Consider the following 57,262-nt stretch of genomic DNA (forward strand, 5'->3'; position numbering starts at 1 on the left):
GCGGACCATCGGACGGATCGACATCATCGCGATGGCGCAGCGCAATGGCCGTGCGCATGGCCAGTTCCTGCGTCACCTGCTGTTCGCGATAACCGGCCTGCGCCTTGTACAACAGGATCGCGCCGATCGTCTGGGCCAGCAACAGCGCGCCCGCCAGCGCCAGCATGACCTGTCCGGTCAGGCTGCGCGGGATCAGGCGTTTGGGGTCAAATTTGCTCACCGATGATCCGTTCAAAGATCCGAGGCCGGAACGCGGCGAACATCGGCGGCCAGCATATAGCCCCCGCCCCACACGGTCTGGATCAGTTGCGGATTGCGGCTGTCCACCTCGATCTTGCGGCGCAGGCGGCTGACCTGATTATCGACGGCGCGATCAAACAGATGCGCCTCGCGCCCCTGCACCATGTCGAGCAGGCGGTCGCGGTCCAGCACTTGCCGGGGATGTTCAAGGAAGGCCATCAGCAGCCGGAATTCCACCGAGGAGATCGCCACAATCGCATTATCGGGGGCAATCAGGCGGCGCTTGAGCGGGTCAAGCCGCCAGCCATCGAACTGGAAATCCTCATTGGATTGCAAATCGGGCAGAGCGCCGCGTGCTGCCCGGCGCAGGACCGAACGGATGCGGGCGACCAGTTCGCGTGGCTCGAAAGGTTTGACGACATAATCGTCGGCCCCGATTTCGAGCCCCACGATCCGGTCGGTCGCCTCGCCCCGTGCGGTCAGGAAGATCGTCGGGATCGAACGCGCCTCGGTTAGATGACGGCATAGCGACAGCCCATCCTCGCCCGGCATCATGATGTCGAGCAGAACCAGATCGGGCACATCATGGGCGATGATGCTGCGCGCCTCGGCGGCGCTGGCCGCCTGACGGACGCCGAACCCCTGACGTTCCAGATAGGAGGCCAAAGGTTCGCGCAGATCCGGCTCGTCATCGACCAGCAGGATTTGCAGCAGGGAATTGTCGCTGTCGCTGTTCACGTCTTCCTACCTTTTACTCTCCCGGAGGCGGCGGTGGCATATCATGGCCGCCGTGACCATCGGGGCCGGGGCCCTGATGATGACCGCCACGCGGGCCATTGCCACCCCAGCGCGGACCGCGATCGCCCATATGGGCCTTCATCGCGGCGCGGCGCTCTTCCGGGGTTACCTTGCCATCGTGATTGGCATCGGCGCTGTCAAACATCTTGAGCGCGGCGCCGACAAATGCGTCCTTGGTCACCGTGCCGGTGTGGTTGGGATCGGCCTGTTCCATCATGCCCATACGCATACCCATGCGCATGCCCATTTTCATACCGGGGCCACGGCGCCCCTTGTCATCGGGACCACCGGCCATGGGACCACCGGCCATGGGACCACCGGACGGCGGCATGTCCATGCCCTTTCCGGGGCCACGCATTTTTTCATGGGCGGCTTCGAATTCCTGACGGCTCAACTGGCCATCATGGTTGGTGTCCATCATGTCGAAATGCTTGGCGCGGCGGGCTTCGCCATCGGCCTTGTCCAGTTTGCCGTCATGGTTGACATCCATGGCGTCGAACATCTTTTCGGCATGGGCCTTGGCCTCGGCGCGGGTCATGTCCTTCATGGGCGGGGCGGGGGGCGTTGCCGGGCTCTGCGCATGGGCAACCGATACCGCCATGAGGGCAATGGCGGAAAGCCCGATTGAAAGTTTCCTCATCCTAGCGATCCTTACGTGAACTCTTCTTGGGGGCAAAAGAGAGTTGGGATGAAAGCCGCAGCCGTTGCCCTTGCCGTGAAGGGGAGGAGGCAGGGGAGACTGCAGCTTTCGTAGATCTTATTAGGCTCTGACTGTCGCGGCATTATGCCGGAACGGGCGATTTTTGTCGCCAATTGTCGCTCTTGTTTTACGCAATGTTGCGATGGGCCACGCACGCGCCTTCATCGCCAAGGTCCAGATGGGGTGCGAGACTATGCGCCATGGCCTTCACCGGCACCGGGCGCAAAGACATAGGCGTTGAGCTTGTTGCCATCCCGGTCGCGGAAATAGGCGGCGTAAAAGCCGGGGAAACGCTCGCCCGGCGCGCCCTCACACGTGCCGCCCAGCGACAGGGCCAGCGCGTGGAGGCGGTCGACCTGCTGCTGGTCCTTGGCCTCCAACGCGACCATCACGCCATTGCCGACCGTGGCCGGTTCGCCATCAAAGGGCAGCGTTATGCCAATGCCCGCGCCGCCACCCGGCACGCCCCATGCGATATAGCGTTCATCGCCCCCCATGCGCGAAACGCCCATTTCCGCGCCAATCGCGTCATAGAATTCGGCCGCCCGCGCCAGATCCCGCGTGCCCAGTGTGACATAGCCAATCATGCCTGCTCTCCATGGCGGCCGAGTCGCCGCGCATGGGAACAATGTGGGAACATGATGGCCTTGGCAAGCCTTACCCCAAGGGGGCGCATTGGGCTTTGAGCCAGTCCAGCGCCTCGCCGGACAATTGCGGGGCAATGATGCTTTCGACGCGGGCGTGATAGGCGTTCCACCACGAAACCTCGTCGCGGGTCAGCAGGCGATCATCGACCAGCGCCCGCTCGATCGGCACATGGGTCAAGGTTTCAAAGCCGAAATAGGTGCCCTCGGCGCCCTCGATATCGCGCTCCTCGACCAGCACGAGATTTTCGATGCGAATGCCATAGGCCCCGGTCTTGTAATAGCCCGGCTCGTTCGACAGGAACATGCCCGCCAGCAATTCCTGCCCGGTGCCTGCCTGTCCGCCGCTGGATTTGGCGATGCGTTGCGGGCCTTCATGGACGGACAGAAAGCTGCCCACGCCATGCCCGGTGCCATGGGCATAATCCAGACCCGCCGCCCACAGATGTTGCCGCGCCAGCGTGTCAAGCTGCGATCCATTGGTGCCCGCCGGAAAGACGGCGCGGGCAATGGCTATATGGCCTTTTAAAACGCGGGTGAAACGGTCGCGCACTTCATCCGATGGCGCATCGGGGCCGACCCAGACGGTGCGGGTGATGTCGGTGGTGCCATCGGGATATTGCCCGCCCGAATCGACCAGATAGACGCTGGAGGGATCAATCGCCCGGTTGGTTTCCTCGCTGACCCGGTAATGGACGATGGCCCCGTTCGGCCCCGCGCCGCTGATCGTGTCAAACGACAGGTCGCGCAGGTCGCCGCATTCCCGGCGGAATTGGTGCAGGGCCTCGGCGGCGCTCATTTCCGTCACGGAGCCCTTGGGGCCTTCGACCGACAGCCAGTGGAGGAAGCGCGTGACCGCCGCCCCGTCGCGGGCCTGTGCGGCGCGGTGGCCGGCCTGTTCGATCGGGTTCTTGATCGCCTTGGGCAGGACGCAGGGGTCGCGCTCCTCGATGATCTGCGCGCCCGCCAGCGCTTCAAAGATCGCCGCCACGCTGCGTTCGGGGTCAACCACCACCTTCTTGCCCGACAGCGCGGTCAGCGAGGGGACGAAATCCTCACGCGGCAGGATACGCACCGCATTGCCCAGATGGGCGCGCAGTTCGGGCGTCACCTTTTCGGGCGCAATGAACAGATCCGCCGTGCCATCGGCATGGGCCACCACAAAGGACAGCGCCACCGGCGTGCGCGACACGTCCGTGCCCCGCATATTGAGCAGCCATGCCACCGAATCGAGCGCGGCAATCACCGCCGCATCGGCCCCTCGCGTGGTCAGCCATTCGGCCACCTGTGCCCGCTTGGCCTCGGACGGGACGCCCGCCAATTCGGTGGGATGGGGTAAAGCGACGGCAAGACTGCGCTCCGGCTGATCATCCCACACCGCATCGACCGGGTTGCGCGACACGGGCACCAGTTCGCCGCCAAGGGGGGCAAGCGCCTTTTCCACCCCGCGCGCCCATGGGCGGCCATGCAGCCATGCGTCATAGCCGATCTTTGCCCCGGCGGGCGCGTGTGTGCCCAGCCATGCGGCGGGGCTGGTGGCGGGCACGTTCTGATATTCATACAGCGCGCCATCGACCTGATCGCGCACCTGAAGCGTATAGCGCCCATCGACAAAGATCGCCGCGCTTTGCGTGAGCACCACCGCCGTCCCCGCCGATCCGCCAAAACCCGTCAGCCATTCGAGCCGCTGGGCATAGGCGCCGACATATTCGCTCATATGTTCATCGGAAATCGGGATGACAAAACCGTCCAGCCCCTGAGCGGCCAATTCGGCGCGCAGGGCAGAAAGGCGGCCTGAAAACGGGGTGGCATGGATATTGTTCGGCATTGGGACGCGCTTTCCTTCAATTCCCGCACCACTGTCGCTTGCGGAGGGGGGCTTGCCAACATAGATGCAAGCTATGAGCATTTCCAGCCAGCCCCGCCCCCCTGTGGCCGCCAAACAGGCACATAGCTTTACCCACCACGGCATCACCGTCACCGATGATTACGCCTGGCTGCGCGATGCGGACTATCCCGATGTAAAGGATGAGGCGATTTTGGCCCATCTGAACGCGGAAAATGCGTGGTTTGAAAGCCGGATGGCCGGACAAAAGGACCGCATCGGCGCGCTCTTCACCGAAATGCGCGCCCGCATCAAGGAAGCCGACAAGAGCGTGCCGCAAAAGGACGGCGATTACCTCTATTGGATCGAATATGAGGAAGGCGCCGAATATAAGAAATGGTGGCGCAGGCCCGTTGCGGGCGGCGAAGATGAATTGCTGCTCGACGAAGTGGCTCTGGCGCAGGGTAAGGAATATTTTCGCCTCGGCGCGATTTCGCTCTCGGCGGACGGCAAATTGCTGGCGTGGAGTGTCGATGACAATGGTTCGGAGCGTTTCACCGCCCGCATCCGCGTGATCGAGACAGGCGAGGTTCTGCCCGATGTGATCGAGGGGACTTTGTCCTCGCTGGTCTGGGTCGCGGGGGATAAGGGGCTGGTTTATTCGCTGGCCAATGACAATTGGCGCACCGACAATGCCCGTCTGCACTGGCTGGGCCGCCCGGTGTCCGAGGATGTGGAGCTGTATCACGAGGATGATGACGGATTCCGCGTCGGGTCGTCGCTCTCGGCCAATGAGCAATGGCTGATCATTTCCACCAGCGATCATGAGACCAGCGAAGTCCGGCTGATCCCGGCCAATGATCCGCTGGCCGCGCCCATTCTGGTGCGCCCGCGGGTCGAAGGCGTGGAATATGATGTCGATGAGCGCGATGGCATTTTGTACATCCACGCCAACGACACGCATGAGAATTTTCGGCTGGCTACGGCATCGATTTCCGCGCCGGGCGAATGGACCAGCGTGATCGAGGGCAGCGATGAGTTTTACCTCACCGGCTTTGATCTGTTCCGCGATTTCTATGTGATCGAAGGGCGCGTGCGCGGTTTGGACCGGATCGAGGTTCGCTATTACGACGACCCCGCCCGGATCGAGCCTATCGAGTTCCCAGAGGATTCCTATGAGGCCGGATTGGCCGACAATCCGGAATGGGCCGTCGAAAAACTGCGCGTGTCCTATGAAAGCATGGTCAGCCCGGCCAGCGTCTATGACTACACCGTGGCGAACAAGAGCCTTGAACTGCTCAAGGTGCAGGAAATCCCCAGCGGTTATGACGCTTCGCTTTATGAAACGAAGCGGTTGGAGATTGCCGCGCGCGACGGGACGATGGTGCCGGTGTCGATCCTCTATCGCAAGGATCGCGCCGGAGCAGGACCGCTCCACCTCTATGGCTATGGCGCCTATGGCATCGCCATCAGCCCCGGTTTTTCCACCACGCGCCTCTCGCTGGTTGATCGCGGTTTTGCCTATGCCATCGCCCATATACGCGGCGGCGATGACATGGGCCGCGCATGGTACAAAGCGGGCAAGCGCGAGGCGCGCACCAACACGTTCAATGATTTCGTCGATGTGGCGCGGGGATTGATCGATCTGGGCTATACCGCGCCGGGGCGGATCAGCATTTCGGGCGGATCGGCGGGCGGCGAACTGATGGGCGCGGTCATCAATTCCGACCCCGACCTGTGGGGCGCGGTGGTGGCGCATGTGCCCTTTGTCGACGTGCTGGCGACCATGCTGGATGAAAGCCTGCCCCTGACGCCGGGCGAATGGCCCGAATGGGGCAACCCGATCGAGGACAAGGCGGCGTTTGAACTGATCCACTCGTATAGCCCCTATGATCAGGTCAAGGCGCAGGACTATCCGCCGCTGATGGTGACGGCGGGGCTTAACGATCCGCGCGTGACCTATTGGGAGCCGGCCAAATGGGTTGCGCGGCTGCGTGAGCTGAAGACCGACAGCAATGAGTTGATCCTGAAAACCAACATGGGTGCAGGGCATGGCGGTAAATCGGGGCGGTTTGAATCGCTGACCGAAACGGCGGAGGAATTTGCGTTTATCCTCTGGCAATTGGGGGTTTGAGTTTGGGGGGTAAGGTTGAAGGTGCCTCCGGCGGGTTAAGGGCGGGGTCCCTTAACAATCCAGATACTGTAGAGGTTGCGCGCCACATCACCTTTGGGCGCAAGGCCGCCACGCCGCAGGCTTTATAAACCGTTTCGTGGATGAGCGCAGCGCCGCACCTTTGCGCCACCCCAAAACGGGATTGCAAAGGGCTCCCGCCCTTTGCCCGCCGGAGGCCCCCTTCCTTTCAACGAAAACCCCTTGCCTTCCTGACGCCCGCCCCCAAATTCCCCCTATGCCCAATCGCTTCACCCAAACCTTTACCGCAGGCCCCGATCACATCGACATCATGGGCCACGTCAACAACGCCGTCTGGGTTCAGTGGATGGAGGCGATTGCCACCGCGCACTGGATGCAGGACGCCGCGCCCGATCATGTCGAGCGCTATGTCTGGGTCGTGACGCGGCACGAGATCGACTATCGCGGTAATATCAGCGAGGGGCAGAGCGTCACCGCCGAAACCTTCATCCCCGAAGGCCCGACCGGCGCGCGTTTCGACCGCCGTATCGATTTCCGCAACGATGCGGGCAAGGTCATCGTTTCGGCGCGCAGCACATGGGCGATGCTGGACAAGGAAACGCTGCGTTTGACGCGGGTGTCGGGGGAGATTGCCGAAGCGTTTGCGCCGGAAGGTGGGTGGGGAGGTTAAGGTGCCTCCGGCGGGCAAAGGGCGGGGGCCCTTTGCAATCCCGTTATGGGGTGGTGTTAAAGTTCGCCGGGATGCGCCGATCCGCGAAGCGGCTTAAAGCCTGCGGCGCTGAGTCGTTGCGCAAGGCCGAACCCATAGCGCAACGAGGACAATAATGGGATCGCAAAGGGTCGAGACCCTTTGCCCGCCGGAGGCCCTTCTAACCTCCGAAACCCCTCAACGCATCGCCAGCTTGGCGCCATCGAAACGGTCGGCCTTGTTGGCATAGATGAAGCCATAGGTGGGCGAGGAGCGCAGGCCGAGCTTGCCGATGGGGGCGTAGAACACGCGCACTTCCGACCAGTCGCCATTGGCCGAAACGTCTTCGGCCATGGCGCTGCGCTCGATCATGCCGGGGCGCGACCAATTGGCGTGGTTCAGCAGAACGTGGCGTTCGTCGATCACCTTGGACACCATGGCGACGTGACCGGCGCGCATCGAGTGAGTGGCGCGGAAAGCCAGAACTGCGCCCGCCTTGGGGGCGGTGCCGCGGTCATAGCGACCTTCGGCCTGATCCCACCAACCGGCGGCGCGGCCCGACAGGGCGATGCCGGAAACTTCGCGGGCGTAGGGAGCGCATTGCAGCACCTGCGCCGAGGCCGGAACCGAGATGAAAGCGGCGAAAATCAGAGCGATAGCGGCGCGGATCAGCTTTACGTTGAAAAAGGAAACCCGGACCACTGAAAACCCCTTTGGCGTTACCGCCGCCGCTTGTTGGCGTCGATGGCCAATGTGTAGCCAGAGGATCGTAATCAGGGAATGTGCGGAGGCCGCGCCCCACCGTAGCTTAACAACGGTTCATCGGCTTTCGCACGCGCAGCATGGGGATAAGTCGTGAGCGGGGCAAAAGTTCCCGCCCACGACCATGGGGTGATCAAAGCGGGTTGCCGTCCTTGTCGCGATAGATCTCGCGGCGGCCGACATGGTTGGCGGGGCCGACAAGGCCATCGCTTTCCATGCGTTCAATCCATTTGGCGGCGGTGTTGTATCCCACGCCCATCTGGCGTTGCAGCCAGCTTGTCGAAGCCTTCTGGCTCTCGAACACGATGTGGCATGCCTGACGATATTTGCGCTCTTCGGGATTGTCGCTGGCCGTCGCGTCCAGATCGTCAAAGCCGAAGCTGCCTTCTTCCGGCTCTTCGGTCACCGAATCGACGTAATTGGGCTTGCCCTGCGCGCGCCAGTGGTCGGCGACATGCTCGACCTCCTCGTCCGAGACGAAAGGTCCGTGGACGCGCACGATCGGCCCGCTCGACGGCTTGAACAGCATGTCGCCCTTGCCCAGCAATTGCTCGGCCCCCTGTTCGCCAAGGATGGTGCGCGAATCGATGCGGCTGGTCACGGCAAAGGAGATACGCGTGGGCAGGTTGGCCTTGATGACGCCGGTGATGACGTCCACCGAGGGGCGCTGGGTCGCCATGATGAGGTGGATGCCCGCCGCGCGCGATTTCTGCGCAAGGCGTTGGATCAGCACTTCGATCTCCTTGCCCACCGTCACCATCAGGTCGGCCAGTTCGTCGACTATGACCACGATCAGCGGCAGCACTTCGTAATCGAGCTGCTTGTCCTCGTACAATTCCTCGCCCGTTTCGGGGTCGAAACCGACCGAGATGCGGCGGCCCAAAGGCTTGCCCTTGGCCGCATTGCTGCGCACCTTTTCGTTGAAATTGACGATGTTGCGCACGTTGATCTCGCTCATCTGGCGATAACGGCGCTCCATTTCCTCGACCGCCCATTTCAGCGCCCGCACCGCCTTGGCCGGCTCGGTCACGACGGGCGAAAGCAGGTGAGGGATGTCCTCGTAAGACTTCAGTTCCAGCACCTTGGGGTCGACCAGAATCATCCGGCACTGCGCAGGCGTCAGGCGATAAAGCAGGGACAGCAGGATACAGTTCAAACCAACCGACTTACCCGAACCCGTCGTCCCCGCGACCAGAAGGTGGGGCATGGTGGCCAGATCCGCGATGATCGGTTCGCCCGCAATATCCTTGCCCAAAATCATCGGCAGCAGGCCCTTGGCGCCGACGAATTTTTCCGATGCGATCAATTCCTTGAAGCTGACCATCTGACGGTCGGCATTGGGCAATTCGATGGCCATGACGGTGCGCCCCGGCACCGGCGAGACGCGGGCGGAAATCGCGCTCATATTGCGGGCGATATCGTCGGCAAGGCCCACCACGCGCGCAGCCTTGATGCCGGCCGCCGGTTCCAGTTCGTACATCGTGACGACCGGCCCGGTGCGCACGCCGGTAATCTCGCCCTTGACGTTGAAATCGTCCAGCACGGTTTCCAGCAGCTTGGCGTTACGTTCCAGCGCCAGCTTGTCCACCTTCGGCGCGGAATTGGGCGGCGGATCGGCCAGAATGTCGAGGCCCGGCAATTCGCAAGTGCCGAACAGATCGCCCTGCTTGGCCAGAGTGCCCATTTCGGCGGGCTTGGCCTTGGTTGCCGGGTCGCTGATCTGGGGCGCCTTGCGCGGGCCGCTGGCCGGTTCGTCGGGGGTAAAGGGCAGGTCCTGCACCTCGACCTCGGTTTCCCCTTCGGGCGTCATCATCTTGGCCTTGCGCGGTTCGCGGCGGGCGGGGGCTTCGGCCTCCTCGCCTTGCGCCTTTTTGCGGCGCAGTTGCAGCGGCATGGTCAGAACCCAGCCCCAGTCGATGGCAAAGACCCGCGTGATGGCGGCAATCCCGCCCACAAAGGCCAGCACGCCCAACAGGCCCGCAACCCATCCCCGCGCCACTTCGGGCAGGAGATCGGCCAGCCCCTTGATCATCGATGCGCCCAGCAGCCCCATGATGCCGCCTGGCGATGCGGGCAAATTGCCCGGATGTTCGCCAAAGCCCAGCGAGAGCGCGCTGGCCAACAGCGCCATGCCCAGCACCAGCACCGCCGTCGGGCGCAGCCAGTGTTGTTGGTGCAGCGGTACGTCCTCATCCTCGCCCGCATCCTCCGCTTCGGCCACCAGCCAGAGCTGGCGGGCAAAGATCAGCAGCAAGGGCACCGCCAGCCCCGCCATCGGCCCGAACATCAACAGCGCCCCATCGGCCACAAAGGCCCCCGGCCGCCCCAGCCAGTTCAGCACCGCCCCGCCCGAAGCCGTCGATGCCGAAGGGTCGGTCTGATGATAGGTCAGCAGCGCGATGGCCAGCAGCACCGCCGCCAGCCCCAACAGCCCCGCGCCCAGCAATTCGGCGCTGCGCAACACGCTGCGTCGCAGGATCAGGCGCCATGATGCGCCGCTGTGCTTGATGGGCCTTGAGGCCATGGGTCACTCGTTTCAACAAAGGGGTGGAAATTGCCGGTATAATGCGCCTTTGAGGGAGTCCCCGTCAAGAATTGCCGCGTCAATGCGCCGGGGAAAGCCCGTCAATCGCGGCCCAGCGCGGCCATTTCAGCGCCCGGGCGCGGGCATGGGTCATGCCGCCAAGGGCGATCACCGGCACCAGGCTGTGCGCGGCGATCAGGCGGAAACGTAGCGCGCCCAGGGTCCGCCCGCCCGGATGGCTGCGCGTGGGAAAGACCGGAGAGAGCAGCACGCCCGCCGCGCTCCTTGCTCGTGCCAGTTCACGCAGGGAATGGGTCGTGGCCAGAGATTGCCCCGGACCATAGGCCCCATCGGCCCCCCAACGCCGCGCTTGCGCCGCATCGCCCGCCAGAACCACCGCCATGCCCCGCGCCCGCGCCATTCGTGCCAAAGCGTCAAACCGTGCCCGCCTTTCCACCGGGGGCAGGTGATAGTGCCGATAGATCAGCCCGCTGCCCCTTGGCATCGCGCGCAGCACGCGATCCAGCGCGCCATCATTGCGCGCATCCGTTATCAGCCAGAGTTTCGGCAAGGGGGAAAGGGGCTGGCATGGACGCATCATCGCGCTATAGCACCGCGCCATGATGGAACCAGAATCTTCGCTTGGGGCTGTGCGCGAAAAGATCGCCGCCGCCGCCCGCATCGCCCGCCGCAAGGACAGCGACATCACGCTGATCGCCATTTCCAAAACCAAGCCGGTCGAGGAAATCGAACCCCTGATCGCGCAGGGGCAGCGGGTTTTCGGCGAAAACAGGGTGCAGGAAGCGCAGGCCAAATGGCCCGAGCTGAAGGCACGCTATCCCGATATCGAACTGCATCTGGTGGGCCAGTTGCAATCGAACAAGGCCGAGGACGCGGTGGCGCTGTTCGACGCCATTCATTCGGTCGATCGCCCCAGTCTGGTGACCGCTCTGGCCAAGGCGATGGAGAAGTTGGGCCGCCGCATCCCCTGCTTCATTCAGGTCAACATCGGCGCTGAAGAGCAAAAGGGCGGCTGCGCCGTCGCCGATCTGCCCGCCTTGCTGGCGCAGATGCGTGAGGCGGGGCTGCCGCTGGCCGGGCTGATGTGCGTGCCGCCCGCCGATATTGAGGCCGCGCCCTTCTTTGCCCTGTTGGCCAAACTGGCGGCGGATCATGGCCTGAACGGCCTGTCGATGGGGATGAGCGGTGATTTTGAAACCGCGATCACTTTGGGTGCGACGCATATTCGTGTGGGCTCGGCCCTGTTCGGCGCGCGGGCCTGATCCATGCGCGGCTATGTTGTGACGGGCACCGACACGGGCATCGGTAAAACGGTGCTGGCCGCTGGCCTTGTGGCTCGGTTGGGCGCACGGTACTGGAAACCGGTGCAATCGGGGCTGGAGGAGGAAACCGACAGCGAGGTGATTGCCCGTCTTGTTCCCGGCACTCTGGTCCATCCCGAAGCCTACCGTCTGATCACGCCCGCCAGTCCGCATTGGGCGGCGCGGATTGATGGGGTGGAGATTGATCCGGCCCGTCTGGCTTTGCCGCAGGGCGATGGTCCGCTGGTGGTCGAGGGGGCCGGCGGGGCGCTGGTGCCTTTGACGCAGACGCGCCTTTATGCGGATCAGTTTGCCGATTGGGGCCTTCCTGTCGTGGTGGCTGCGCGCACCGGGCTGGGCACGATCAACCATACGTTGATGACGGTCGAAGCTCTGCGGGCGCGGGGCTGCGCCATCGCGGGTCTGGCCTTTATCGGTGATGCGGGACCGGCGGAGGAGGAGAGCATGCGCTTCCTTTGCACTCATACCGGCCTGCGCCGCCTTGGCCATTTGCGCCACCTTGATCCGCTGACGCCCGAAACGCTGGCGGCGGCGATGGTGGATTTCGACCTGTGACGCGCTCGCCCGTCTGGCATCCCTTTACCCAGCATGGTCTGGGCGAACCCATCCCCTTGGTCGAACGTGCCGAAGGGGCCAGTCTGTTCACCGCCGATGGGGCGCGGATTGTTGATGCGATCTCAAGCTGGTGGGTGACGACGCATGGCCATGCCTATCCCCCCATCGTGCGTGCCATTGCCGAGCAGGCGGGGCGGCTCGACCAGTTGATCTTTGCCGGATGGACGCATCAGCCTGCGCAAGATCTGGCGGCGGGGTTGGTGGCGATCACAGGCCTGCCCTTTGCGTTCTTTTCCGATTCCGGCTCCACCTGCGTCGAGGTCGCGCTGAAAATGGCGCTGGGCCATTGGCGCCATCTGGGACAGGGCCAGCGTCAGCGCATTGCCGTGATGCAGCATTCCTATCACGGCGACACCATCGGCGCGATGAGCATTGGCGAGCGCGGCGTTTATAATGCCGCCTATGAGCCTTTGCTGTTCGGCGTGGACACGATCCCCTATCCTGCCCCCGGCGCGGAGCAGGCGACCTATGACGCCTTGGCGGCCTTCTGCGCGGCCCCTGATGCGGCGGCCTTTATTGTCGAGCCTTTGGTGCTGGGCGCGGGGGGGATGCTGTTTTATCCGCCCGAGGTTCTGGCCGAAATGGCGCGGATTTGCGCGGCGCATGGCGTGCTGTTTATCGCGGACGAGGTGATGACCGGGTGGGGGCGCACCGGCACGATGCTGGCCTGTGATCAGGCCGGGGTGAAGCCGGATATTCTGTGCCTTGCCAAGGGGATCACCGGGGGCGCGCTGCCTCTGGCGGTGACGATGGCGTCCGAGGCGATCTATGCCTCCCACTATGCGCCGGACCGGACCAAGACCTTTTATCATTCAAGCTCTTATACGGCCAATGCGATTGCCTGTGCTGCGGCGGTGGCCAATCTGGGCGTATGGCGCGATGAACCGGTGCAGGCGCGCATCGACACTCTGGCCGCGCGTCAGGGTGAGGGGGCAGCGATGCTGTCGGGCGTCAAGGGGATCGGCAATGTTCGCCAGTGCGGCACGATCCTCGCGTTGGACTATGACGTGCCGCAGGGGGGCTATCTCTCCGCCCTGCAACCGCGCCTTTTGGCCTTTTTCCGCGAACGGGGGCTGCTCATCCGTCCATTGGGCAACACGGCCTATCTGATGCCGCCCTATTCGATTTCGGCGGAAGACCTTGCCGCATGCCACCGCGGTCTGGCTGAGGCAGCGAGCCTTTTAGCGGAGTAGATCGGCGCGGCGCAGATCCTTGGGCCGCCCGAAACTTTGCAGGATGGCGCGCATTTCGGCGCGTTCGGGCGTGTAAAGCACCACATCGCCCAGATGATGCGCGGCGCGTGTGGTCGGGGCGACATCGACCCATGCCTCACCCTGACGCAGGGCGAAACCGGCCATGAATTCGACCGGCAATTCCGGCGCGTCCCAGCGGGCATAGGTGGTTGACCGAAACCGGCTGTCCACCCCGCCCGGTCCGGCGTTCAGACCCAGCGAGGGCAGAATGCGCGCCGCATCCGCCTCGCTCAACAATACGTCAAGGTCGGCCACCGTGACCGAGGTCGCGCCCAGCAGGGCAACGGCCGCGCTGCCGATGATCCACCACGGGTCCTGTGCATCGCCCATCGCGCCCGCCACCGCGCGAAGACTGCGTTCCAGTGGCGGGGCGAGGGGATGCATAGGTTTACTCCGTGATCTTAATCGGCATCGCTGCCGTCTTCTTCGACGGCACGATAGAGTTCAAGTTCATTGCCGCGCAAGGTGACAACATGAAGAAGGTTCGTCGCACCCGGCGTGCCAAAGGGAACGCCCGCCAGAGCGACCAGCTTGCTGCCCGCAACGCCAAACCCATGGCGCAGCGCCATACGCTTGCCCTTGGCGATCATTTCCTCGAACGAACCGATGTCGCGCGTGTGGACCGCATGCGCGCCCCACAGCAGCGCCGAACGACGGGCCGTATTGTGGCTGGGCGTCAGCACCAGCATCGGCACCGAGGGACGTTCACGCGCCACGCGGCGGGCGGTCGAACCGGACCCCGTGAACACGATCAGGCCCGTCAGCGTCACCGTATCGGCAATCGATGCGCAAGCCTTGGCCAGAGCGTCGGCGGTGGTCTGGTCGGGGTTGATTTCGGCCAGGTGGACGCGCTGACGATAGTAGGAATCGTTTTCGACCTGCGTGGCGATGCGGTGCATGATCGTCACGGCTTCTTCGGGCCATTGGCCCGCCGCCGTTTCGGCCGAGAGCATCACCGCGTCCGCGCCGTCATAGACCGCATTGGCCACGTCCGACACTTCGGCGCGGGTGGGCGCAGGGCTTTCGATCATCGATTCGAGCATTTGGGTCGCCACGATCACCGGCTTGCCGCTGCGGCGTGTCAGTTCCACGATGCGCTTCTGGATCGGGGGCACTTCTTCGGGCAGCAGTTCGACGCCAAGGTCGCCGCGGGCCACCATGATGCCGTCCGACAATTCGATGATGCCTTCGAGCGTTTCGAGCGCGGCGGGCTTTTCGATCTTGGCGATCAGCGCGCCATGCCCGCCCATCAGGCGGCGGCATTCGGCCACGTCTTCGGGACGCTGGACAAAGGACAGGCCGATGAAATCCGCGCCATGCTCGATCGCAAAGGCCAGATCGCGGCGGTCCTTTTCGGTCAGCGCCGGAACCGGCACCACCGCGTCGGGAATATTCACGCCCTTGCGGTCCGAAATCACCCCGCCCACTTCGGCGCTGCACAGGATTTCGTTTTCATCGGCGCGGATCACGCGCAAACGCAGCTTGCCGTCGTCGATCAGCAGGCGCTGGCCCTTTTGCAGGATGCCGAACAATTCCGGGTGCGGCAGGCACACGCGGTTTTCATCGCCCGGTTCCGGGTTGCGGTCAAAGGTGAAGTGGCCCGAATGGCGGATCACCGCCCGGCCATCCTTGAACGCGCCCACGCGCAGCTTCGGCCCCTGAAGGTCGGCCAGAATCGCAATGGGCTTTTTCAGCTTGGCTTCGACCGCGCGCACATTGGCGATGGTTTCAGTATGCACTGCATGGTCGGCATGGCTCATATTGACGCGGAAAGCGTCGGCCCCTGCACGTACCAGCTTCTCGATCATCTCCTGATCACGGCTGGCCGGGCCAAGCGTTGCCAGAATTTTGACCTTGCGGCCGCGCGGATTGAGTTTCGTCACACCGATTTCTCCCTTTCGGACGAGGTGCAGCCTATGGCAAAGGCTGATGGCAAACCCAAGAACAACCCTCTCCGGATGGACCCATGAATATGAATGCAGAACAAACGATTCCCGATCCGCTGGACGAATTGGATGATGCGCATGCTGCTGCTGCCTTTCGTCGGCTGGTTCGCCACCTGCGTCATCGCCATGATGCGCAAAATATCGACCTTATGGGCCTTTCCGGATTTTGCCGTAATTGCCTTGCCGACTGGATCGTAGCCGCTGGCGCCCCGCTCGACAAGGCGGCAGCGCGCGAGGTGATCCACGGCATGCCCGCCGATGAGTGGAAAACCCGCTATCAAACCGAAGCCACGCCCGAGCAATTGGCCCGGATGAAGGAGAGTGTGGCGAAGAACGCGGCGGGTCATTGACGGCGGGCATTGGTCGCAGCGCTGGGGATTAATCCTCGGCCATATTCCCCTAATAGCGATGGGCGGCTATCTGGCGCGGCAAACCGATTCTCAACATTGACCCAATTTTGGAGATTTGACCCATGGCTGAAATGGCAGCTGACGAACGCCTGCGCCTGTTGATCGAGCGTATCGAGCGTCTGGAAGAAGAAAAGAAGGGCATCAGCGACGACATCAAGGACGTCTATAACGAGGGCAAGGCCACCGGCTATGACCCCAAGGCGATGAAGCAGGTGGTCCGCATCCGCAAGATGAAGCCCGACGACCGCAAGGAACAGGAAGCGATCCTGGAGGTTTACCTCAACGCTCTGGGCATCGACTGAGCATTCCGGGGCGGGGGTGGCGGATTTCCGCCCCCCGCCTTGCCCAAAGGCCATATCTCGGCTATCGGCGCTGCCAACTCCACACATAGCGATATGAAGTGATCCATGGCAGGCCATTCCAAATTCAAGAACATCATGCACCGCAAGGGCGCTCAGGATAAGAAGCGTTCGGCGATGTTCTCCAAGCTTTCGCGCGAAATCACCGTTGCGGCCAAGATGGGCATGCCCGACCCGGACATGAACCCGCGCCTGCGCGCCGCCGTGAACGCGGCCAAGGCCCAGTCCATGCCCAAGGACAATATCCAGCGCGCCATCGACAAGGCGAGCAAGGGCGATGCGGAAAACTATGAAGAAGTGCGCTATGAGGGCTATGGCCCCGGCGGCGTGGCCATCATCGTTGAGGCGCTGACCGACAATCGCAACCGTACCGCCACCAACGTGCGCACCGCCTTTGCCAAGAACGGTGGCAATCTGGGCGCGTCGGGCGCGGTGTCGCATGGTTTCGACCGCCTCGGCCTGATCGAATATCCCGCCAGCGTGGGTGACGAGGACAAGGTTCTGGAAGCGGCCATCGAAGCCGGCGCCGAGGACGTCGAATCGGATATGGGCGATGGCGATGAAAACCCCGGCAGCCACTCGATCTGGGTTGCGGTCGATTCGCTCCACCCCGTCGCGCGCGAACTGGAAAAGGTTCTGGGCGAGGCCGAAGGCGTGAAGCTGGCATGGCGCCCGCAGATCAAGGCCACCGTCGATGCCGATGCCGCCGCGACGCTGCTCAAGCTGATTGACGTGCTGGAAGACGACGACGACGTCCAGACCGTCTGGGGCAATTACGAAATTCCCGATGAAGTGATGGCCACGCTGGGCTGATCCACCTTATCGGTGATCTCACTAATGGGCGGGGGGATGATCCTCCCGCCCTTTTGCTTTATAGGGGCCGCATGATAATTCTCGGCATCGATCCCGGCCTCGTCTGCACCGGTTGGGGCATTGTCGCCAAATCGGGCAGCCGCATCAGCCATGTCGCCAATGGCCAGATCCGCACCGATAAAGAAGCCTCGATGGCCTCGCGCCTGCTGGAGTTGGACACGACCATCGCGCGGGTGATCGAGATCTATCGGCCGGACTTTGGCGTGGTCGAGGAAATCTTCGTCAACGTGAACCCCCAATCGACGCTGAAACTGGGGCAGGCGCGGGGGGCGGCTCTTTTGTCTCTGGCGCGCGCCGGGCTGCCGGTGTCGGAATACCCTTCCAAAGTGGTGAAAAAAGCGCTGGTCGGCACGGGGGGCGCGGCCAAGGAGCAGGTGCAGCATATGCTCAAGGTGTTGTTGCCCGGTGTGAAGCTGGCCGGAGCCGATGCTGCGGACGCTCTGGCTGTGGCGATTACCCATGCGCATCATGTGGGCAGTCATTTGTAAGGATTTTTGGGGGTTTTGCCTCCGGCGGGTTAAGGGCGGGGGCCCTTAACAATCCCGGTTTGGGGTGGCGCTTGGGTTCGCAGGGCGGTGTATTGGGCTATGGGTTGAAAGCCTGCGGCGCTTTTGAGCGCTACTTCGCCGCGCCGCAGGCTTTAAAACATTGCCCCCATCCTCCAGGTGGCTGACCCCGCATCACCCCATTAACGGGATTGCAAAGGGATGAATCCCTTTGCCCGCCGGAGGCATCCCTTTCCTCCACCCATTCAAAAAATGTTCCCAAATCGTTCCGCCTTGGCTAGGGTGCGGACATGATCGCGAAACTGACCGGCATATTGGATGATTTCGGCCCTGACTGGGCGGTGATTGACGTCAATGGCGTGGGCTATCTGGTGTTTTGCTCCGGGCGGACGCTGACGGCGCTGGGCATTCGGGGCGACGCCTGCACGGTCTATACCGAGATGCAGGTGAGCGAGACGGACATGCGCCTGATCGGTTTTACCAGCGCGGGTGAGCGGGCGTGGTTTCGGCTGCTGACGGCGGTGCAGGGGGTTGGGTCGAAGGTGGCCTTGGCGATCCTGTCGGCGCTGACGGTGGAGGAATTGCAGCGGGCCTGCGCGGGCGGCGATAGCGCGATGGTGGCGCGGGCCAATGGCGTGGGGCCAAAGCTGGCGGCGCGGATTGTCAACGAATTGAAGGATAAGGCGGGGGGCATGGTGTTTGGCTCCGGCCCTGCTGGTTCTGTGCTGCCGGGCGCGGGATTGCCGGAGGGCAATGTGGCGGCCGATGTCGTCTCGGCCTTGCAGAACCTTGGCTTCAAGCCGCAGGTTGCGGTGAGCGCTGCCGATGCCGCGATTGCCGAGCTGGGCGAGGAGGCGGGGGTTTCCGCGCTGATCCGCGTGGCTTTGAAGAAGGCGAGCGGGTGAAACCGGCTGCTCGATATGTCGCCTATGTGGGCTTTGCGCTGGCGGCGTTGTTGTTTTGGTGCGGGCTCGCTCTATGGCTGTTTTTGAGAGATTATGGGTGTGGAGAGGCTTCCATAGCTGCGAACTGTTCTTCCGCCCTATCCAGAATAGGTTATTTTCTGCTGCTTTTCAGCCTGCCGATTACCGCTCTGTTTTTCGCATATTTTCGTAAGCTGATCCGCAAGGCGCTGCATGTGCCGGACAACACATGGCGTGACCAATGACCGATAACCCCCTCCTTTCCGCCCATCGTCAGATCGAGGATATGGACGCCGCGTTGCGTCCGAAATCCTTGGCCGAATTCGTGGGACAGGCAGCCGCCAAGGATAACCTGCACGTCTTCATCGAATCGGCGAAATCGCGGGGTGAGGCGCTCGATCACACGCTCTTTTTCGGCCCGCCGGGGCTGGGCAAGACCACGCTGGCGCAGATTATCGCGCGCGAGTTGGGCGTCAATTTCAAGGCCACCTCTGGGCCGGTGATCGCCAAGGCGGGCGATCTGGCGGCGCTCTTGACCAATCTTGAACATGGCGATGTGCTTTTCATCGACGAAATCCACCGCCTCAATCCGGTGGTCGAGGAAGTGCTCTATCCGGCCATGGAGGACCGCGCGCTCGATCTGATGATTGGCGAGGGGCCTTCGGCGCGCTCGGTGCGGATCGATCTGCCGCCTTTTACGCTGATCGGGGCCACGACGCGTGCGGGCTTGCTGCAAACGCCATTGCGCGACCGTTTCGGCATTCCGGTGCGCCTGCAATTCTATTCCGTGGACGAACTCGAACGGGTCATCACCCGCGGCGCGGGTCTGCTGGGCATCGGCATTGCGGCGGAGGGCGCGCGGGAAATCGCGCGGCGCTCTCGCGGTACGCCGCGTGTGGCGGGCCGCCTGCTGCGCCGGGTGCGCGATTTCGCCCATGTCGCGGGCAGCGAGGTGATCACCCAGACCATCGCCGACAACGCCCTGACCCGGTTGGAGGTCGACAATGCCGGGCTGGACGCACAGGATCGCCGATACCTGCACATGATCGCCGACATCTATAAAGGCGGGCCGGTGGGGGCCGATACGCTGGCTGCGGGCCTGTCGGAACCGCGTGACACGATTGAGGAAGTGATCGAACCCTACCTGATCCAGCTCGGCATGGTGGCCCGCACGGCGCGCGGGCGTTGCCTGAATGACCGTGGCTGGCAACATCTGGGCTTGACCCCGCCCAGCGGCAATGGATCGCAGGGCGGCCTGTTCGACGCAAGCGATGCCGAGTAACCGGCGATTTCTGTGCCATTGTGGGACGTGTGCCGGTTAAAAGCGCAGGAATACGGGCAAATCCCGATTCAGGACACATGCCGCGCCCCCTCGCGGTTGTTCCCTTGCTCCCCCTGAACGATCTCTCTGCTGAGGGCAGACTCGCCTTTCGTCCGAATGGATGGAGCGCCTCTGCCGCCAACAGGAAAGAGAGATTGTTATGTCGGTTCGTTTGGGGCTCGCCAAAGTTGCCGGTCTGGTGGCAGGCACCGCGCTGATTGGCGGCGGCGCCGTGCATGTCGCGGAAAAGGCCAGCAGCAACAAACCGCAATATGTCAAACACGCCAAGGCGCCGGTGCGCAAAGCCGCCGTCCGCACGCAGGTGGTGACCAAGCAGGTGGTTGTCCAGCAGGCCTGCTGCGCCAAAACCACCACCAAGACCGCGATGGTGCCGATGCCGCCGCCGGGCCTGCCGCCCGCTGATCTGGCCCCTGTCGCGCCCGCGCCCGCGCCCAGCCCGCTTTCGGCCCAACGTGCGCGGGGTTATTACAGCAATTGGGGCTTTGGCGGCGGCTATATCGGCGGCTTCTTTGGCGGCACCAGCGGCAATGTGATCGTGGTGAATTCCAGCGGTTCGACGTCGACTTCGGGGTCGACTTCGGGGTCGACCTCTGGCTCGTCCTCGACTTCGGGCTCGACTTCTACCTCTGGTTCGTCCTCTACCTCAGGTTCAACCTCGACCTCGGGGTCTTCATCGACCTCTACGTCCACCAGCACCTCGACCACGGGTGGCACAACCAGCACCAGCACCAGCACCTCGACCACGGGCGGGACGCAGGTGCCCGCGCCGCCGATGTTGTTGCTGTTTGGCGGTGCCGCAGGGGCCATGTTCGCCCGCCGTCGCAAGGGCAAGGCCAAGCCCGCCTAAGCCCACATCCACCGACACGAAAAAGGCGCCCCGGACCGACCCGGCGGAGCCTTTTTTCATGGCCCGAACAAACCCAGCGCGCACAAAAAAGGGGTGGCCCGCGAAGGCCACCCCCTCTTTTTGGCATCAAGTGATCGCTTACGCGGCCAGCTTGCGCAGCACGTACTGCAGGATGCCGCCATTGTTGAAATACTCGATTTCATTGGCGGTATCGATGCGGCACAGCGCGGTGAAGGTGAACTTGGTGCCATCCTTGCGGGTGACTTCCACTTCCACGTCCTGACGCGGCTTGAGCGAAGCAACACCCTTGATGGTGAAGCTGCAATCGCCGTCCAGGCCGAGCGTCTGGCGGTTTTCGCCATCCTTGAACTGGAGCGGGAGAACGCCCATGCCGACCAGGTTTGAGCGGTGGATACGCTCAAAGCTTTCGACGATCACGGTGCGCACGCCCAGCAGGTTGGTGCCCTTGGCGGCCCAGTCACGCGACGAACCGGTGCCATATTCCTTGCCCGCGATCACGACCAGCGGCGTACCGTCGGCCTTGTGCTTCTGGGCAACGTCGAACACGGCGCCGACTTCTTCACCATAGCGGCTCATGCCGCCTTCGATGCCGGGGACCATTTCGTTCTTGATGCGGATGTTGGCAAAGGTGCCGCGCATCATCACTTCGTGGTGGCCACGGCGCGCGCCATAGCTGTTGAAGTCGGCCTTGGCGACCTGACGTTCCATCAGCCATTCACCAGCGGGGCTGTCGGCCTTGATGTTGCCGGCGGGGCTGATGTGGTCGGTGGTGATCGAATCGCCCAGGATCAGCAGCGGCTTGGCTTCGATGATGTCCTGAACCGGGGCCGGTTCCATGGTCATGCCTTCGAAGTAGGGCGGGTTGGCGACATAGGTCGAACCGGCCTGCCAGCTGTAGGTTTCCGAACCGGTGACGTTGATCGCCTGCCAGTGCTTGTCACCCTTGTACACGTCGGCATAGCGCGCGACGAACATCGGACGGTCCATGCAACCGGCCATCGTGGTGGCGACTTCTTCGTTGGTCGGCCAGATGTCCTTGAGGAACACGTCCACGCCATCCTTCGACACGCCGATCGGGGTCGTCGTGAAGTCTTCGATCACCGTGCCCTTCAAGGCATAGGCGACGACCAGCGGCGGCGAGGCCAGGAAGTTGGCGCGCACGTCAGGCGACACGCGCCCTTCAAAGTTGCGGTTGCCCGAGATCACGGCGGCGGCAACAAGGCCGTTTTCGTTGATCGCCTTGCTGATCGGTTCGGCCAGAGGACCCGAGTTCCCGATGCAGGTGGTGCAGCCATAACCAACCAGGTTGAAGCCGACATTGTCGAGGTGCGACTGAAGACCAGCGCGTTCCAGATAGTCGGTCACAACCTGCGAGCCGGGGGCCAGCGAGGTCTTCACCCAAGGCTTGGGCTTGAGGCCCAGTTCGTCGGCCTTCTTGGCCACGAGGCCAGCGGCCACCAGAACGCCGGGGTTCGACGTGTTGGTGCAGGAGGTGATCGCCGCGATGGTGACGTCGCCGTCGCCGATGGTGAAGTCCTTGCCTTCGACCGGAACGCGGGTCTGGGCCTTCTTGTAGACATTGGCCATGTCGGCGTTGAATACGTCATCGACTTCGGGCAGCGAGACGCGGTCCTGCGGACGCTTCGGACCCGCGAGCGAAGGCACGACCGTCGAGAGGTCGAGTTCGAGGGTCGAGGAGAAGATCGGTTCGACGGCGGGGTCGATCCAGAAACCCTGTTCCTTGGCATAGGCTTCGACCAGCTCGATCTGAGCTTCATCGCGGCCCGTCAGGCGCAGATAGTCGAGGGTCTTTTCGTCAATGCCGAAGAAGCCGCAGGTCGCGCCATATTCGGGCGCCATGTTGGCCAGCGTGGCGCGGTCGGCCAGCGTCAGGTCGGCAAGGCCGGGGCCGTAATATTCGACGAAACGGCCCACCACGCCATGCTTGCGCAGCATGTTGGTCGCGGTCAGCACGAGGTCGGTCGCGGTCACGCCTTCCTTGAGGCGGCCGGTGAACTTGAAGCCGACCACTTCGGGGATCAGCATCGAGACGGGCTGACCCAGCATCGCGGCTTCGGCCTCGATGCCGCCCACGCCCCAGCCCAGCACGCCAAGGCCGTTGACCATGGTGGTGTGGCTGTCGGTGCCGACGCAGGTGTCGGGATAGGCAACGGTTTCGCCGTTCTGGTCAACGCTGGTCCACACCGCCTGGGCGATGTGCTCAAGGTTCACCTGGTGGCAGATGCCGGTGCCCGGCGGCACGGCATAGAAATTGTTGAGCGACTTGGAACCCCACTTCAGGAAGTCATAGCGTTCCATGTTGCGCTGATATTCGATCTCCATGTTCTCTTCGAACGCCTTGGGATGACCGAATTCGTCCACCATCACCGAGTGGTCGATGACGAGGTTGACGGGAACCAGCGGGTTGATCTTCGAGGTGTCGCCGCCCAGCGTGGCGATGGCATCGCGCATCGCGGCAAGGTCGACCACGCAGGGCACGCCCGTGAAGTCCTGCAGCAGAACGCGTGCGGGACGATACTGGATTTCGTTGCTCGATTCGCTGGGGTTCTTCTGCCAATCGACAACCGCCTGAACGTCGGCGGTCGAAACGGTGAAACCGCCGTCTTCAAAGCGCAGCAGGTTTTCCAGCAGCACCTTCATCGAGAACGGCAGGCGGCTGATGTCGCCGAACTTTTCGGCGGCCTTCTTCAGCGAATAATAAGCGACTTCCTTGCCACCAGCGCTCAGTTTCGAGCGGGTGCCGAGCGAGTCCTGTCCGACCTGGGTCATACGGGCGTCTTCCTCACCTCAATTGGCCCAGAGACGAAAAAGACGAAAAGGCGCGTTCGGGCGCGATCTCGCCCGCCTTTGGGCGGTTGCAGCATGAGGGCCGATGCGCGTGAATCCGCCCCGCGTCAAGGGCGCGAAAGGTGGAAAAAGGGATGAATGCGGGTGAGTCGTGATGATATTGTTGCTATTGCGAAGTCATATCAACAATAATCGGAAAATGGCCTCATAGCGCGGTCTGTTCGACGTGTTGGGCGCTCTTTTGACCGCCCGCGCCAACCCAGCATCCGGCCACCACCAAGGCCGCACCGCCAAGCGTATAGAAATCGAGGCTTTCGTCAAACCATATCCAGCCCATCAATGCGGCCCACAGAAAGGCCGAATATTCGATGGGCAGCAAACGATGCGCCGGCGCCCGCGCCCAACCCCATGACAGGGCCAGTAGTGATACGAAGGAAAGCGCCGCCGCCGCCGAAATATCCACCCAGACTGGCCCCACCGGCAGAGCAGGGAACCCCACGACCACCGCGGCCAGCGACAGAAAAAACGCGGTAAAGAGCGATTGGAAAAAGGCGATCTCGGCCGGGGGCGCCATTTGGGCCTGATGCCGCTGCATCACCAGATTGGCGGCATAGAGCACCGCCGACCCCAAAATCGCCCCCATGCCCAGCATCGCCTCGCGTTCCAGCGCGCCGCCGCCCTGCATCCGCCCCAGCGCGATCACGCCCACCCCGGCCAGCCCTAGTACCGAGGCCGCCAGCGCGCGCCGTGTGATCGCTTCGCCAAGCGCAAGGCCCGCCATGAACAGCGCGATGATGGGCGCGATAAAGGACAGCGCCATGCCCACCGCCATGGGCGTGCGCACGATGCCCCAGAAAAAGGTGAAGGCCATGCCGCTGGTCACACTGGCGCGCATGGCGTGCATCCACAACCGGCGTCCGGGCCACACGCCGGGATGCGCCCATTGCCACACCACCACGCCGATCCCGGCCCCGATCAGGTTGCGCCACAGCAGCGCAGCATGAACCCCCGACACGATCGAGGCGCGCTTCATCAACGCATCCATGATGCTGAAAGTGGCGATTCCGCATGCCGCGGCAAAAATCGGAAGAAACAAAGGGCGCGTCATGATCGTTAAACCCTAGCGAGGTTGCGCCAAGCCGTCACTATGGCAAGCTAAACCGGGCTTGCCTGATGCGTGGTGTTCAGCCAACAGACAGGGGCAATCCTGAATGGTATGCGACGAACTGTGCTTGGCCATCGTTGAGTTGAATGTAGCAGGTCGAGCGAAAAGGGGCGTTGAAGAATGAAGAGCACGCACAAGCTGTTGACGGGCGCGATGATCCTGAGCTTGGGGGCTGGCCTGTGGGGGGCCTATCCGTTGCTGGCGCAGGAAAAGCCGATCAATGGCAAGCAGGGGCAGGGCAAAATGCCCAATGTGCGCCCCGCCGATCCCGCACCGACGGTTTCGCCCAGCGCATCGCCGACCCCGCGCCCCAGCGCGTCCTCCACTACAGCCGCCACACCAAAGCCCGCGCCATCGGCCACGCCCAGTGCGGCCCCGACATCGGTCCCAACTCCGGCCCCGTCCCCCGGCGCGGTCCCGGTTCAGGAAGCCGTGGTCAATTGGAGCGTGGGTGATGCGGTCGATTTGCTGGCCGCGATCAATGCAATTGGCGATGAAGGGCTGTTCCCCGCCGATTATCAACCCGACCAATTGCGCGCCGCGATCAAGGGCGGCGCAGGGCCGACGCTGGACGCACAGGCGAGCCAAAGCTTTGCCTGGCTGGTCGAGGATCTGCGCGACGGGCGCACGCCGATGACCGCCCGCATCCAATGGTTCGCCGTCGATCCCGATCAGGACGAAAACCCCACCACCGATCTGATGCAGCGCGCCACGACCAACCATGACGTGCCCGGCACGCTGGCCAGCCTTGCGCCGACCTATCCCGACTATGCCGCTTTGAAAGAGGCTTTGGCCACCACGCCCAAGGCGCAGACCAAGCTGCGCGATGCGATCCGTATCAATATGGACCGCTGGCGCTGGCTGCCGCGTGATCTGGGGCCGGTCTATCTGATCACCAATGTGCCGGAGTTTCAGTTGCGCCTTGCGGTCAATGGCCGCAACATCCGCACCTATCGCACCATCGTGGGCAAGCCGGGGCGCACCGCCACGCCGCAATTGGCCGAAAAGGTCGAAGCGGTGGTGTTCAACCCGACATGGACCGTGCCGCAATCCATCGTCGTGGGCGAAGGCTTGGGGCAACAATTGCTCGCCCGTCCGCGCGCCGGGTACAAGGTGACGCGGATGGAGGATGGCAGCCTGCAAGTCGTGCAGCAGCCGGGCAATAATAACTCGCTGGGCCGGATGAAGATCGATATGCCCAATCCGCATGCGATCTATCTGCATGATACGCCGTCGAAAAAGCTGTTCGATGCACAGGTGCGCGCTTTCTCGCATGGCTGTATCCGCACCGACCGCGCGGTGGAATTGGGCATGACCATGGCCATTCTGGGCGCGGGGATGAGTCAGGAGGACGCCGTCGCGACCTATGAGGCGGGCAAGTACAAGAAGGTGCCCATGACGCGCACCTTCCCGGTCTATCTGACCTATTTCACCTATGGCCGTGACATCAATGGCACGCTGGCCAGCTTTAACGACCTTTATGGCCGCGATGCGCCGGTGGTCGAAAGCTTCCACACGCCCCGCGCGCTGCACACGACCCAGCGCAAGAGCAATGAGGAAGTGATCAAGCTGGACAATCCGCTCTGATCATTGGCGTGACACATCCGTGTCACGCCTCGGCGCCGGCCCTCTCCCCCGGCCCTGCCACCCACAGTGTACTCTCAATGAGTAGCAGGGCCGGGGAAGAGGGCCGGCGCCGGAACCTTTATTTGGGTGACGCCGCCGATCCGGCCAGCAGGCCGCCATCAATGTCCATTTCGCTGCCGGTAATATAGGTCGCCTCGTCGCTGGCCAACAGAACGGCGAGGGCGGCCACCTCATCGGTCCGGCCAAAACGGCGCAGTGGCGTATCGGCCACCATCGCGGCCAAGGCAGCCTCGCGGTCGGGGGCGGTTGCGATCATCTGTTCCCAGATCGGCGTCAGGATCGCGGCAGGGTGGATCGAATTGCACCGGATCGCCCAGCCTTGCCCCGCGCAATAAAGCGCCACCGATTTGGTATGGTTGCGGATCGCCGCCTTGGATGAGGCATAGGCCGCAGCCCCCGGAATGCCGACAAGGCCGCTGCGCGAGGACATGTTGATGATGCTGCCCTTGCCCGATGCCTTCATCGCCCGGATGGCATAGCGGCAACCCAGAAATGTCCCGTCCAGATTGATCTCATGCACCCGCCGCCATTCGGATAGCGGCGTGTTTTCCGGGTCATGCTTATGCCCATGGTCGCCAAGTCCGGTGATCCCGGCATTGTTGACGAGGACATCGACATGCGGAACCTCTCGCTCCAGCGCGTCCCATGCGGCTTCGTCGCTGACGTCCAGAGTGATGAAGCGGCAGCCCAGCGCATCGGCGGCGGCCTGTCCTTCCTCGGCGTCAATATCGGTGATGATGACCTGCGCGCCCTGCGCATGAAACGCCTGCGCAATGGCAAGGCCGATACCGCGCGCGGCCCCGGTGACAAGGCAGAGTTTGTCGGCAAGGCGCGGCATGGGGAACTCCCTGAAAGCGGTACTCTCAGGAGATCATGCCTTAAAAATCACGCTTCGCCAATGCGATCGGCGTAAAGCAGGCGGCCTGCACCCAGATGGTTGAGCACCAGGCTGAAATCTTCGGGCGCCATGGCAAAGCAACCTTCGGACCGGCCCAGTTTGCCGAACTTGGCCAGCATATCGGGCGCGGCATACCACGCAGGGTGCATCACAATGGCGCGATCAAACGCATTGGAATTGTCCAGATCCAGCCCGCGCAGGCGCATCGAGGCGCCATATTTGCCCTCATACTGACCCGCGGTCAGATAGGCGCCGCGCGATGTGGCCAGCGAACCGACGCTGTTCGAAAATTGCTTGAGCCAGCCCACATGGGCCGGGTCCGAACCGCGGCCATGCGCGACCAGATGCGAACGCACCGAACCGCCGACCATATCGACAAAATGCAGGCGCGCATCATGCGAAGGCTTGGCAAAATCGGCGATAGCCACCACGTCCGGGCGAGCCAGCATGGCGCCGACGCGATCACGTTCGCGCAGGGCAATGCCCACCACACGGCGTTCATATTCGGAAAGACCCGATGCCTGCGCCGCCACGCGCAAGGGCGTTGCCATGGCAACAGTGCCAATGGCCAGTCCACCCAGCAACCCACGACGGCTTACCAATACGTTCTGATTCGCGATACCCATGGCTGTTGCAATAGGGCAACGGGGTAAATTTTTCCATTAACCTGCGACAGAAGCGCGTCCGTCAGCGGCGAGTTGAGCCAAAGTTGCGCCATCAACGCGCATGACGGTCCATTGTTCCATCGGTTTTGCGCCAAGGCTGCGGTAAAATCCGATGGATGGTTCGTTCCAGTCCAGAACGCTCCATTCCAGCCTTGCGCAGCCGCGATCCTGTGCCAAACCGGCCAAATGGAGCAGCAGCGCCTTGCCCAGCCCCGATCCGCGCGCGGCGGGGCGGACATAGAGATCCTCCAGATAGATGCCGGGGCGCCCTTCAAAGGTCGAGAAATTGTGAAAGAAGAGGGCAAAGCCCTGCGGGGTTCCATCGATCTGGCCAATCACCACTTCGGCCATTGGGTGCGGGCCGAACAGGTGGCGCTCCAACGTGGCTTCGTCAAAACGGACCTCGTGACTGAGCTTTTCATACTCGGCCAGATCGCGGATCAATTGGGCGATAAGCGCGAGGTCCTGGCGCGTTGCGGGGCGGATCGTGTTGGTCATGGCGCGGCGTTTTAGGCAGATCGGCGGCAAAGGAAAGTATCCAGCCCGTTTGTCGGCCAAAATTGCGAAAACTTGTGTTGACCGATGCCGACCGAGTGTGGCAATCGGCCCGCCTGCCTGATGGGGTGATGCCCTGTTTCCGGCCGACGCGGATGAAAGCCGGCATGCTTTCCATGCGCTCGCGGGTGTAGCTCAATGGTAGAGCAGCAGCTTCCCAAGCTGAATACGAGGGTTCGATTCCCTTCACCCGCTCCACTTACAGCATACATAGCTGAAGTTTGAGCCAATGGCTCACTCCTACCTGTGGCGAGAGTGAGCAGGCTGGCCAGTTTTCCGAAGACCTCGATGTTGACACCACGCAGCCCGCTGTTCGGGTTGATGATCACCCGATCGATCAGGCCGCGCACGATGGGGGCTGTTTGCAGCCGTGCTTCCTCGTCGGCGGTCAGGGCGCGGGCAAGCTCACGCACCTGCCGCCGATAATCCTCGGCAATGCCGGGATGAAGGGCAATGACCGGCAGCGCGTCGATCTCACGCAGCTCAGCCTCCAGCCGGTCACGCTCCTCGCGTGCCGATGCCAGAACTGCCTTGATCTCGACGAACTCATCTGCACCACTGGCAATCGCCTCAACCAGACGGTTGACCTTGGCGATGGCCTCGTCGTGCCGCTTGGCGATACGACTGCGGCGCTTGGTGCGGTCGGCGGAGCGGCGCGAATATTCCTGATGGTATTCGCGCACGAAGACCGACACCAGTTCCGGATCGAGCATCCGCTCCTGCAATCCGGCCAGCACGCGCCCTTCAAGCTGCTCTGTGCCGATCGTGCGGTTGTTGGCACAGCCGTCGCCATTGCGGTGGCGCGCACAGCCCCACCGCTCCAGCCCGATCACCGTCCAGGTGCCGCCGCAGATGCCGCATTGGCACATGCCCGAAAGCAACCGGCGAGGCCGCTTCTGCTTGCCATAGGGAATGCCGATGATTCGCCTTCGCCGCACCTGTACGGCTTCCCAGAGATCATCGGGCACGATGCGCAAGTCAGGGACCGGCTCGCTCACCCATTCGCTTTCGGGATTGGGCTTGATCCGCTCGACGCGCGTGCGCGGGTCGGTCACCTTGCTGGTGCGGTTGTGGACCAGCACCCCAGCGTAGAGCCGGTTTTGCAGCATCCCGTTCTGGCGCTGGCGGTCGCCGTTGATCGTGCTGACGCGCCAACTGCGACCATGCGGGCCGGGGATGCCTTCCTCATTGAGCCGCTCGGCGATCTGGCGCGGGCTGATGTTGGCGGCATATTCGCGGAAAATGCGCCGGACGACTTCGGCCTCATCCTCGTTGATCTCGCGCAGGCCGCGCACGAGATTGCCATTGGGATCGAGCCGGTTGGCGCGGCGGTAGCCATAGGCCAGACCCGCAGGCGCCCGGCCCGACTTCACAGCGCCGCGTTGACCGCGCTTGATCTTGGCACCCAACTCCTTGCGGAACTGCGCGTCCATCAAGCCCTTGAAGGCTGCGGTGATCTCGGTCACCTCGCCATCGGACAGGGTGAACAGCCGCGCCCCGGCATAGACGATGCGCTCGCGGATGGCGAAAGCGTCACCCTGATGGCGGGCGATGCAGTCGGTCGCCTCGGCCAGCACCTGATCGATGCCGCCCGCCTCGACCCGCTGAAGCAGGGCATTGAGGCCGGGCCGAGCGTTCTCGTCGATCCCCGCCGCGCCGCTGATGGCGTAATCGGTAAAGACATCGACGACCTCCCAGCTTTCCCGCTCACAGCGCTCGCGCAGCAGGGCGACCTGGTCTTCGATGGAGCGGCTATTTTGCAGCGTGGAACTGAAGCGGGCGTAGAGGACGGTGCGCATGGTTCATCTCCCTTTTGCGCGTGGCAAGAGTGTCGCGGGCGGCGCTGGCGCGGGCCAGCGCCTTGGCGAGTTCGACAAGCTGGGGATCAGGTTGCGGGGTCACTGGATCGACTCCTGCGGCGGGCGCGTGGCCGGTTCGACCGTGTTGCGATGGATGAATTCCTCCACCGCGCCGGCCGGCACGTAGATATTCGTGCCGATGCGGACATGGCGAAGCTCGCGCCGGGATATGAGGTTGCGGATGCGCCGCTCCGGCCAACCGGTGCGCGCGGCAAGCTGTCGGGGACTTTCAAGGTCAAGCACAGACTTCTCCTTGGACTAGAGGTGGAACTGCGGTACATCTGACCATCGGAAGAGCTTATATGGTCTGATTTGTGTATCTAGTACATTTTTATAAACCATTGGTCATGTATCGATGTCAATAGGAAAACGCATGGCCGAAGTGCGCGCTGCGCAGGGCCTCAATCAGATCGATTTCGCTGAATTGGTCGGCGTGTCCCGCAGTGCGTACAAAAACTATGAGCGGGGCGCTTCTGACCCGCCGACCAGCCTCGTGGTGCAGATCTGCGAGCGCTATGGCGTGGACGCCAACTGGCTACTGTTCGGCGCGCGCCGCCCCAATGAGGACGAGCTGAACCGCATGGCCGCTGCCATCGAATGGGCGTTCAACTTCTTCGAGGAACGCGATCTGGCCGTGACGCCCGCCAATCTGACTCGTGCGGTGGCGGTGATCCTCAGCATCCTGGACGACAAAGCCTCCGATCCGGCCAAGGCCCTGCCGCTGCTCAAGCAATTGTTTCCGGAGACGGCGTGATGGCCGAGAACCCCTACCTGGCCCGCCTGCGCGAACTTGCCCCCGCCATCGACAAGGCGCTGGAGGCCGAATTCCCGAAACAGGCGCCGGTGCAGCCAAACCTGCGCCCGCTCGACCCGTTCGCCGCCTATCTGGTGCTGGTCAGCAAGCTGGGTGCCCTGTTTCCGGCGCTGGCAGCGTGCTGCGTGGTTCTGCTAGCCGGTTCCTTTGGCGCAGCGGCGCGGCTTGTCGTGATAGCCCTGACCGCGTCCAGCTATGTGACCGTGGCAGGCGTCGGCAGGATGGAGGCGATTGCAGGCCTGTGGAAACGGCCATGGCGCGGCGAGGCCGAGTCGATCTCATCGCTGCGCTTCATGGGCCTGCGTTTCTATCCGGCGCGCCTGTCGATACAGGGCTGATCGTCCTCTGGATCACGATGGCATGGCGCAACCGGCCGCCGCATTGCGGGCATTCCCGCAAAGTTCGCCGGACGGTGTGAAATGTCACCAGCTTGCCAAAGCGGGGCAGCAAATGTTCCGCCCCGATGGCGACATGCCAGCCATCCCGACAGCATCGCGCCTGCAACGCAGCCCCCGCCTCACTGGCCTCGGCCATGGACAGATCGAACAACCGCCGGCGCTGCCGCCGCGCCAGTTCCTTGCCCGCCATCAGGCGCGCTTGCTCCGGCCAGCGATTGTAGAGGCAGGCTCCATCCCGCAACAGGCGCTGCGCCCAGATCGTTTCGCCCTGCACGCTCTCCAACCGGGTCTGGTGAAGTTGGAGCACCCGGAAGATCGGCATGGCCCCGCCTCGGACGATAGCGGCGATGCGCTCGTACAGGCTTCCGCGCCGGACTGAATGCATCAGCGCCCACCGCATATGCGACTTGATCCGTCGCGCCACCGCGCCGCTTTGCCCAACATAGATCGGCGCACCGGGCAGGATGCCAGTCGGGTCTGACCGCGTGGCATCGAGGATCATGTAGTTGGCATAGGCGTCTTCGGGGACCAATTCCGCAACCTCCTGCGCCATTGCCTCAATCTGCACTCGGATGCCCGCCGGCATGGGTGACAAAACCTTCGCCATCGCAATTTCCTTTCCGAGCCTCATCAACTCGAAAAGCACCGGCCTTCTTCCACTTTTCCCATGAGGCATGGCTTCTTGGGCCGCCTCCACGTGCCGGCAAAGCCACGTCCGCGACTAAATTGCGCTATAGAAGACCTACAGCAATATTTCGCTGGACGGCCAGCGCATGTTGGCGTATGTCTGTAGTCGATCTACAGGAACTTTTCCATGAAGCTCGACGTGCTCTGTCAATTCCAGTCCGGGTTCACCGCGAGAGGCAGGCTTGATCCGGTGCCATCCGGCGGCTTGCTGGCCATGCAATTGCGGGATCTGCGTGACGACGGCTTAGCCGACTTGAATGAGTTGCAGCGTTTCGACCTCGACCTTCAGGTCGATCGTTACGCATTGCGGCCGGGTGATGTTGTCTTCCGATCCCGCGGACAGGTCAATCTGGCCTATGCCATACCGGATGGCATGACCGAGCCCGTTGTGGCGCTGCTGCCATTGATCATCATGCGTCCACATACCGACCTTGTTACCCCGGACTATCTGGCCTGGGCGATCAATCAGCCAAACGCCCAGCGGCAAATTGGCCTTGGTGCACAAGGGCAGACCTTACGCATGATCCCCAAGACCAGCCTTGAAGCCATCACGATCCCGGTGCCCGACCTTGCCACCCAGCGCGCCATTGTCGAAGTCGCCCGACTGGCGACCAAGGAAGCGGCGCTGCTTCACAAACTTGCCGACAGGCGAACCCAATTCACCGGCCGTATGCTTGCCGATCTTGCGCAAGCCGGTGCCCAGTAGAAAGGCCTTTGACCATGACCGACCAACAGATCCAGCAACAGGTCAACCAGATGGCATGGGCAGCGTGCGACACGTTCCGTGGCGCGGTCGATGCAGGGTCCTATAAGGACTACATCCTGGTGATGCTGTTCCTGAAATACATTTCGGACCAGTGGAACGAGCATGTCGAAACCTATCGCCAGCAGTTCGGTGGGGATGATGCCCGCATCCGCCGCCGGCTTGAGCGTGAACGCTTCGTCCTGCCCGAGGGCGCCAGCTTCTACGACCTGCACGAGCAGCGCAACGAACCCAACATTGGCGAGCTGATCAACATCGCGCTGGAAGCCATCGAGCGCACCAACATTGCCAAACTGGAAGGCGTTTTCCGCAACATCGACTTCAATTCCGAAGCCAATCTGGGGCGCGCCAAGGACCGCAACCGCCGCCTGAAGAACCTGTTGGAGGACTTCGCCAAGCCTGCGCTCGATCTGCGGCCCAGTCGCGTATCGGAAGACATCATCGGCGAATGCTACATCTATCTGATTTCGCGCTTTGCCTCCGACGCGGGGAAGAAGGCGGGCGAGTTCTACACCCCGTCCGCCGTATCCGGCCTGCTGGCGCGGCTTGCCAATCCGCAGCCGGGCAACACGATCTGCGATCCGGCCTGCGGCTCCGGCTCGCTGCTCATCCAGGCCTCGCAGCAGGTGGGGTCAGACAATTTCGCGCTCTATGGGCAGGAAGTGAACGGGGCGACCTGGGCGCTGGCGCGGATGAACATGTTTCTTCACGCGAAGGATGCCGCGCGTATCGAATGGTGTGACACGCTCAACAGCCCGGCGCTGGTCGAGGGCGATCATCTGATGAAATTTGACGTGGTGCTGGCCAACCCGCCGTTCAGCCTCGACAAGTGGGGCGCGGAACACGCTGGCGATGATCCGTTCAAGCGGTTCTGGCGCGGTATTCCGCCCAAGTCAAAGGGCGATTATGGCTTCATCAGCCACATGATCGAGATTGCCAAGCGCCAGACCGGGCGCGTGGCGGTGATCGTGCCGCATGGCGTGCTGTTTCGCGGCGGCAGCGAAGGGGCGATTCGCAAGGCGCTGATCGAGGAAAACCTGCTCGATGCCGTGATCGGCCTGCCCGCCAACTTGTTCACCACCACCGGCATTCCCGTGGCCATTCTGGTGTTTGACCGCAGCCGCGAGGACGGCGGGGCCAATGCGGACCGGCGCGATGTGCTGTTCATCGATGCGAGCCGCGATTGCACCCCCGGTAAGACCCAGAACCTGCTGGAAGCAGGGCATATCGAGCGGATCGTCGAAACCTACCGCGCCCGCACCGAGGTGCCGAAATATTCGCACCGCGCCAGCCCGGAGGAGATCGCAGAGAACGACTTCAATCTGAACATCCCGCGCTATGTCGATACGTTCGAGGCGGAGGAGGAAATCGACGTTGCCGCCGTTCAAGCGGAAATCGACCGGATCGAAGGCGAACTGGCAGTAGTGCGCGCGCAGATGCAGGCTTATCTGAAGGAGCTGGGCGTCAATGCGTGAACTTGAATGTGTTGCGGTCGACTGGACAGACCTCACTCTTGGTGATGTCTGTACCTTCAAGGGCGGGAACGGCTTTCCAGAGAGCTATCAGGGAAAGCAAGCGGGTGACTTCCCATTCATCAAAGTAAGCGATCTCAATCTGCCCGGGAACGAGAAGTTCGTTACATCGTCGCAAAATTGGGTATCGGAAGCTGATCTCCGCAAGCTGAAGGCGACCCTGCAGCCGAAAGGCTCGGTCGTGTTCGCGAAGGTTGGTGCGGCTCTGCGCCTCAATCGGCGGCGTATTCTTGCTGGCCCCACGATCATCGACAACAACATGATGGCCGCCATCCCTGATAACGAGCAGATTGACACCGACTACCTCTACTTTTTCATGCTGACACAAGACCTCGGCAGGTTCTGTCAGGAAAGCGCAGTTCCATCTGTAAATCAGGGGCATCTGAACTCAATTTCGGTATCACTCCCCCCGCTCGCCGAGCAGCGCAAGATCGCGACGATCCTGCGGACTTGGGACTTGGGGCTGGAAAAGCTCTCCGCCCTGCGCAAGGCCAAGGAGGCACAAGCGGGGCATCTGCGGCAGCGCTTGTTCGAAGCGGAATATGCAAACACGCACCAACTGCGCCGAGCACGAGACGTTTTTGAGGCCGTGTCCGAACGCGCGCGACCTGACTTGCCGTTGCTTGCGGTCATGCAGGACATTGGAATCGTTCGGCGTGACGAGTTGGAGCGCAGGGTTGTTATGCCCGATGGCGACACTTCGGCCTACAAGGTTGTCCGCCCCGGTGACTTCGTGATTAGCCTGCGCTCATTTGAAGGCGGTCTTGAATATTCCTCTGTGTTGGGCTTGGTCAGCCCAGCTTACACCGTTCTACGCACCAAGGCCGAGATTCATGGGGGTTACTATCGACATTTTTTCAAATCCCGCAGCTTCATTGGTCGCCTCGACAAGCTGATTTTCGGCATCCGTGACGGCAAGCAAATCGCGTTCCGTGACTTTGGCGACATGGCGATCCCCGCCCCTTCGATGGCCGTTCAGACCCGCCAAACGATGGCACTAGATACAGCGGAACGGGAACTCGACCTCCTAGACCGCGAAATCGCCGCCCTCACGCGCCAAAAACGCGGCCTGATGCAAAAGCTGCTGACGGGGGAATGGGCCGTTCAACCTGATCTGGAGACTGCCGATGTCTGATCTGAAACGCACCGCGATCATTTATGATTTCGACGGCACGCTGGCGCGGGGCAACCTGCAGGAGACGACCTTCATCCCCAACATCGGCATGTCGACCGCCGAGTTCTGGGCCGAAGTGAAGGCGCGGACTAAGACGCACGATGCCGACGAAATCCTCGTCTACATGCATCTGATGCTGGAAAAGGCGCGTGAATGTGGTGTCGAGATCAAGGACAATGATCTGAAAGCCCATGGGAAAGAGGCCCCGCTGTTTCCGGGGCTGGCCAATGGCGAATGGTTCAGCCGGATCAACGCCCATGCCGTCGAGCGGGGCCTTGCGCTGGAACACTACATCATCTCGTCCGGCATTCAGGAGATGATCGACGGCTGTCCTATCCGCGATCAGTTCGCGAAGGTGTTCGCTTCCAAGTTCATTTACATCGATGGCGTGGCGAAATGGCCTGGCGTGGGCATCAACTATACCACCAAGACCCAGTATCTGTTCCGCATCAACAAGGGCATCGACAACCATTGGGACAACGCCTCGATCAACAAGTTCATGCCGCTGAATGAACGCCCGGTGCCCTTCGATCGCATGATCTTTCTGGGGGATGGCGACACCGATATCCCCACAATGAAGATGTTGAGCTATCAGGGCGGCCATCCCGTCGCCGTTTATGATCCGAACCGCACCGACCGCGATCTGAACAAGATCCACTCGCTGATTTCCGATAGCCGGGTCGAGTTCGTCGCGCCTGCGGATTATCAGGAGAAGTCGCAGCTCGACATCATCATCAAGGGCATCATCGGCCGCATCGCGCGCAAGTACGGGTATCGCCCGGATGCCTGATTTCTCAGACTTCATCGTCTATGCCGACGAAAGCGGCGATCACGGGATGGTCAACATTGACCCGCAGTATCCCGTGTTCGCGCTGGCGTTCTGCGTGATCCACAAGGCGGATTACATGGCGCAAGTCGTGCCGGCGATGCAGGCCTTCAAGTTCGGCATCTGGGGGCACGATGCAGTCGTGCTGCACGAGCATGAAATCCGTAAGACGACCGGCCCCTTCGGCCTATTGAGGACCGATCGGGCGCTCCGACAGCGGTTCATGGATGAGCTGAATGGCCTGATCGAGGGAGCGCCGATCACCATCTTTTCCTCGGTCGTGGACAAGGCAAAGCACCGGGCGCGTTATGCCAACCCTTGGAATCCTTATGAGATTGCCATGCACTTTTGCATGGAGCGGCTACACCAGATGCTAACGGCGCAGGGCCAGCAGGGGAAGACCGTCCATGTGATCTTTGAAAGCCGCGGTCCCAAAGAAGATGGCGAGCTTGAGCTGGAATTCCGCCGGATCGCCAGCAACAGCAGCCAATGGGGGTGGCGCCGCCATGATTTCAGCCAGTTCGATTTCCAGCCCGTGTTCATGGCGAAGGCAGCGAACTCGACCGGCCTGCAATTGGCCGACTTGACTGCACGGCCCATAGGGCTTTCTGCCCTGCGCCCCGGCCAGCCCAATCGCGCTTTCGACATCATCAGGCCGAAGCTGGGAGGGCTGAAATGCTTTCCGTAATGCTTTGTTCTTCAGGAAAAACAAAAGGGCTCCGGAAGCTCCAGAACCCTTTCGTCGACCGGGAAAAGCCCAATCCTTGGGCGAGCATATGGCCCATCTTGATGAAAATTTCAATCACTTTCCCGATCCGGAGTTTTGGCCGTGAGCTTTGAAGTCGCTGAAAAGCACCAGTCCCAGATCCCGGCGTTGCAAATGCTGGTGGCGATGGGCTTCGCGCCGCTGTCTCAGGCCCGGGCGCTGGAACTGCGCGGGGATCGGCTGCGCAACGTGGTCCTTGATGACATCGCAGTCGAAAGCTTCATGCGGATCAACCGCTTCACCCACAAGGGCCGCGAATATCCGTTTGATCTGGAAGACGCGCACGAGGCCCTGCGTCGACTCAAGCCCACGCCGGATCGGATCAGGGGGCTGAAGGCAACCAATCAGGATGTATATGACACCCTGGTACTGGGCACCACCATCACCAAGGCGATCGACGGGGATTCCAAAAGCTATTCGTTCCGATTCATCGATTGGGACCAACCCGAGAACAACACGCTGCATGTGACGGCGGAATATGCGGTGGAGCGCACGGGCAGCACGCAGACCAAGCGGTGCGACATCGTTGCATTCGTCAACGGCATCCCGGTGCTGGTGATCGAGAACAAGCGCCCGACCGAAAGCCTGAAGAAGGCCGGCAGCCAGCTGATCGGCTATCAAAGCGAAGACAACATTCCGCAGCTGTTTCACTTCGCACAGCTGCTGCTCACCATGAACCGGGTGGATGCGCGCTATGCCACGGTGGGCACGCCGCAAAAGTTCTGGGGCACCTGGCGCGATGAGGAGGACAGCGACGAGGCGATCCACCCCATCGCCAACCGCGTCTTGACCGAGGCGGAAAAAGCCGCCGTGTTCTCGGGCGATTTCGCCGGTGCGCGGCGCTATTTCGACGCCATGGCCGCCGAGGGGCCTCGCACGGTTTCTCCGCAAGACCGGGCCTTGTTTGCGCTATGCCGGCCAGAACGGATGCTGGACCTGATCCGGCGTTTCACCGTGTTCGATGGCGGTGTGCGCAAGGTGGCCCGGCACCAGCAGTTTTTCGGCATCCGCAAGGCGGTGGAGCGCGTCAAGCAGCGGGATCTTGACGGTTCGCGCAAGGGCGGGGTGATCTGGCATACGCAGGGGTCTGGCAAATCGCTGACCATGGTGATGCTCGGGCGAGCTCTGGCGCTGGATCGAGGGATCGTGAACCCGCGGATCATCATCGTCACCGATCGCGATGATCTCGACAAGCAGATCAAGGGCACGTTCAAATCCTGCGACATGGAACCGGTGCGCGCCACCACCGGGGCCAACCTGCTGGAGTTGATCGAGCACAGGAAGCCGCTGATCACCACCATCATCAACAAGTTCGACACCGCGCTGCGCGGCAGTGCGCAACCCGATGACGACGCGAACATCTTCGTGCTGGTCGATGAAAGCCACCGCACCCAGACCGGCAAGCTGGGCGGGCACAGCCAGTTTGCCACCAAGATGCGCCGCCTGATCCCCAACGCCTGCTATCTGGGCTTCACCGGCACGCCGCTGCTGAAGAAGGACAAGAACACGCTCTCGACCTTTGGCGGGCTGATCCACAAATACGCCATCAACGAGGCGGTGGCCGACGAGGCGGTAGTGCCGCTGCTCTATGAAGGTCGCATGGTCGAGCAGCAGATCTCCGGCACGGTGATCGACAAGTGGTTCGAGAAAATCAGCGAGGGCCTGACTGACCAGCAGAAGGCCGACCTGAAGCGGAAATTTTCGCGCATGGATGCGCTGGCTAAGACCGGCCAGGCAATTCGGGCGAAGGCCTATGACATTTCAGAGCACTACCGGCAGCATTGGCAGGGCACCGGTTTCAAGGCGCAGTTGGTTGCGCCTTCGAAGGCTGCGGCCATCCGTTTCAAGGAAATGCTGGACGATATCGGCCATGTCACCAGCGAGATCATCATGTCGCCCCCCAACGACAACGAGGGCAACGAGGAGGTCGACAAGGAATCGAAGGATCTGGTCCGCAAGTTCTGGGACCAGCAGATGGCGCAGTATAAATCCGAGGAGGAATACAACCGGCAGATCATCGAGGCCTTCAAGGGCTCGGGCGATCCGGAAATCCTGATCGTGGTGTCCAAACTGCTGACCGGGTTCGATGCGCCACGCAACACGGTGCTCTATGTCTGCAAGCCGCTGAAAGAGCATAACCTGCTGCAGGCGATCGCGCGCGTGAACCGCCTGTTCGAGGAAGATGGCGTTGAAAAGCAGTTCGGCTTCATCATCGATTATGAAGGTCTGCTGGGTGAACTGGATAGCGCGCTGACCACCTACAGCGCGTTCGATGGCTATGATGATGGCGACCTTGCTGGCACGGTTCACGATGTGCGCGAAGAGATCCGCCGGCTGCCGCAGTTGCACGATCAGCTGTGGGATCTGTTCAAATCCGTCCGCAACAAGAAGGACATGGAGGAATTCGAACGATTCCTGGCCGATGAGGCAATCCGGCACGATTTCTATGAGCGGCTCAAGGCTTATGGCCGGTGCCTGCACATCGCGATGTCTTCGGACAAGTTCCTCGATGTGTTTGACGACGCCAAGATCGACACGATGAAGCGCGACTGGAAGCGGTTTTCCGAACTGCGCCGCTCGGTCCAGCTACGGTATCAGGAAATCGTCGACATCAAGGAATTCGAGCCCAAGATCCAGAAGCTGCTCGACGATCATGTCGTGGCTTTGCCCGCCGAAACGATCATCGAGGTGGTCAACATTAACGACCCCGAGGCCCTGAAAGCGGTGGTCGAGGAAAACGGGGTGTCGGAAGGCTCGAAGGCCGACCGCATTGCCAGCGCAACGCGCCGCACCATCACCGAGAAGATGGACGAAGATCCAGCGTTTTACCGTCAGTTCTCAGATCTGCTGGAAGAGACCATTCGCGCTTATCGCGAACGGCGGCTGTCGGAACGTGAATACCTGGGCAGCGTTGTGGATCTGGCCAGCAAGGTCGCCCGCAAGGACCGCGGTCGGCAGGTGCCGAATGCGGTGAAAGGCGATGACGACGGCCAGGCGTTTTTCGGCCTGCTCAACGGCCGACTTTCCAGCGAAGATGGCGAGGCGATCGAGCAGGATGCTGCTGCACAAGTGGCGCTCGATATCATTGCCATCGTCAAAGCCCATCACATCGTCGGGGTCTGGTCGAACGACGTGGCGCAGAACAATATGCGCAATGCGATCGACGATTACTTCTTCGACGTGCTGCGCGATGAAAAGGGCATCGGGGTGCCGGTTGAGACACTTGATGATCTTGAACAAAGGATCCTCGACTTGGCAAGGGCCCGTTTCCCATGATTGACGCCGAGCCGTTCAGTCTGGCCTATGGCAATATGCGCCTCGACTATGTCGTTGTTCGACGGGCACGGAAAACGCTCGAGATCGCAGTGGAACCGGACATGGCGGTGGTTGTGGCGGCACCTATGGATGCCACGCCGGACGTGATTGCCGAGAAAGTGCGGAAAAGAGCGGGCTGGATCATCCGCCAGCAACGTTTTTTCGCACAATTCATGCCCCGAGTCCCAGAACGGCGTTACGTGGCCGGAGAAACCCATCGTTATCTGGGCAGGCAGTACCGGCTGAAGGTGGTCCCTCATATCCAACAGGCGGTGAAGATGACGCGCGGCCACATTGTCGTGCAAACCCATCACCCGTTGAGTACGGATGTGACCAAGGACCTTGTCGAAGCGTGGTACAGGCAGAAGGCCCAAGCGAAGTTTCTCGAACGCATCGACATAAACCTTGCCCGGTTTCCCGATTCGGGCACGCGACGGCCCAATGGATTGATTGTTCGTCAAATGAAACAACGCTGGGGCTCCATGTCGCCCGGCGCCCGCTTGATGTTGAACCGTCGGCTGATTGAAGCACCGATTGACGCGATAGATTACGTGATCACCCATGAACTATGCCATGTCACCGAGGCCAACCATGGTCCCGCATTCTATGACCTGTTGGTAAAAGTTATGCCAGACTGGGAGCGCCGGAAGTACAGACTGGAACAATCACTAGTTTAGTATAGAATTTACATTATAAAATATATAAAAATAGAAATTACTCGTATCTCTTACAAGGCGGCGTGCAACTTGTTTCTCATGATGTCCGTAACGAAAACCATCGGATTTATCATTACGGCTTAGAGCCCGTTTGAGAATGGGTTGAGTGGCAGCGGCTCTTGTGATTCAAGCTCGGGATGTGGAACCGAGCGAGCCGTAGCCGGATGGCAGAACGTGAGAAACAAGCGAAGCGCTACCCGACCGATCTGACCGATGGGGAGTGGGACCTCGTCCGACCGTTTCTGCCCGTGCCTCCCAAGCAGGGACGCAAACCCTCGACTGATCTACGCGAGGTGCTGAACGCCTTGCGGTATCTGGCTCGTTCAGGCGGAGGTTTGGACTTGTAACGGATTTGTGCCGGTCACCTGAGCGTTTTATGCTCGCAACAGGAGACCGACGAGATGATGAAGCATAGTGAAGATTTTAAGCGAGAGGCGGTTCGGATCGCGCTGACCAGCGGGCTGTCACGGGAGCGGGTTGCCGCGGATTTGGGGGTCGGCAAGTCGACGCTTGGCAAATGGATTGCTCACTATCGCCCGACAGATTTGGTGGCGGAGCCACAGGCCGATCTGGCCCGTGAGAATGAGCGCCTGCGCCTGGAAAACCGTATCCTCAAGGAGGAGAGGGACATTCTAAAAAAAGCAACGCAGTTCTTCGCGAGCCAAAAATCGTGAGGTTTGCGTTCGTTCATGAGCACCGCGATCGCTGGCCGGTTGAAGGCCTATGCCGGGTCTTGCAGGTGTCTACGCGTGGCTATCGGGCATGGGCGTCACGCCCGACCTGCCAGCGCGATCGCACAGATCTGAAGGTGTTGGCGCACATCCGCGAGCAATACACCCTGAGCCGCGGCACCTACGGCCGCCCCCGCATGACCATGGAGCTTAAAGAGGTGGGGCTCGACGTGGGCGAGCGTCGTGTGGGACGGCTGATGAAGATCCATGGGATACGGCCAATTCGCACCCGTCGCCACAAGGTTACCACCGATAGCCAACACCACCTTGGTGTTGCCCCCAATTTGCTGGACGGGGATTTCCTGGCCGCTGCGCCGAACCAGAAATGGGCAGGCGATATCAGCTATATATGGACCACCGAGGGCTGGCTTTATCTGGCTGTCGTCATTGATCTGTTCAGTCGGCGTGTCGTTGGTTGGGCAGTCAGCGACCGGATGAAGAAAGACCTGGCAATCAGGGCGCTGGAAATGGCCATAAACCTGCGTCAACCGCCCAAGGACTGCATTTTCCATTCTGATCGCGGCAGCCAATATTGCTCTTACGACTTCCAGAAAAAACTGCTGGCCCACGGTTTACGGCCCTCGATGTCGGGCAAAGGTAATTGCTACGACTGTGATAACCTGCTGCGGCCTGATGGTCTGACCCATGCTACGATTGACCGCGTGTCATTGCGTTGACGTGTCGGCCATCAGGTCGCCCCGGCAACGGGCGAGATGTGACTTTATAGGAGCCTGACGGGTTCGCCCCTTCACAGTCCTGTCCTCTCTGTGCGGTGCCCGGGCACCGCGCAGAGAGGACAGGACATGAGCGACATAACGACCAACGCCGTAATCATCGGCGTCGATACGCACAAGGCCACGCATGTCGCTGTGGCAATCGATACCAAAGGCAGCCGCCTGGCAGCCTTCTCGGCTCCGGCGACAACCAAAGGCTATATTGCGCTCGAAGACTGGGCGTGTGCGATCGGCGCGATCACAGCCTTTGGTATCGAAGGAACGGGATCATATGGTGCTGGCTTGTCGCGTCACCTCCTTGCCCAAGGGCACAAGGTCGTCGAGGTAACGCGACCCAATCGACAGCTGCGCTATCAGCACGGCAAAACTGACAGCTTGGATGCCGAGGGAGCAGCCCGTTCCGTGCTAGCCGGGCAAGCGATCGCCGAACCCAAAACCCACAGCGGGTCGGTCGAGATGATCCGGCACCTTAAGATCGCTCGCGACACGGCCGTCAAAAGCCGGTCACAGGCCATGGTGACGCTGAAAACCTTGATCATCAATGCGCCCGCGTCGCTTCGCGACGGTCTTGATCAGATCAGCGGCAAAATCGCACTGATCCGGCATATCGCCGCGTTCAGGCCAGGTGCACTCACCTCGACCACCGCGTCGGCCAAAGCCGCTATGCGCGCCCTAGCGCGACGCTGGCTCGCGCTGCACGATGAAATCCAGGCGCATGACAAGGCGCTCGAACAACTCGTCGTCGCCCGCGCGCCGACATTGATCGCAGCGCACGGAATCGCCACGATGACAGCGGCAGAGATGCTCATCCTGGTCGGCGACGATCCTAACCGGATCCGTTCCGAATCCGCGCTCGCCAAGCTCTGCGGCGTTTGTCCAATCCCGGCGTCGAGTGGCAAAACCAACCGCTTCCGGCTTAATCGCGGCGGCAGTCGGCAAGCCAATGCCGCGCTCTATCGTGTCGCGATCGTACGGATGCGCAACCATCCGCCAACTCTCGCTTATGTCAGCAAACGTAAGAAGGACGGCAAAAGCAACCGCGAGATCATCCGCTGCCTCAAACGCTACATAGTCCGCGAAATTTTCACTCACCTGTGTCGCCCGGAAACAGCCTCGGCAGATGCTTGACAAATATAGGAGCCTCAATGCGGCTGTCGAAACCTTCTTCAAAAGCCTGAAGGCCGAGGTGCTCTGGCGCCAAACCTGGCCAACCAGGCGTCAGGCCGAGACCGCCATCTTCCAGTACATCAACGGCTTCTACAACCCACGTAGGCGCCATTCATATCTGGGCGGCATCAGCCCCCTCGCATTCGAGGCCAAGGTGGCATAGTGAGATAGGTGACCGGCACAAATCCGTTACAAGTCCACTAAGCCTAATCAGGTCTTGGTGCTTCGTGGGGATCTCCTTGCTACGTTCGGCGGTGAAGCGGGAGCATTGCACCGGGTCGTGTCAAATGGCGATGCGCGGATTTCCGCCTCCCTATTCGTCAACGCTGATCCGACATTGCAGGTTGGAGGAGGAATTTATGTCGAAGATGTAATGTGCGAGCGCCTCCGCAACGTTAGGCGGACAGAAACGAGTTGGCGTCATGACTGAGGTCAGGGCGCTTACCGCGAGCGTAATCGTACTCCATCCTACTGAATTTAAGATACTCTGCGTCAAACACCCACAATATCGGGCCTGGATGTTCCCCGGAGGTCACGTTGAAGTAGGTGAAGCGCCTCATACCGCGGCTGCGAGAGAAGTTGAAGAGGAGGTAGGATTATCTGTTCGCCTGCACGACTGGTCAGAGCTCCCACCCTGGTCGGACGGTCGAAGTCACCGCTTGCCGCAGCCGTTCGCCATGATCCAGGAGCCGCTTCCTGATGGCGGGTGCTACGTCGACGTAGTCTTTGTTGGCTATGCCGACCAAGCGGTTTTGCGGTTGAAAGGCGAAATCGACGAGGCAGACTGGTTCGACGCCGAGCAGTTGGAGCAGCTAGAAACGACTTACCCGATCAGGGAGCTAGCCGCTAGCGTCCTCTACAAGATACACGATTGGCGCTCGTGACGGATGGTATCCGGAGGCGATTGGTCAAAGCGGGAACTCCGGAGCAGTCAAGTTGAATGACCGTTTGTGGCGTGTCGGCGGCATCGGGTGATATATTAGCCTGATCAGGCACTCGCTGAGTGTCGGTAATTGGCAAAAACTGCCGCCAAACACTACGCGAAGGAACGGTCTTTTAGCCCTAGTCTCGGTCATTCACAGACCAAACCGTGCTACCGAAAACTCATGCCGTTCCGTCGACGGAAATGCCCCCAGCACCAATAGCCGACCACCTTGATGCCGAAAATGCCAAGTCCGGTGGATCACTGGCGCGGCGTCGACGAAAGCCGCTGGATCAAACACCACCACATTGCACCGACCACCCTCAGCGCGCACCGACAGCGTTCGGATCAACGCTGTATCCACCTTCCGCGCCTCGCTCGCCAAGGCTTGGCAGGCGGTGTAATCATCCGGCGCCGTCCAGTCCGTCTCCCTCTCCGCGAATGGCGGCTGCGTGAGGTCCAAAGCCCGATCCGTCGCCACGCGCACATGGAAGCTGGTATATTCCACCGTGGTGGTCGGCGGCACGAAGCCCGGTGAGCGGCTGAAGAAGCGCAACGACCAATAGGCTGTCTCCCCGATAGCGGTGACTTCTGCCTCGGCGGCATAGAAAATGCCCGGTCGCTCGTCGGCATGGCGAAAGCGACTGGCGCTGCGGTGACCATAGCGGAAGGGCGTGGCGAGCAGGAAATGGAGGTGCTGCGCGGCTTCCGGCACCTGAGGCTTCACGTCCTCGGCAAGTTCCTCCAGCAAGGCCTGGGTGGCGCTGTCGCTGGCGAGGCGGTTGGTGGAGATGCGATGCTGCCCCTCCACCAGACGCCAGACCTTGCCGCGATACGGCCGGTGCTCAGACGCGAGCGCGGTAGAAGTCCACATAATCACACAGTTCGATCAAGCCGCGCATGGTATCGAGCTTTTCGATCGGTTTCCCGCCAAGGTCGAGATTGGGCGTTTCAAGCCATCGCTTGGCCGCTGCATCGTCGCTACCCAGCAAAGCATCCAGGCTGCGGAACAGCCGCAACAGGAATTGGCCGGCTTCGAAGGATTTGGAGGCGGGATCGAGCTCGGTGGTGCCGCGTTTCAGGCGCGAAACCGTGGGGGCCGAAAGGCCGAGGATGGCGCCCAGCTTGGCGTTGCTCAACGACCAGAACTCGGCGATGCGCACGATGGCGGCGCTCAGCGCGCTGGCGCGATCAGGCTGCGGGTTGACGAGTGCAGGCATGGCAGCATCCTTTCATATGAAAGATATATACCGTATCCAATCAAATGACCAGACCCGTTATGGTTCTACATTCCAAAATCCCAATCCCGCGCTCGCGCCCCGACTTCCTTGTCGATGCTGGGTTCCCTCGTCATTTCCTTCTGGAGTTCCTTCCGCTCGATTTTCGGTTCCTCCTTGGCGGCTGTCATGACGCGGTAGATATCCAGCGCCGAGGTTTTCCCCGCATCATGCCGCCCCACCGCACGCTCCAGCCGCTCGGCGCTATCGAGGACCAGCGTCGGCTGATCGGCAATGCGGGTCAATGCCACGCTGAGGGTCCGCGAGGAGGAGAGCATCTTTTCGCGGCTGTCCATCACGACAATGCCGTGCGTCGTAGTCACGCCCTGCGCTGCATAGGTGTTGATGGCATAGCCAAGGTCGATCCGCTTCAAGGCGGGATCGCTGAGAGGAAGTTCAAGCCGCCGATCTTCGGCCAGTTTCAGCACAATCCTATCGGCAGAGATGGCCTCGACCGTCGCCGTCTGGGCATTGAGCACGCCATGCTTGGGATTGTTCGCCGTGAAGCGGATGCGATCGCGCTCGTGCAGTTCAATGTCCCGCCGCTCAAACAGGCCGATCGCATCCTCCTTGAGGTTGCGCGCCAGACGATCAGGGCGCAGAGTCCATGTGCTGTTGCCCCGCCGCAGTTCGACTTGCGTCGGCGTCACGCTGGTGATCGTGCCGATCATGCCACGGGTCAGGCCCTGGCGCGGCATGTCGGTGCGGATCTGGACGACAAGGCCCTCGCGATAGGGCGCAATGGTGCGCGCTTCCTCGCGGCTAAGGTTTACCCGGTCGAGCACGGTGAGGCGCTGGCCATGCTGCCCGATTTCGCCGAGGGATTTCAGCAAGGCCTGCGCTTCGCGATTGGCTTCGGCGCGCAAGGCACGGCCAGATGTCAGGATCAGCGTGGCCTCGCGCTCCTCGCGCGGTAGCTGCGCCCAGAGCGCCACGGCATGCGCCGCCGCATTGCCGCGCGGGACCTCGTGCGTGACGGGCTCCAGGATACGGAACGCCCCAGCCATGTCGCCGGCATCGAGAACCGGCGCGAGGCTGCGCATCATGTCGGAACGCGCGCGTACATTGTCGGTCAGTTCGGCGGTCGCCAGGCCGGCTTTCTGCAAATCGGTAAACGGCTTGCCCGCTTCGACTGCGCCATATTGGCGGGTGTCGCCGACCATCGCGAGCCGCGCGGCGCCCGCGGTATGGGCAATCCGCATCAGATCCGCAGCCTGGCGCGAACTCAAGGTCGAGGCTTCATCGACAATGATCAGCGAGCCGGACAGCTCATGGATCGACCGCTCCTTGAGGTCTGGCAATCCATCATCGATTAGCAGCGCCTGATGGCGATAGAGGAAGCCAGTGACCGAGTTTGACGGTACGCCTAAATCTTTCCCCAGTTGCTGGGCGATCTGCGCACCGACCGCCAGCGCCACGACATTGCGCCCCTGCGCCTCGGCAATGCGCGTCACCGGCTGCAACATGGTCGACTTACCCGCGCCCGCCACACCCTGCACGCCCACGACGCGATCTTTCGACGACAGGATCAGTGCGGCGGCTGCTTCCTGCTTTGGCGACAAGCGGCGCAAGCCCAGCTCGCGCGCCTCTTGCTGCACCGCCGCCCCGGCATGTCGGGCGACCAGAACCGTACCCTGACCTTGGCCAGCTCGCGCCAGATCAAGCACCTGTTGTTCAAGAGCGATGGCACCTCGCGTAGTCATCATCACACCATCGGCATCCGCCAGCAACAGGCCCTTGCCGTGAAGCAGGTCCGCCCGAGCCTCGATATCGCTGACCTTGATCGGCCCACCCAAATTGAGGCTGGCGCGGATCAGTTCGAACCGACTGAAACCGGCTTCGGTCTGGCTGATATGCCGCACACCGGCTGCAACAGCCTGTGCGGCGGCGAACTGTTCTGGCGTCAAAGACCCCGCCCGTTCCGGCACAAGGGGATCGCGTTCTTGCGGGGACAAGCCCATCGCTTCCACAATCGCCTGCCCCTTGGCCGCCACGCCTCGCACCTGCTGCACGATCTGCGTCCATAGCGTCTGGCCCCGTTCGGCCTGCGCCATGGCGGCTTCCACCAGCGCCTTGGGTTCAAAGCCGATCGCATTTGCCCGCTCGGCCCACTCAGCTCGATCACTCTCGCGCGTTGCCCCGGCATCCTTGGTGTTGCGCGTAGCCAAGGCTGCGAGTTCGCGCTCGGCGCTGCTGCCGGACCTCCCGGCGGCTTCCAGCACGGCATCGATCTCCGCGCTGCGTGTCGAAAACGCCCGGATTGCCTCGCGACTCACACCCTCGATCTCGAACTGGCCATGGCGGCCGATTTCGGCGGGCCGGGTGCGATAGCCCAAGGCCTCGACCCGTGCGCGCAGATCGGCATTGTGAACGGCTGCAATCGTCGCTTGCTGATCGTAGAGCGGGTCATTCCTCAGCGCCCGCCATGCACCGTCAGGACGCAAGGTGGCGTTGGCCAGAACACTGTGCACATGCAGTTGCGGATCGCGGTTACGCGACAGGTCATGGGTAAAGGTCGCTGCGACCATATGGCCGGTCCGCTCCGGCACTTGCGCCCCAGAGATGGGATCAAACCTGCGCGCCTCGATCAGATTGGCTTCGATCCAGCCCAGCGTCGCCCTGACGCTATCTTCCAGCGCGGTGATCAACCGGCGATCATCGCCAACCAGAGCCAGCAATGACACAGATTTCGGCGCCGAAAACACCAGATCGAGCCCCGCCCGGTGCTCGGCGCCCGACGGCGCTTTGATCGCCGCGCCGTTGGGTAAGTCCCCGGCCAGCACAGCTTCGAAAGTGGTGGCCGCGACCGGCCCCGAAAGACCCAAGGCGTCAGCCCCGTTGCCGAACCATTCGCCGATGCTTTCCGCCTCTGGCCCTGTATAATAGTTGTCCTTGGCATAGTAGGCAGCGGCGCCAGAGGCATTGCCGATCACCCCGATCGAGATCATGGCCAGAGCCTCCCATTGCCGCTGCGGCACGAGCCATCGCCGGAGTAACTCCCGCCAGCAAAGGCGCAGGCGGCATGCTGGTTGTTGCCGAACATGGCCCGGCCAACGGGCACGGCAAACCAATCGTCGGGTAAGATCCGCGCGATCATGACCAGGACGAAGAATGCCAGAAACAAGGCCATCACTGCCCCGGCGGCCAGTTCCCAGCGCTCGAAATCACGGCTGTAATCGAACAGCTTGATCGTCACATTGGGACGCGCCTGGCGTACCGATTGATCCAGTCGCGTCAGCTCCCGGCTGATCGCCGCAAGCGCCGCATTTTCGGCTTGAGACCGGACGAGCTCGTCGCGGTGCTGCACCAGCAGTTGAGCAAGTGCTTCCTGCTGTCCGGCGATCACCACGCCAAGGCCCGTCATCTCCTTGCGGAAAGGGCCAACGCCATCGCGCATGCGCAGGGTGATCTGTTCGGCCAGGTTCCGCTGGGCCGCGTTGATCGCTTCGGTGTTCAGCGCATGCTGCCCCATCAACGCTTCGTCGCGCTGGTCATGTGCTCGCAATGTGGCGTTCAAGCGCTTCGTCAGCTTATCCAATTGCCCGGTCAGCGCAATCAAGGTGGCTGGATCAATCGCGGGCGCTGGCGGCGCTTCGGGTTGGGCGAACAGCGGCCTGCCTACCAGATCAGCCGCCAGGGCTTCGTCGAGCAGCGCCCGCACCAGTGCTGGCCGCGACATCTGACGGTCCGAGGCGAGCCGATCCACGGCGGTGAGGATATGCTCTTCGACGGTAACGTTGAGCTGGGCCATGTCAGCAGTCGCCTGGCCAACATACGCAAACTTGGTGCCCTAGGCGGCGTCTAGGCGGTTTGCCGATCGCCACCCCATGCTTTTTGCGCGGCCCTAGACGCCTATCTAGGGCATAGAATGGCTGAATTCTGGGACTTTCGCCGTATGGCGCCCCTGCTACCGGGTAGCGTGGTGTGTGCCTGATTTGCCTTACACCGCCGCTCTCAACAGGAGGATGCTTGGAGGCCAGTGAGCAGAATCTGGCCCTTGTGAGGGCAGCATCCCGGCCGATAGGCCGCCACGGGAACAGGTGTGCGATCATTGCGCCGCGCCTCCCTCGAACTGGGCGCCAAGGCGGGCGAGGAGACTGCTGGCAAACAGGCCTAGCGCGCCATTGCCCATGTCCTCCATGAAGGGATGAAACGACTCAGGTGACGACGGCTGCCCTTTGAGATCGGCCATTACCTGATCGCTCTGACCAGCCCGGAACAGCCCGGTGAGGTTGAACCCCTGGCTTCGATCCTTGCGCATCATGCCGGACAGGCTGCGGCTGGGGGATCGCGCCTTGTAGCGATGGTCGCCGGGCAGTTCGGCGTTGCGGTCGATGAGCAGGACGCAGAGCGCGGCGCGTTCTCGCCCGAAATGCTGGCAGACGCGTCCCCAAGTGCTCATGGCGATGCCGAGGCGGGCACAGCTTCGCCATGAGGCCTCGACGAGGTTGGGCCATGTTGCCCCTCCCAAAGCCGCGACCAGCCCCTGATAGGCCTGTGTGGCGACGCTGACGGCGGCGCTGGGCGTGATCCGGTCGGGCGCCGCGCCCCGCGCGGTACAGCTTCGTGGTGAGTTTTTGTCTTGTATATTGGGTGCGCAGTTTTCTTCCGGCGCGTCGGAAGTTTTTGGTGCACGGGGATCGCTGGCGATGGCGTCGAGCATGGCGGCAAGGGTCTCCCGGATCGCGGTGAGGCGGGCGATGCTGGTGATGCGGGCGGTGCGGCCACCGGGCAGAATGGCCTCGGCGCGTTGGCGCAGGGTGTCATCGCAGGCGTGGCGGATGCGCTGGCCCAACTGGCGGATCTCGGCGCGGCACTGACTGATGGCGCGGGCTTGCAGGTCGAGCGCCTCAGCCTTGCCCTTCAATTCGCCATAGCGGGTGATCAGGGGCGCTAGGTTGATCCCTGCGGCCCAAGTGATGAGGCCGTCCTGCCGATCTCCAGCCCGCGCGCCGTTGATGCCGGCGTTGCGGATGATGAAGCCAGCACGTTCAAGTTCGCGCTCGGCCGAATTGATCGAGCGAGGCGTGATGCCCAGTGCCTCGGCAAAGCGGCAGGCCTGCGTCCATACGGCGCAGATCCGACCCTTGAGGTAGTCGGTATCCATCGTTTTGAGGACGTAATGCCGCACCAGCGCTACGGCGGTGGAGGACAGGCCAAAGCCGGGGCGAGCTACTTGCTCAAACAGGCGCAGCAAGTCGAAGCGCGTCACGCCCACCGGCAGTCCCGCATGGGTAAGGGTCGTGCTCATGCGCGCCCTCCCACCGAAACCAAGGGAAGGACAGCACGCAAAGCACGGGATTGGATGAGGCGCGACACCTTCCGCAGCGCATTACGGAAGTAGGCCGACACCGCCCAATCGCCATGACTGGCGACAATGAAAGGATAAAGCGAACGACGCGGCTCACATTTCGGCACGAACTGTCGACAAGCGCCACGACATTCCATATCCTGCACAAAACAGGACAAAGACATACTATACCTCTATGCGAAGTATTTCGTATGTCTCCGGCTGACAGACTTCACCCGCTCCACTTTCCCAAACTGATGGTCACGCGATGGCCTATGGAACGATGGCGCGTTTGGCCCGTTATCAGGGGTATGGACCAAACTTTGCTCGATCCGGACCGCAATTGCTGGCGGATTGAACATGCCCGCCGGGCCAAGGTCATCATCGACGCCGATGATTATTTCAAGGCGGCGCGGGCCGCGATGTTGAAGGCGCGCAAGCAGATCCTGCTGGTCGGATGGGATTTTGACGCAAGAATCCGCTTTGGTGATGGGGAAAATGACGGGGCGCCGGTGCGCGTCGGGGCCTTTCTCAGCTGGCTGGTCAAACGGACGCCGGGGCTGAATATCTATATTCTGCGGTGGGATACGGGCGCGATCAAGACTCTGTTCCATGGGCGAACGCTGCTGCGCATCGCCAAATGGATCAAGGATCCACAGATCCATGTGCGGCTTGATGGCCATCATCCTCCGGCCGGGTCGCATCATCAAAAGGTGGTGGTGATCGATGATGATGTCGCCTTTTGCGGCGGAATCGACATGACGGTCGACCGATGGGATACGCGCGATCATGCCGATGAGGAGCCTCGCCGTATCCGCCCCGATGGCCGCGCCTATGGTCCGTGGCATGATGCGACCACCATGTTGCAAGGCCCCGTCGCGGGGGCGCTTGGCCAGATGTGCCGCGACCGGTGGGAGGTGTCAGGCGGCGACCGCATCGCCCCGGTCCAGCATGGCGCGGATTGCTGGCCCGATGGCCGGGAAACTGACTTTACCGAGGTGGAGGTGGGCATCGCCCTGACCGTGCCGGAAATGGCCGATCAGGAACCGCGCTATGATATTGAGGCGCTCTATGTCGACCTGATCGCGCGGGCGCGGCGGTTCGTCTATGCCGAGAGCCAGTATTTCGCCTCGCGCAAGGTGGCCGAGGCCATCGCCAAAAGATTGTCCGAACCCGATGGGCCGGAATTCGTCATCGTCCACCCGCATTCGGCGCAAGGCTGGCTGGAACCCGTTGCGATGGATTCGGCCCGCGCCCGTCTGGTCGAGGCGCTGCATGAGCAGGATCCCTATGGCCGCCTGCGACTCTATCACCCCTATACCGCCGGGGGACAGCCGATCTATGTCCATGCCAAGGTGACGGTGGTGGATGATCTGATCCTGCGCGTGGGATCGTCCAATTTCAACAATCGCTCGCTGCGGCTGGATACCGAATGCGATGTGGTGATCGATGCCGAAAGGCCTGCCAATGATGATGAACGTGCGACAATTGCCGGGATTCGCAATGGGCTTCTGGCCGAACATCTGGATTGTCCGGTCGAGGTGATCGAACAGAGCATCGAACAGACCGGATCGATCATCCAGACAATCGAGGCTTTGCGCGGGGATGGGCGGTCGCTGCGGCCCTATGCGGTGCCCGATCTGGACGCGGTGCGCATGTGGTTGGCCGATCACAAGATTTTGGACCCCGAAGGGCCGGGCGAAATGTTCGAGCCGCTGGGGCGGCGCAAGCCCTTGCTGAAACGCCTGCGCCCGCATTGGCGGCGCGATCATGCGGAATTGGATGCCGCCGCCTTTGCACTGGGCGCATTGGGGGCGGGGGTGGTGATGGGCGCGCTCTGGCCCAAACGGCGCAAGGCATAGCGCGCAAGGAAAACCCCCGGCGCGTGGCACCGGGGGCATTTGATTTTCCATCACCGCATGGGGTGATCAATCCGATCCGAACAGATCGCGGGTGAAGACCTTGTCCTTCACATCGTCAATGGCCGAGGTCATGCGGTTGGCGATGATGACATCGCAATCCTGCTTAAAGGCGTCCAGATCGCGATAGACCTTGGAGCCGAAGAATTCGTCCTGCGTCATCGAGGGTTCGTAAACCACGACCGGGATGCCCTTGGCCTTGACCCGCTTCATGATGCCCTGGATCGAGGATTGGCGGAAATTGTCCGAACCCGCCTTCATCACAAGGCGGAACACGCCAACCATTTTGGGCTTCTTGGCGATAATCTGGTCAGCCAGAAAGTCTTTGCGCGTGCGGTTCGCATCGACAATCGCGCGGATCAGGTTTTGCGGCACCTCTGAATAATTGGCCAGAAGCTGCTTGGTATCCTTGGGCAGGCAGTAGCCGCCATAGCCAAAGCTGGGGTTGTTATAATGCCGCCCGATGCGCGGATCGAGGCAGATGCCATTGATGATCTGGCCCGTGTCCATGCCGCCCGCGATGGCATAGCTGTCCAATTCGTTGAAGAAGGCGACACGCATGGCCAGATAGGTGTTGGCGAAAAGCTTGATCGCCTCTGCCTCGTTGGCGTCGGTGAACAGGACTTCGACATTCTTTTTATCCGCGCCCTGCAACAACAGGTCGGCAAAGATGCGTGCGCGTTCCGAACGTTCGCCCACGATAATGCGCGAGGGGTTGAGATTGTCGTAAAGCGCCCGCCCTTCGCGTAGAAATTCGGGGCTGAAGATAACCTGCTGTGTGCCCAGACGCGCGCGCACGCTTTCCACAAATCCGACCGGCACGGTGGATTTGACCACGATCGTCGCCTTGGGATTAAGTTCCATGGCGGTCTTGATCACGGCCTCGACCGAGGATGTATCGAACTTGTTCGTTTCGACATCGTAATTGGTGGGCGTCGCCACAATCACATAATCGGCCCCGGCAAGCGCTTCATCCGGGCTGAGTGTGGCACGCAGATTGAGCGGGCGGTTGGCCAGAAAATCCTCAAGCTCGGCATCGGAAATCGGCGATTTACGTGCATTGAGCATGTCAACGCGATCGGCCGAAATATCGACGGCGGCGACCTCATTGTGCTGAGCAAGCAGAACAGCGTTGGACAGCCCGACATAACCAAGGCCAAAAACTGCGATTTTCATTCAGGATACTCGCGCCAATCGTGACCCCGCGAACGGAGGGGCCGCCATGCGGACATGATCTTGGATCAGGCCGACCGCGGCCTCTAGGACAACTCCTATCCTTTTCGTATTTGCAGCATGGCTCGTCAATGGCTTGATGCCGAAATGGTCCAATAACAATTACGTCACGCAATTGTTGTCAAATCCATGCAATGCCCCCGCCGCATGGCGACGAGGGCATGTCTGAATTCATCAGGCCTTGGCCAGACGCGCCTCCAGCGCGGCCTGCTGGTCAAGGATGGCCTGCGGCAATGTGCCCAGCGCAGCCAGATCGCGGCCGTTGCCTTCGGCTTCTTCACGCCAGTTGTCGGTGCTGACGGTCATCAGTTCGGCATATTGTTCCGGCGTGATGGACAGGCCCGACAGGTCGATGCCGCCTTCGACCGGATGCAGGCCGATGACGCTTTCCACCGCATCCGCCTTGCCCTGTGCGCGCTCGATCACCCACTTGACTACGCGGATGTTGTCGCCATAGCCGGGCCACAGGAACTTGCCGCCGCTCTTGCGGAACCAGTTGACCAGATAGATCTTGGGCAGGTTCGCGCCGCCATTGGCGACCTTGCCGGCCATATCGACCCAATGCTTGAAATAATCGCCCATCGCATAGCCGCAGAAGGGCAGCATGGCGAAGGGATCGCGACGCAGCGCGCCGATCTTGTTTTCCGCCGCCGCCGTGCCTTCCGAGGCAAGATTGGCCGCCAGATACACGCCGTGGTTCCAGTCGAATGCTTCGGTCACCAGCGGCACCGAGGTCGCGCGGCGGCCGCCGAACAGGAAGGCCGAGATCGGCACGCCCGCCGGATCTTCCCATTCCGCCGCAATCGAGGGGCACTGTGATGCAGGCACCGCGAAACGGGCGTTGGGGTGGGCCGCAGGCTTGCCGCTGGCCGGATCATAGGGATTGCCCTGCCAGTCGATCAGGCCCTCGGGAACGTCCTTGGTCAGCCCTTCCCACCACACGTCGCCATCGGCGGTCAGCGCCGTGTTGGTGTAGATGGCATTGGCATAAAGCGTGTCGATGGCATTCTTGTTGGTGTCGGGGCCGGTGCCCGGCGCCACGCCGAAGAAGCCCGCCTCGGGGTTGATCGCATAGAGGCGGCCATCCTTGCCGGGGCGCATCCATGCAATGTCATCGCCGATGGTTTCCACCTTCCATCCGGGCAGGGTGGATTCGAGCATCGCCATATTGGTCTTGCCACAGGCCGAGGGGAAAGCGGCCGCCACATAATGCGCATCACCCACCGGCGGGGTGACCTTCAGGATCAGCATATGTTCGGCCAGCCAGCCATCATCGCGCGCCATCACGCTGGCGATGCGCAGCGCAAGGCACTTCTTGCCCAACAGCGCGTTGCCGCCATAGCCCGAACCATAAGACCAGATTTCGCGCGTTTCGGGATAGTGGACGATCCACTTGTCATCGTTGCAGGGCCACACCACGTCCTTGACGCCTTCGGTCAGCGGCATGCCGACCGTGTGGACGCAAGGGACGAAGAAACCATCGCGGCCCAGCATGTCCAGAGCGGGTTGACCCATGCGCGCCATGATGCGCATGGACAGCACGACATAGGCGCTGTCGGTCAGCTCGACGCCCACCACGCTGCTTTCCGAACCCAGCGGGCCCATGCAGAAGGGTACGACATACATCGTGCGCCCTTCCATGCAGCCTGCAAACAGGCCGTTCAACGTTTCGCGGGTTTCGGCCGGGTCGCGCCAGTTGTTGGTCGGGCCTGCGCCTTCGGGCGTTTCCGAGCAAATGAAGGTGCGGCTTTCCACGCGGGCCACGTCGCGCGGGTCCGAACGGGTGTAAAAGCTGTTGGGGCGCTTATCCTGCGCCAGACGTACCAGCGTACCGGCATCGACCAGTTGCGAGGTCAGGCGATCCCATTCGGCCTGAGAACCATCACACCACACGATTTCCTTGGGCCGGGTCAGGGCCGCGACCTCTTCAACCCAGTCAATCAGCTTTTGATTGCGGGTCGGGGCGGTCATAACCGAATCGAGGGAAAGGGTGTCTTGGGTCATCGCGTTCCTCGCCTTTGCCAAATGCAAGCGTGAATTCGAATGCTTTGGCTGCACAACATACCTATGCGCTATCAGCAGAAGGCGCTTTCGTCGAGGCCCCTTGCACAGGATTCCGGCGGCAAGTGTGTAGGAAACGGCAAATGACCGAATATTTTTGACGCGGTCAGGTCTGTGTGCATTGCAGCATGTGAAGTACCCAGACAATTTGCACCGCGCGCGGCATGTAATTGGCGCCTTATGTCTGACATATCATAATTTTTGGGCGGCGAATTTCGGGTTTGGCCGAATCACCGATTGGGCATGCCATGTCCGCAATATTCTCTGGGCCTGCCTCCGCTGGCGCGAATTCGATTCCGGTCTGCGGTGTTTAAGCGGCGCAGGCGGCCGGCGGGCTGTGCCTGACGCGACCGCCATGTGGCTTTGCCGCCTCTCTTTGTGCTGGGGATAAGTTCACGGCTTCTGGCCGCGGATCGCAAGGCGGGCGGGGGAATGGTTACCGTGAATCGCGTCAAATGCGATTTACTATTTGCGATGGCGTCATTGAGGCGGGGAAAATTTTTTTAATCGCGTCGTCGCGAAAAAATGATCCGATCATTGGGCATGAAACCGATTGTGTCGCGAAAATC

The 57,262-nt window shown here is 61.8% G+C and carries 50 protein-coding genes, 1 tRNA gene and 3 pseudogenes (1 of these 54 running past the window's edge); 30 read left to right on the top strand and 24 right to left on the bottom strand.

Going from position 1 to position 57,262, the window contains the following annotated elements:
* The 5 genes from AC2S2E_RS05635 to AC2S2E_RS05655 all read right to left on the bottom strand — a co-directional run.
* Positions 1–220: the 5' portion of a sensor histidine kinase gene (locus AC2S2E_RS05635; protein WP_476105743.1), read on the bottom strand. It extends 1,292 nt beyond the left edge of the window; 220 of the gene's 1,512 nt are visible here — the first part of the coding sequence; the start codon lies at positions 218–220; its stop codon lies off the left edge, out of view.
* Between the two features lie 11 nt (positions 221–231).
* Positions 232–978 carry a response regulator gene (locus tag AC2S2E_RS05640; RefSeq protein ID WP_476105741.1) on the bottom strand — a complete coding sequence of 249 codons (747 nt, stop codon included), beginning with the start codon at positions 976–978 and terminating at the stop codon, positions 232–234.
* A gap of 13 nt (positions 979–991) precedes the next feature.
* Entirely contained in the window at positions 992–1,678 is a 687-nt protein-coding gene (locus tag AC2S2E_RS05645; RefSeq protein ID WP_476105739.1) for an EF-hand domain-containing protein, read from the bottom strand.
* 251 nt (positions 1,679–1,929) lie between these two features.
* Entirely contained in the window at positions 1,930–2,325 is a 396-nt protein-coding gene (locus AC2S2E_RS05650) for a VOC family protein (protein ID WP_486524043.1), read from the bottom strand.
* 70 nt (positions 2,326–2,395) lie between these two features.
* Positions 2,396–4,210, bottom strand: a complete 1,815-nt coding sequence (locus AC2S2E_RS05655; RefSeq protein ID WP_486524044.1) for an aminopeptidase P family protein — start codon at positions 4,208–4,210, stop codon at positions 2,396–2,398.
* Between the two features lie 73 nt (positions 4,211–4,283).
* On the opposite strand from AC2S2E_RS05655, the gene AC2S2E_RS05660 reads away from it, so the two are divergent.
* Both AC2S2E_RS05660 and AC2S2E_RS05665 read left to right on the top strand, forming a co-directional pair.
* Entirely contained in the window at positions 4,284–6,341 is a 2,058-nt protein-coding gene (locus AC2S2E_RS05660) for a S9 family peptidase (RefSeq protein ID WP_486524045.1), read from the top strand.
* A gap of 274 nt (positions 6,342–6,615) precedes the next feature.
* A complete protein-coding gene (locus AC2S2E_RS05665) occupies positions 6,616–7,029 on the top strand; it encodes an acyl-CoA thioesterase (protein ID WP_486524046.1) in 414 nt (137 codons plus the stop codon).
* Positions 7,030–7,245: 216 nt separating this feature from the next.
* Here AC2S2E_RS05665 and AC2S2E_RS05670 read toward each other — a convergent pair whose 3' ends face one another.
* The 3 genes from AC2S2E_RS05670 to AC2S2E_RS05680 form a co-directional block, all read right to left on the bottom strand.
* Entirely contained in the window at positions 7,246–7,749 is a 504-nt protein-coding gene (locus AC2S2E_RS05670) for a CHAP domain-containing protein (RefSeq protein ID WP_486524047.1), read from the bottom strand.
* A 193-nt stretch (positions 7,750–7,942) separates the two neighbouring features.
* A complete protein-coding gene (locus AC2S2E_RS05675; protein ID WP_486524048.1) occupies positions 7,943–10,333 on the bottom strand; it encodes an FtsK/SpoIIIE family DNA translocase in 2,391 nt (796 codons plus the stop codon).
* Positions 10,334–10,412: 79 nt separating this feature from the next.
* Positions 10,413–10,904, bottom strand: coding sequence for a thiamine phosphate synthase (locus tag AC2S2E_RS05680; RefSeq protein ID WP_486524049.1), 492 nt, complete (start codon positions 10,902–10,904; stop codon positions 10,413–10,415).
* Between the two features lie 49 nt (positions 10,905–10,953).
* Between AC2S2E_RS05680 and AC2S2E_RS05685 the strand changes: the two genes are divergently transcribed.
* The 3 genes from AC2S2E_RS05685 to AC2S2E_RS05695 are packed head-to-tail and all read left to right on the top strand — an operon-like array spanning position 10,954 to position 13,484.
* Positions 10,954–11,616 carry a YggS family pyridoxal phosphate-dependent enzyme gene (locus AC2S2E_RS05685; RefSeq protein WP_486524050.1) on the top strand — a complete coding sequence of 221 codons (663 nt, stop codon included), beginning with the start codon at positions 10,954–10,956 and terminating at the stop codon, positions 11,614–11,616.
* 3 nt (positions 11,617–11,619) lie between these two features.
* Complete coding sequence (bioD, locus tag AC2S2E_RS05690; protein WP_486524051.1) at positions 11,620–12,231, top strand: dethiobiotin synthase; 612 nt, start codon at positions 11,620–11,622, stop codon at positions 12,229–12,231.
* A complete protein-coding gene (locus AC2S2E_RS05695; protein WP_486524052.1) occupies positions 12,228–13,484 on the top strand; it encodes an adenosylmethionine--8-amino-7-oxononanoate transaminase in 1,257 nt (418 codons plus the stop codon). The genes bioD and AC2S2E_RS05695 overlap by 4 nt, the downstream gene beginning before the upstream one ends.
* On the opposite strand, the gene AC2S2E_RS05700 is transcribed toward AC2S2E_RS05695, so the two are convergent.
* A complete protein-coding gene (locus AC2S2E_RS05700) occupies positions 13,473–13,928 on the bottom strand; it encodes a hypothetical protein (RefSeq protein WP_476100904.1) in 456 nt (151 codons plus the stop codon). The genes AC2S2E_RS05695 and AC2S2E_RS05700 overlap by 12 nt on opposite strands.
* Before the next feature lie 17 nt (positions 13,929–13,945).
* Positions 13,946–15,427 carry a pyruvate kinase gene (pyk, locus tag AC2S2E_RS05705; protein WP_476100906.1) on the bottom strand — a complete coding sequence of 494 codons (1,482 nt, stop codon included), beginning with the start codon at positions 15,425–15,427 and terminating at the stop codon, positions 13,946–13,948.
* Positions 15,428–15,510: 83 nt separating this feature from the next.
* On the opposite strand from pyk, the gene AC2S2E_RS05710 reads away from it, so the two are divergent.
* The 8 genes from AC2S2E_RS05710 (at position 15,511) to AC2S2E_RS05745 (ending at position 20,750) form a co-directional block, all read left to right on the top strand.
* Positions 15,511–15,840 (top strand): DUF1244 domain-containing protein, encoded by a 330-nt coding sequence (locus AC2S2E_RS05710; protein WP_476100908.1) that lies wholly within the window; start codon positions 15,511–15,513, stop codon positions 15,838–15,840.
* Between the two features lie 122 nt (positions 15,841–15,962).
* Complete coding sequence (locus tag AC2S2E_RS05715) at positions 15,963–16,202, top strand: DUF2312 domain-containing protein (protein WP_168603441.1); 240 nt, start codon at positions 15,963–15,965, stop codon at positions 16,200–16,202.
* 105 nt (positions 16,203–16,307) lie between these two features.
* Positions 16,308–17,072 (top strand): YebC/PmpR family DNA-binding transcriptional regulator, encoded by a 765-nt coding sequence (locus AC2S2E_RS05720; RefSeq protein WP_476100911.1) that lies wholly within the window; start codon positions 16,308–16,310, stop codon positions 17,070–17,072.
* Positions 17,073–17,143: 71 nt separating this feature from the next.
* The gene (ruvC, locus tag AC2S2E_RS05725) at positions 17,144–17,620 is read left to right on the top strand and encodes a crossover junction endodeoxyribonuclease RuvC (protein ID WP_476100914.1); all 477 of its coding nucleotides are present in this window, start codon (positions 17,144–17,146) and stop codon (positions 17,618–17,620) included.
* A 308-nt stretch (positions 17,621–17,928) separates the two neighbouring features.
* Entirely contained in the window at positions 17,929–18,543 is a 615-nt protein-coding gene (gene ruvA / locus AC2S2E_RS05730) for a Holliday junction branch migration protein RuvA (protein ID WP_486524053.1), read from the top strand.
* Positions 18,540–18,806, top strand: coding sequence for a hypothetical protein (locus tag AC2S2E_RS05735; RefSeq protein WP_486524054.1), 267 nt, complete (start codon positions 18,540–18,542; stop codon positions 18,804–18,806). Before ruvA ends, AC2S2E_RS05735 begins: the two co-directional genes overlap by 4 nt.
* Positions 18,803–19,843, top strand: a complete 1,041-nt coding sequence (ruvB, locus tag AC2S2E_RS05740) for a Holliday junction branch migration DNA helicase RuvB (protein ID WP_476100920.1) — start codon at positions 18,803–18,805, stop codon at positions 19,841–19,843. Before AC2S2E_RS05735 ends, ruvB begins: the two co-directional genes overlap by 4 nt.
* A 199-nt stretch (positions 19,844–20,042) precedes the next feature.
* Entirely contained in the window at positions 20,043–20,750 is a 708-nt protein-coding gene (locus AC2S2E_RS05745) for a PEP-CTERM sorting domain-containing protein (RefSeq protein ID WP_486524056.1), read from the top strand.
* 138 nt (positions 20,751–20,888) lie between these two features.
* On the opposite strand, the gene acnA is transcribed toward AC2S2E_RS05745, so the two are convergent.
* Together acnA and AC2S2E_RS05755 are read right to left on the bottom strand one after the other, a co-directional pair.
* Positions 20,889–23,561: an aconitate hydratase AcnA gene (gene acnA / locus AC2S2E_RS05750; RefSeq protein ID WP_486524057.1), complete on the bottom strand. Its 2,673-nt coding sequence runs from the start codon at positions 23,559–23,561 to the stop codon at positions 20,889–20,891.
* A gap of 223 nt (positions 23,562–23,784) precedes the next feature.
* The gene (locus AC2S2E_RS05755; RefSeq protein WP_486524058.1) at positions 23,785–24,687 is read right to left on the bottom strand and encodes a DMT family transporter; all 903 of its coding nucleotides are present in this window, start codon (positions 24,685–24,687) and stop codon (positions 23,785–23,787) included.
* A gap of 177 nt (positions 24,688–24,864) precedes the next feature.
* Between AC2S2E_RS05755 and AC2S2E_RS05760 the strand changes: the two genes are divergently transcribed.
* The gene (locus AC2S2E_RS05760) at positions 24,865–26,331 is read left to right on the top strand and encodes a L,D-transpeptidase family protein (protein ID WP_486524059.1); all 1,467 of its coding nucleotides are present in this window, start codon (positions 24,865–24,867) and stop codon (positions 26,329–26,331) included.
* A gap of 118 nt (positions 26,332–26,449) precedes the next feature.
* On the opposite strand, the gene AC2S2E_RS05765 is transcribed toward AC2S2E_RS05760, so the two are convergent.
* From AC2S2E_RS05765 to AC2S2E_RS05775, 3 genes are read right to left on the bottom strand one after another with little or no spacing between them, the layout of a single operon-like run.
* On the bottom strand, positions 26,450–27,229 hold the full coding sequence (locus tag AC2S2E_RS05765) for an SDR family oxidoreductase (RefSeq protein WP_486524060.1): 780 nt from the start codon (positions 27,227–27,229) through the stop codon (positions 26,450–26,452).
* A gap of 47 nt (positions 27,230–27,276) precedes the next feature.
* Complete coding sequence (locus tag AC2S2E_RS05770; protein WP_486524061.1) at positions 27,277–27,915, bottom strand: murein L,D-transpeptidase catalytic domain-containing protein; 639 nt, start codon at positions 27,913–27,915, stop codon at positions 27,277–27,279.
* Between the two features lie 36 nt (positions 27,916–27,951).
* Complete coding sequence (locus AC2S2E_RS05775) at positions 27,952–28,452, bottom strand: GNAT family N-acetyltransferase (RefSeq protein ID WP_486524063.1); 501 nt, start codon at positions 28,450–28,452, stop codon at positions 27,952–27,954.
* Between the two features lie 181 nt (positions 28,453–28,633).
* Here AC2S2E_RS05775 and AC2S2E_RS05780 point away from each other — a divergent pair.
* Positions 28,634–28,707 (top strand) — tRNA-Gly (locus AC2S2E_RS05780).
* Positions 28,708–29,291: 584 nt separating this feature from the next.
* Here AC2S2E_RS05780 and AC2S2E_RS05785 read toward each other — a convergent pair.
* Positions 29,292–30,308: pseudogene (locus AC2S2E_RS05785) on the bottom strand (recombinase family protein); the annotation flags it as partial.
* Between the two features lie 433 nt (positions 30,309–30,741).
* Between AC2S2E_RS05785 and AC2S2E_RS05790 the strand changes: the two are divergent.
* A complete protein-coding gene (locus AC2S2E_RS05790) occupies positions 30,742–31,122 on the top strand; it encodes a helix-turn-helix domain-containing protein (RefSeq protein WP_486524064.1) in 381 nt (126 codons plus the stop codon).
* Complete coding sequence (locus AC2S2E_RS05795) at positions 31,122–31,520, top strand: hypothetical protein (RefSeq protein WP_486524065.1); 399 nt, start codon at positions 31,122–31,124, stop codon at positions 31,518–31,520. Before AC2S2E_RS05790 ends, AC2S2E_RS05795 begins: the two co-directional genes overlap by 1 nt.
* Here the strand turns inward: AC2S2E_RS05795 and AC2S2E_RS05800 are convergent.
* Positions 31,474–32,187, bottom strand: coding sequence for a hypothetical protein (locus tag AC2S2E_RS05800; protein WP_486524066.1), 714 nt, complete (start codon positions 32,185–32,187; stop codon positions 31,474–31,476). The two genes, AC2S2E_RS05795 and AC2S2E_RS05800, sit on opposite strands and share 47 nt — an antisense overlap.
* 207 nt (positions 32,188–32,394) lie before the next feature.
* On the opposite strand from AC2S2E_RS05800, the gene AC2S2E_RS05805 reads away from it, so the two are divergent.
* The 12 genes and pseudogenes from AC2S2E_RS05805 to AC2S2E_RS05860 all read left to right on the top strand — a co-directional run bounded on the left by AC2S2E_RS05805 (position 32,395) and on the right by AC2S2E_RS05860 (position 44,875).
* Complete coding sequence (locus AC2S2E_RS05805) at positions 32,395–32,973, top strand: restriction endonuclease subunit S domain-containing protein (RefSeq protein ID WP_486524067.1); 579 nt, start codon at positions 32,395–32,397, stop codon at positions 32,971–32,973.
* A 14-nt stretch (positions 32,974–32,987) separates the two neighbouring features.
* Positions 32,988–34,505, top strand: coding sequence for a type I restriction-modification system subunit M (locus AC2S2E_RS05810; protein ID WP_486524068.1), 1,518 nt, complete (start codon positions 32,988–32,990; stop codon positions 34,503–34,505).
* Positions 34,498–35,697: a restriction endonuclease subunit S gene (locus AC2S2E_RS05815; protein ID WP_486524070.1), complete on the top strand. Its 1,200-nt coding sequence runs from the start codon at positions 34,498–34,500 to the stop codon at positions 35,695–35,697. The genes AC2S2E_RS05810 and AC2S2E_RS05815 overlap by 8 nt, the downstream gene beginning before the upstream one ends.
* On the top strand, positions 35,690–36,526 hold the full coding sequence (locus AC2S2E_RS05820) for an HAD family hydrolase (protein WP_486524072.1): 837 nt from the start codon (positions 35,690–35,692) through the stop codon (positions 36,524–36,526). Before AC2S2E_RS05815 ends, AC2S2E_RS05820 begins: the two co-directional genes overlap by 8 nt.
* Complete coding sequence (locus AC2S2E_RS05825) at positions 36,519–37,250, top strand: DUF3800 domain-containing protein (RefSeq protein ID WP_486524073.1); 732 nt, start codon at positions 36,519–36,521, stop codon at positions 37,248–37,250. Before AC2S2E_RS05820 ends, AC2S2E_RS05825 begins: the two co-directional genes overlap by 8 nt.
* A gap of 141 nt (positions 37,251–37,391) precedes the next feature.
* Positions 37,392–40,604, top strand: a complete 3,213-nt coding sequence (locus AC2S2E_RS05830) for a type I restriction endonuclease subunit R (RefSeq protein ID WP_486524074.1) — start codon at positions 37,392–37,394, stop codon at positions 40,602–40,604.
* Positions 40,601–41,320, top strand: coding sequence for a M48 family metallopeptidase (locus tag AC2S2E_RS05835; RefSeq protein WP_486524075.1), 720 nt, complete (start codon positions 40,601–40,603; stop codon positions 41,318–41,320). The genes AC2S2E_RS05830 and AC2S2E_RS05835 overlap by 4 nt, the downstream gene beginning before the upstream one ends.
* Before the next feature lie 203 nt (positions 41,321–41,523).
* Positions 41,524–41,706 (top strand): transposase, encoded by a 183-nt coding sequence (locus AC2S2E_RS05840; protein ID WP_486524076.1) that lies wholly within the window; start codon positions 41,524–41,526, stop codon positions 41,704–41,706.
* Positions 41,707–41,760: 54 nt separating this feature from the next.
* Positions 41,761–42,701: pseudogene (locus AC2S2E_RS05845) on the top strand (IS3 family transposase); the annotation flags it as partial.
* Between the two features lie 192 nt (positions 42,702–42,893).
* A complete protein-coding gene (locus AC2S2E_RS05850) occupies positions 42,894–43,952 on the top strand; it encodes an IS110 family RNA-guided transposase (RefSeq protein ID WP_486522625.1) in 1,059 nt (352 codons plus the stop codon).
* Positions 43,953–43,968: 16 nt separating this feature from the next.
* Positions 43,969–44,154, top strand: a pseudogene (locus AC2S2E_RS05855) (IS3 family transposase); the annotation flags it as partial.
* Between the two features lie 259 nt (positions 44,155–44,413).
* On the top strand, positions 44,414–44,875 hold the full coding sequence (locus AC2S2E_RS05860; RefSeq protein ID WP_486524077.1) for an NUDIX domain-containing protein: 462 nt from the start codon (positions 44,414–44,416) through the stop codon (positions 44,873–44,875).
* A gap of 192 nt (positions 44,876–45,067) precedes the next feature.
* On the opposite strand, the gene AC2S2E_RS05865 is transcribed toward AC2S2E_RS05860, so the two are convergent.
* From AC2S2E_RS05865 to AC2S2E_RS05885, 5 genes are all read right to left on the bottom strand, one after another.
* Positions 45,068–45,787: an RES family NAD+ phosphorylase gene (locus AC2S2E_RS05865; protein ID WP_486524078.1), complete on the bottom strand. Its 720-nt coding sequence runs from the start codon at positions 45,785–45,787 to the stop codon at positions 45,068–45,070.
* Positions 45,759–46,133, bottom strand: coding sequence for an antitoxin Xre/MbcA/ParS toxin-binding domain-containing protein (locus AC2S2E_RS05870; RefSeq protein WP_486524079.1), 375 nt, complete (start codon positions 46,131–46,133; stop codon positions 45,759–45,761). The genes AC2S2E_RS05865 and AC2S2E_RS05870 overlap by 29 nt, the downstream gene beginning before the upstream one ends.
* Positions 46,134–46,198: 65 nt before the next feature.
* Positions 46,199–49,138: a MobF family relaxase gene (gene mobF / locus AC2S2E_RS05875; RefSeq protein WP_486524080.1), complete on the bottom strand. Its 2,940-nt coding sequence runs from the start codon at positions 49,136–49,138 to the stop codon at positions 46,199–46,201.
* Positions 49,135–49,941 (bottom strand): hypothetical protein, encoded by an 807-nt coding sequence (locus AC2S2E_RS05880; RefSeq protein WP_486524081.1) that lies wholly within the window; start codon positions 49,939–49,941, stop codon positions 49,135–49,137. Before AC2S2E_RS05880 ends, mobF begins: the two co-directional genes overlap by 4 nt.
* 297 nt (positions 49,942–50,238) lie before the next feature.
* Complete coding sequence (locus tag AC2S2E_RS05885) at positions 50,239–51,441, bottom strand: helix-turn-helix domain-containing protein (RefSeq protein WP_486524082.1); 1,203 nt, start codon at positions 51,439–51,441, stop codon at positions 50,239–50,241.
* A gap of 350 nt (positions 51,442–51,791) precedes the next feature.
* Here AC2S2E_RS05885 and AC2S2E_RS05890 point away from each other — a divergent pair, with 350 nt between their 5' ends.
* A complete protein-coding gene (locus AC2S2E_RS05890) occupies positions 51,792–53,342 on the top strand; it encodes a phospholipase D-like domain-containing protein (RefSeq protein ID WP_476100936.1) in 1,551 nt (516 codons plus the stop codon).
* A 66-nt stretch (positions 53,343–53,408) separates the two neighbouring features.
* On the opposite strand, the gene AC2S2E_RS05895 is transcribed toward AC2S2E_RS05890, so the two are convergent.
* Both AC2S2E_RS05895 and AC2S2E_RS05900 read right to left on the bottom strand, forming a co-directional pair.
* A complete protein-coding gene (locus tag AC2S2E_RS05895) occupies positions 53,409–54,575 on the bottom strand; it encodes a nucleotide sugar dehydrogenase (RefSeq protein WP_486524083.1) in 1,167 nt (388 codons plus the stop codon).
* Between the two features lie 231 nt (positions 54,576–54,806).
* Positions 54,807–56,636, bottom strand: coding sequence for a phosphoenolpyruvate carboxykinase (GTP) (locus AC2S2E_RS05900; RefSeq protein ID WP_486524085.1), 1,830 nt, complete (start codon positions 56,634–56,636; stop codon positions 54,807–54,809).
* Positions 56,637–57,262: the final 626 nt, after the last annotated feature.

This window comes from Novosphingobium sp. 550D, from assembly GCF_057401885.1.

Bases quoted from the DNA above. Each gene is read 5' to 3' on its own strand.
- AC2S2E_RS05645 (WP_476105739.1), bottom strand. From the start codon at position 1,678: ATGAGGAAACTTTCAATCGGGCTTTCCGCCATTGCCCTCATGGCGGTA.
- AC2S2E_RS05650 (WP_486524043.1), bottom strand. From the start codon at position 2,325: ATGATTGGCTATGTCACACTGGGCACGCGGGATCTGGCGCGGGCGGCC.
- AC2S2E_RS05655 (WP_486524044.1), bottom strand. From the start codon at position 4,210: ATGCCGAACAATATCCATGCCACCCCGTTTTCAGGCCGCCTTTCTGCC.
- AC2S2E_RS05660 (WP_486524045.1), top strand. From the start codon at position 4,284: ATGAGCATTTCCAGCCAGCCCCGCCCCCCTGTGGCCGCCAAACAGGCA.
- AC2S2E_RS05665 (WP_486524046.1), top strand. From the start codon at position 6,616: ATGCCCAATCGCTTCACCCAAACCTTTACCGCAGGCCCCGATCACATC.
- AC2S2E_RS05675 (WP_486524048.1), bottom strand. From the start codon at position 10,333: ATGGCCTCAAGGCCCATCAAGCACAGCGGCGCATCATGGCGCCTGATC.
- AC2S2E_RS05685 (WP_486524050.1), top strand. From the start codon at position 10,954: ATGATGGAACCAGAATCTTCGCTTGGGGCTGTGCGCGAAAAGATCGCC.
- bioD (WP_486524051.1), top strand. From the start codon at position 11,620: ATGCGCGGCTATGTTGTGACGGGCACCGACACGGGCATCGGTAAAACG.
- AC2S2E_RS05700 (WP_476100904.1), bottom strand. From the start codon at position 13,928: ATGCATCCCCTCGCCCCGCCACTGGAACGCAGTCTTCGCGCGGTGGCG.
- AC2S2E_RS05710 (WP_476100908.1), top strand. From the start codon at position 15,511: ATGAATATGAATGCAGAACAAACGATTCCCGATCCGCTGGACGAATTG.
- AC2S2E_RS05715 (WP_168603441.1), top strand. From the start codon at position 15,963: ATGGCTGAAATGGCAGCTGACGAACGCCTGCGCCTGTTGATCGAGCGT.
- AC2S2E_RS05720 (WP_476100911.1), top strand. From the start codon at position 16,308: ATGGCAGGCCATTCCAAATTCAAGAACATCATGCACCGCAAGGGCGCT.
- ruvC (WP_476100914.1), top strand. From the start codon at position 17,144: ATGATAATTCTCGGCATCGATCCCGGCCTCGTCTGCACCGGTTGGGGC.
- ruvA (WP_486524053.1), top strand. From the start codon at position 17,929: ATGATCGCGAAACTGACCGGCATATTGGATGATTTCGGCCCTGACTGG.
- ruvB (WP_476100920.1), top strand. From the start codon at position 18,803: ATGACCGATAACCCCCTCCTTTCCGCCCATCGTCAGATCGAGGATATG.
- AC2S2E_RS05745 (WP_486524056.1), top strand. From the start codon at position 20,043: ATGTCGGTTCGTTTGGGGCTCGCCAAAGTTGCCGGTCTGGTGGCAGGC.
- acnA (WP_486524057.1), bottom strand. From the start codon at position 23,561: ATGACCCAGGTCGGACAGGACTCGCTCGGCACCCGCTCGAAACTGAGC.
- AC2S2E_RS05755 (WP_486524058.1), bottom strand. From the start codon at position 24,687: ATGACGCGCCCTTTGTTTCTTCCGATTTTTGCCGCGGCATGCGGAATC.
- AC2S2E_RS05760 (WP_486524059.1), top strand. From the start codon at position 24,865: ATGAAGAGCACGCACAAGCTGTTGACGGGCGCGATGATCCTGAGCTTG.
- AC2S2E_RS05765 (WP_486524060.1), bottom strand. From the start codon at position 27,229: ATGCCGCGCCTTGCCGACAAACTCTGCCTTGTCACCGGGGCCGCGCGC.
- AC2S2E_RS05770 (WP_486524061.1), bottom strand. From the start codon at position 27,915: ATGGGTATCGCGAATCAGAACGTATTGGTAAGCCGTCGTGGGTTGCTG.
- AC2S2E_RS05775 (WP_486524063.1), bottom strand. From the start codon at position 28,452: ATGACCAACACGATCCGCCCCGCAACGCGCCAGGACCTCGCGCTTATC.
- AC2S2E_RS05790 (WP_486524064.1), top strand. From the start codon at position 30,742: ATGGCCGAAGTGCGCGCTGCGCAGGGCCTCAATCAGATCGATTTCGCT.
- AC2S2E_RS05795 (WP_486524065.1), top strand. From the start codon at position 31,122: ATGGCCGAGAACCCCTACCTGGCCCGCCTGCGCGAACTTGCCCCCGCC.
- AC2S2E_RS05800 (WP_486524066.1), bottom strand. From the start codon at position 32,187: ATGGCGAAGGTTTTGTCACCCATGCCGGCGGGCATCCGAGTGCAGATT.
- AC2S2E_RS05805 (WP_486524067.1), top strand. From the start codon at position 32,395: ATGAAGCTCGACGTGCTCTGTCAATTCCAGTCCGGGTTCACCGCGAGA.
- AC2S2E_RS05810 (WP_486524068.1), top strand. From the start codon at position 32,988: ATGACCGACCAACAGATCCAGCAACAGGTCAACCAGATGGCATGGGCA.
- AC2S2E_RS05815 (WP_486524070.1), top strand. From the start codon at position 34,498: ATGCGTGAACTTGAATGTGTTGCGGTCGACTGGACAGACCTCACTCTT.
- AC2S2E_RS05820 (WP_486524072.1), top strand. From the start codon at position 35,690: ATGTCTGATCTGAAACGCACCGCGATCATTTATGATTTCGACGGCACG.
- AC2S2E_RS05825 (WP_486524073.1), top strand. From the start codon at position 36,519: ATGCCTGATTTCTCAGACTTCATCGTCTATGCCGACGAAAGCGGCGAT.
- AC2S2E_RS05835 (WP_486524075.1), top strand. From the start codon at position 40,601: ATGATTGACGCCGAGCCGTTCAGTCTGGCCTATGGCAATATGCGCCTC.
- AC2S2E_RS05840 (WP_486524076.1), top strand. From the start codon at position 41,524: ATGGCAGAACGTGAGAAACAAGCGAAGCGCTACCCGACCGATCTGACC.
- AC2S2E_RS05850 (WP_486522625.1), top strand. From the start codon at position 42,894: ATGAGCGACATAACGACCAACGCCGTAATCATCGGCGTCGATACGCAC.
- AC2S2E_RS05860 (WP_486524077.1), top strand. From the start codon at position 44,414: ATGACTGAGGTCAGGGCGCTTACCGCGAGCGTAATCGTACTCCATCCT.
- AC2S2E_RS05865 (WP_486524078.1), bottom strand. From the start codon at position 45,787: ATGTGGACTTCTACCGCGCTCGCGTCTGAGCACCGGCCGTATCGCGGC.
- AC2S2E_RS05870 (WP_486524079.1), bottom strand. From the start codon at position 46,133: ATGCCTGCACTCGTCAACCCGCAGCCTGATCGCGCCAGCGCGCTGAGC.
- mobF (WP_486524080.1), bottom strand. From the start codon at position 49,138: ATGATCTCGATCGGGGTGATCGGCAATGCCTCTGGCGCCGCTGCCTAC.
- AC2S2E_RS05880 (WP_486524081.1), bottom strand. From the start codon at position 49,941: ATGGCCCAGCTCAACGTTACCGTCGAAGAGCATATCCTCACCGCCGTG.
- AC2S2E_RS05885 (WP_486524082.1), bottom strand. From the start codon at position 51,441: ATGAGCACGACCCTTACCCATGCGGGACTGCCGGTGGGCGTGACGCGC.
- AC2S2E_RS05890 (WP_476100936.1), top strand. From the start codon at position 51,792: ATGGACCAAACTTTGCTCGATCCGGACCGCAATTGCTGGCGGATTGAA.
- AC2S2E_RS05895 (WP_486524083.1), bottom strand. From the start codon at position 54,575: ATGAAAATCGCAGTTTTTGGCCTTGGTTATGTCGGGCTGTCCAACGCT.
- AC2S2E_RS05900 (WP_486524085.1), bottom strand. From the start codon at position 56,636: ATGACCCAAGACACCCTTTCCCTCGATTCGGTTATGACCGCCCCGACC.